Consider the following 57,671-nt stretch of genomic DNA (forward strand, 5'->3'; position numbering starts at 1 on the left):
TGCTGATCACGCTCGGCAATTTCCAGGTAGGTGGCCCTCACCCGCTCAAAGAAGGCATTCTGCTCAACTTCAAATCGGTCAGGCTCAGATCGCAGACCGGCTCTGTCCAATCCGGTCTGAACGGGAAGATCCAGCAGTAGGGTTAAATCCGGGGCAATACCTTGTTGAACCCAAGTTTCAAGGTGTCTGATTCGTTCCATATCAATACCACGCCCACCGCCTTGATAGGCGTAGGAGGCATCTGTAAAACGGTCACAGAGTACCCATTTCCCCTGATTCAATGCGGGTAAAATCAATCGGGCCAAATGTTCTGCTCGTGCGGCAAACATCAGCATCAGTTCTGTATCACTGGCCATACCGGTATGCTTATGGCCCAGCAGGAGATCGCGAATATCCTCACCCAGTGCCGTACCACCCGGTTCGCGGGTGAATACCACTTCGATACCCGACTGCTCCAACAGATCACGAATAAAGGCCAGGTTTGAACTCTTTCCTGCGCCTTCACCTCCTTCTACTGTGATGAACTTGCCACGTTTGATCGTCATTCTGATTTATCTTTTTAGCTGATATTTTCTGACTGCACTGTTGTGCTCGGCCAAAGTAGCAGAAAATTGATGATAGCCGTTACCTTTAGCCACAAAATAGAGCGTGTTCCCCTTGGCTGGATGGAGCACGGAATGGATGGCATCTGCACCAGGCAAACTGATCGGAGTTGGCGTCAGGCCCTTGTGTACATAGGTATTATAGGGTGTGTCTTCCCGCAGATCACGGCGCCGTATATTGCCGTTATAGCGATCGCCCATGCCGTAGATTACCGTGGGATCGGTTTGTAACAGCATGCCCTTTTGCAGTCGCCGTATGAAAACACCCGCTATCTCAGGACGCTCTTCCGCCTGGCCGGTCTCTTTTTCAACAATGGAGGCGAGTATAAGCGCGTCATAAGGTGTCTTTAGCGGGAGCCCCTGTTCACGCTGTGCCCATTCATTGGCAAGATAGGTTTCCATGGAGTTATAGGCCCGCTTTAAAAATTCGCTATCTGTGGTTCCCTTTGGAAAGTGATAGGTGTCAGGTAGAAAGCGCCCCTCTGGCTCTATACCGGGCAACCCTAGCCGTACCATGACTTCCTGACTGGTGAGCCCTTCCAGCGTCTGTTTCAGTGACTCATGGCTGTTTACTGCAGCCAGCAATTCTTTAAACGTCCACCCTTCCACGATTGTTAGGGCATGGCTCTTCACTTTGCCTGAGACGAAAAGATTGATAAGTGCTTTAGGGGTTATACCCTTATTGAGTGTGTACTCCCCTGCCTTGAGATTTCCAGCCTGTCCTTCCCATCGGGTCATTAGCTGAAAATATAAGGCACTCTCCAAATAGCCTCGCTTTTCCAAATCTATTGCAACCGCAGAGAGAGAAGAGCCTGTTGGGATTTGGTAGGTAACCTCACTGGCAGGCAATGCGAGGGGATGTTCACTAAAGGTATTAATACTCATCATGAACCAGGCAATAGCAAAGCTGCCACCAAGGATAACGATTCCGAGTAGACGATGAATCATAACACTGGCACTACCAGGCAGAGTTAACGCTGACGATCAGCACATATTGCTTATTCATGATTGAAGGCCTCTGACATTACCGTAGTGGTGAGTATTTCCGGGATTACGTCAATGGAGAACTCATGTCCTGAGAGTTCGCGTACTGGCCAGAGACCTATTAACGAATTGGTTACAAACAGTGCATCTGCACTCCACAAATCTTGTACAGAGATATTATCAACGGTCACTGGTACTCCTAACTTTTCCGCCGTTCGCATTACCACACCTTGCATGACGCCAGCTACACCACAGCGACTGAGATCAGGTGTAACAAGACGACCATTTTGCATGACAAAGAGATTGGAAAAGGTCCCTTCGATAACATAACTGGCCGAATCCATCATCAAACCCTCTTGAATGGAGGGATCATTCCACTCAGACCGAGCCATGACTTGCTCAAGTCTGTTTAAATGCTTAATCCCTGCAAGGGTCGGATTCCATCCCAGGCGAGTTGAGCAGAGCCTTGCTACGATCCCTTTCTGATAATACTCAGCCGGGTATTCTTGCATTTCACTCCAATTGACAATTCGGGTGGAAATCGATTCTGACTGCGGGGTGTAACCTCTTCCACCAGGACCGCGTGTGACGATCACTTTTATTACGCCGTGATTTGCAACGCCAATCTCTTGCCGCACTTCATCGTAGAGCACTGAACTGTCTGGAGCCGGTATATTCAGTCGATGGCAACCACTCTGAAGTCTCTCCATGTGCTGGTGCCAGAGACAGGGACGTCCATCACGGACTGTCATTGTCTCAAATAGACCATCACCATACTGCAAGCCCCGATCAGTCGCTGAGATCTGTGTTTCAGTTTTACCGTTGATCAGCAAGCGCAATCCCCAATGTCAGACACTCAATAAAAAGGACCTTGATTGTAACGTCTAGATTGTTTATCCGAAAATAAAAAGCGCCTAATAAATAGGCGCTTTTTATTCAGTACAGAAGCGGAGAAGCTCCGTTCGTTTCTATCAATCAGTCATACGACGGAAGGCCAGAGTACCGTTGGTGCCACCAAATCCAAACGAGTTGGAAAGCGCCACATCAATCTTCATGGCCCTTGCGGTATTCGGTACATAATCAAGATCACAATCAGGGTCCGGATTATCCAGGTTGATCGTAGGCGGTGCCACTTGATCACGAATGGCTAAGGCGGTGAACACCGCTTCAGCACTACCCGCTGCACCTAACATATGACCGGTCATGGATTTGGTTGAACTGACTGCCAGTTTATAGGCATGATCACCAAAGGCCCGTTTAATACCCAATGTCTCTGCGACGTCACCCGCCGGCGTAGACGTACCATGGGCATTGATATAATCAATCTCTTCCAAATTAATGCCACCATCTCTCATGGCCAGATGCATGCACTCGCTGGCACCTTCACCACCCACTGAGGGGGCTGTCATGTGATAAGCATCTGAATTCATGCCAACACCGACGATCTCGGCATAGATATTGGCACCACGCGCCTTGGCCGACTCGTACTCTTCCAGCACCATGACGCCAGCGCCATCACTGAGTACAAAGCCATCACGATCTCTGTCCCACGGACGGCTGGCTGCTTGTGGGTCATCATTTCGGGTCGACAGTGCACGGGCCGCGGCAAAGCCGCCGAGTCCAACAGGCGAGGTAGCCATCTCTGCACCACCTGCAACCATTGCATCCACATAGCCATGACGAATCAATCGTGTCGCCTCACCAATGTTGTGTGTACCGGTGCTGCAAGCAGAAACAATTGAATAGTTCGGGCCTTTCAATCCGTATTTGATTGAGAGGTTACCGGCAACCATGTTAACGATATTGGCCGGTACAAAGAACGGTGATATTTTTCTTGGACCGCCATCAAGATAAGCGTGATAGCTGTTCTCAATCCCGGTAATACCGCCAATACCCGATCCAATGGCGACGCCAATGCGAGGGGCATTCTCATCAGTGATTTCCAGGCCAGAGTCTTCAATCGCCTGAGAGCCAGCCGCGATACCATAATGGATGAACTTATCCATTTTTCGCACGTCTTTCTTTGGCACATACTGAGTGACATCGAAACCGTAGATTGGACCGCCAAAGTGGACGCTGAAAGGTTCAATATCAAAATGGGTAATCGGTTGAATACCACTCTTGCCTGCAAGAATATTCTCCCAGGATTCTTTTACTGTATGTCCAACTGGTGCAACCATACCGAGCCCAGTTATAACAACCCTTCTTCCAGACATCAGAGACCTTCCCCCTATTGGGATCATTTTAAAGCAAAAAAGCCGCAACCAGTCGCTTTACGGCTGTGCGGCCTTGAATCAAACAGGCTAGAGTAAATCAACTATGAGCGTTGATGTACTCGACGGCCAGTTTAACGGTGGTGATTTTTTCTGCGTCTTCATCTGGAATTTCAGTACCGAACTCTTCTTCCAGTTGCATGACCAGCTCGACTGTGTCAAGAGAGTCTGCACCCAGATCGTCCACAAAAGAGGCTTCTAGGGTCACCTCGTCTTCAGATACACCCAGCTGTTCAACAACTATCTTCTTAACACGTTCTTCGACAGAGCTCATGTTCTTAAATTCCTCCGGTAAAAAAAGATGGTCGGCTTGTCACACGACCGACGGGTATTGTATTCATCAAACCTCAAAAGTTCAAAGCAAATTGGCTCTTTTTTGATATTCGATTAAATAATTATTAAAACAACAAGTTAAACCACGTAGTTAATGTTTTAAGACACCAAAAAACATTAGGGTTTACCCCATATACATGCCGCCATTTACATGTAACGTCTCACCAGTGATGTAATCTGCTGCTGCTGACGCAAGAAAAACAACGGCATTTGCGATCTCTTTTGGTGACCCCAAACGACCTAGCGGGATATCAGAAAGCATTTTTTTATGCAGCTCTTCTGGTAACTCGCGTGTCATATCTGTGTCAATAAAACCGGGTGCAATAGCATTCACTGTGATACCGCGCGATCCAACTTCGCGGGCCATCGATTTGGTAAATCCAATCATACCCGCTTTCGCCGCCGCATAATTGGTTTGTCCGGCATTACCGGTAGAACCAACCACAGAACCGATGCTGATGATACGGCCCTTACGTGCCTTCATCATTGACCGAAGGCACGCTTTGGACAATCTGTAGACAGAGGTCAAGTTGGTATTCAGGATTGAGTCCCACTCATCATCTTTCATGCGCATGAGGAGATTGTCGCGTGTAATACCCGCATTATTTACCAATATTGTGGGGGCGCCAAATTGCTCAGTGATTGTTTTAAGTACCGTATCAATCGATTCGGGGTTGGTTACATCCAGAACCATACCCAACCCTTTGATCCCGGCATCAGCAAATCGTTTGGAAATTGCAGCGGCACCATTCTCAGACGTCGCTGTACCAATAACAGTTGCACCTTGTTCGCCCAATCCGGCCGCTATCGCTTCACCTATTCCACGACTTGCACCAGTTACCAGTGCAATTTCATTCTCTAACATGTAACTCTCCAATCGTATTACAGATCAGTTAATACCGGGCCAGTACGGAGCCCCAGGTGAAACCACCACCAAACGCTTCCATTAACAAGGTTTCACCGCGTTTGATTCGGCCATCGCGCACAGCAACATCAAGTGCCAAAGGTACAGAGGCTGCAGAGGTATTACCATGATCGTGGACTGTAACAACCACCTGATCCATCGGCATTCCAAGTTTACGTGCTGTAGCCTTGATAATTCGAATGTTTGCCTGATGTGGAATCAACCAGTCCACGTCAGATTTCTGCATGCCATTCTTGTCCAATGTCTCGTCGACAATTCGTCCGAGCGTATTGACGGCCATTTTAAAAACTTCATTCCCTTTCATTTCAACAAAGGCCGCATTCTGTCTTACGACATCATACCCTTTGGAGACACCCTCAGGGACGTGAAGAAGATTGGCATAGTCACCATCAGCATGCAGATGGGTAGAGAGTATGCCGGGTTCATCACTCTTTTCAATGACAACCGCACCTGCACCATCGCCAAATAGAATACAGGTGCCACGATCTTCCCAGTTAAGAATTCTTGAAAATGTCTCTGCACCGACAACCAGTGCACAGGTAGCATTACCTGCGCGAATAAAGTTATCGGCCACACTAAGGGCATAGATAAAACCGGTGCAAACAGCCTGAACATCAAAGGCAGCGCAGCCATGGATATCCAGGCGACTCTGTAATAGACAAGCAGTACTGGGGAAAATCTGGTCGGCTGTAGTCGTTGCAACCACAATCAGATCAATATCTGAAATACTTTTTCCGGATGCCTCAATGGCGTTACGTGCGGCCTTTTCTGCTAAATCACAGGTAGTTTCACCCTCTACTGCGATATGCCGTTTATGAATGCCTGTTCTCTCCCTGATCCATTGGTCAGAGGTGTCAACCATTTTGGCAAGGTCATCATTTGTGAGAACATTTTCTGGCAGATAACTGCCTGTACCGATTATGCGGGAATACGTCACTCGTTTACCCTTTTTTCAAGTTGGCTTTCTACACCGTGTGCGATTCGCTCTGGCACATTGGTGTGAACTGCTTTTTTCGCCATTTTAATTGCGTGATTGAATGCCAAGATATCTGCACCACCATGACTTTTGATTACAATGCCCCGTAAACCCAAAAGGGTGGCGCCATTATACCTGCGTGGATCAATTTTCTTCTTGAAGCCGTTCATAACAGGGATGGCCAGCACACCTGCCAATTTCGTAAAGAAATTACGTTTGAATCCGCGCTTCAGATAGTGGGCGATCATTTTTGCCACACCCTCTGCACTCTTCAGGGCAATGTTGCCTACAAAACCATCGGTAACAACGACGTCGACATCACCACAATAGACGTCATCACCTTCTACATACCCGATATAGTTCAAGGAACTATTATTCAACAGTTCATGGGCGCGCTTAACCTGATCATTTCCTTTGATCTCTTCTTGGCCAATATTCAGTAATCCAATCCGCGGATTGGAAATCTCTTCATCCAATGAGTTAACCAACTCACTGCCCATCACTGCAAATTGGAAAAGATGATCTGAGGTGCTCTCCACATTTGCTCCCAGATCAAGCACCCAGGTATGTCCCGAAATGGAAGGAAGCGCTGAGATAATGGCTGGACGATCAACATTAGGTAACATCTTGAGTACAAATCTGGCTGTTGCCATCAGTGCGCCGGTGTTACCGGCGCTGACACAGGCATGCGCCTGCCCCTCTTTTACAAGGTCGATGGCCACTCGCATCGATGAGTCTTTCTTGCCACGTAGCGCTCTGGATGGCAACTCATCCATCGCTACTTCTTCAGAAGCTGGATGGATGCGCAAGTGTTCACTGAGTGAATACTGACCGAGATGTTGTTTTATTGCCTCTTCCCGTCCAACAAGGATCAGATCTACATCGTTATCTTTTTTAAGAAAATCGATCGCAGCTGGGACAACGACAGAGGGGCCAAAATCCCCTCCCATCGCATCCAAGGCTATCGTTATCCGATCAGTCACTTCAGTTTCCTCGGGGACGCATAAAAATTTCTTTTACAGGCGCTAAAATACACAACCGCCCCTTCGGGACGGTTGTGAGGTACAACAATCGACTACCCACGGTAAAGAGGGGTTATTCGCCCTTACCGCTAACAACCTTACGGCCACGGTAAAAACCGTCAGGAGAGACGTGATGACGAAGATGGGTCTCACCAGAGGTAGGATCGATGGAGAGTGTTTTACCCTCAAGTGCATCGTGTGAACGACGCATGCCACGCTTTGAAGGGGTTTTTCTATTCTGCTGGACCGCCATGGTTCAAGCTCCTGATATACAATAAATACAATAAAATAAACTACTTATCAGATTTTAATCCAGCCAGTACGGCAAATGGATTCGGTTTATCCGATAGATCATCTTCCTGTTCATCCTGTACTTCATCAGCTGGGTTATTCCAGTCAATGCTACAGGCATGTTCTTCGTGCCTTGGTACCTGCGGAATCGCGAGAATTAACTCATCTTCCACCAAATCTAGCAGCCGCAATGTATCCTCTTCAACCCATACAGGGTCACAGGACTCAGGCAAAGTGTCGGCTTCTTCAGGTACCTTAACTACCGCCAGATCTAGTCCGGCATCCACCGGATATATCATTGCGCCAAGGCAGCGCTGGCATTCCAATACCAAATCCGCCTTCACTAATCCTTTAATTCGCGCCCGATTTCGGTTATCCCGATAAAACTCAATACTGAATTCAGCCTGCCCAGTGGCGTCTAGCAATGCCTCACTCAAACGCCCAAGTTTGGCTAAATCCACCGTTCCTGAATAGGCCGCTCCCTGGGTTGCAAGGCGCCTTGGATCAACGTTTTCAGGCAGGCGTGATGACATAAGCGCGCAATGATATTACGAGACGTAGTAAACGTCAAAAAAATAACACCGTCTCGGAGCTTAGATCATTCTGCGACTCAAATTGCCATGAACACTGGGAGAGGACCGCCGGCAACTAAATTTGTTTAATTCCTGGTGAATTTGCTATTAATGTCCGACCAAGGCCAGCAGCACACCCGCCGCTACGGCTGACCCGATGACACCCGCCACGTTAGGCCCCATGGCGTGCATCAGTAAAAAATTGTGATGATTTGACTCAAGTCCCACTTTATTCACTACCCGTGCCGCCATAGGTACCGCCGATACACCTGCGGCACCAATCAGGGGGTTAACTTTTCCGCCTGTCAGTTTGCACATCACTTTTCCCATCAAAACACCCGCGGCCGTACCAATGCAAAAGGCCACTGCACCCAGCGCCAGAATGCCGAGGGTATCAAGGGTAAGGAATTTATCTGCCGAGAGTTTTGAACCGACTGCAAGGCCCAGAAATATAGTCACTATGTTAATGATTTCATTCTGTGCTGCCCGGCTAAGACGATCTACAACCCCGACCTCTTTTAATATATTGCCGAACATCAGCATGCCTATCAGTGGGGCCGCTGAAGGAAGAAACAGAATACAGAGCAGCAAGACCGTAAAGGGAAACAGTATTTTTTCCAGACGACTCACTGGACGGAGCTGGGACATGACAATATTGCGCTCTTTTTCTGTCGTCAGCAGTCGCATAATTGGCGGCTGGATAATAGGGACCAACGCCATGTAAGAGTATGCTGCGACAGCAATCGCCCCCAGTAAATCAGGTGCAAGTCGGGATGCGAGAAAGATTGCCGTAGGACCATCCGCCCCCCCAATAATTGCAATTGCCGAGGCATCGGCCAAAGAGAAATTAAAGCCTGGGATGAAATTGAGTGTCAGCGCCCCTAAGAGGGTGGCAAAAATACCAAATTGAGCGGCGGCACCCAGAAACAGGGTCGAGGGCATTGCGATCAATGCACTGAAATCAGTGAGTGCACCTACACCCATGAAGATCAGTAACGGAAATATCCCCGTCTCAATGCCGGCACTATAGACATAGTAGAGGAGACCTCCGGCCTCTGCGATTCCCGCCTCGGGGATATTGCTCAATATTGCCCCAAAGCCAATGGGAAGTAATAACAGCGGTTCGAATTTTTTAGCGACCGCCAAATAGATCAAAAGACAACCCACCAACATCATTAAGAGTTGGCCCCAGGTCATATTGGCGATTCCCATCGAATGCCAGAGAGCTTCAGCGCCACCCATATCAGTCAAACACCACGAGTGTGTCGCCGACTTGCACAGTGTCACCTTCCTTGGCTGCAATACTGGCGATTACACCTCCGCGAGGTGATCTTACCTCCGTCTCCATTTTCATCGCCTCCATGATCATGATGACGTCCCCCGCCTTGACAGTTTGACCGACTGCCACCTTCACCTTAAATATATTACCGGCAAGAGGGGCCGGAATTGTCTCACCTACAGAGGAATCAGCGACCGCTTTTGGTGCGACATGTTGAATCTCTCCGCCAGCGGATACGGTGACGTTATAATTCTTTCCATTAACATTGACCGTATAAGCCTCGGGTCCTGAAACTGTCGAGGCTTTTGCTGTAGGTGCTGCCACCGCTGCTTCCTCACAAAGCTGAGGTGCGGGTTCAAAAGCGTCAGGATTGTCCCTGTTCTCTAGAAACTTGAGACCAATTTGGGGGAACAATGCGTAGATCAGGACATCGTCTTCCAGTGAATCAGCAATGCGTATCCCCTTCTCTTGTGCAATCTGTTGGAATTCGGTGGTCAGTTTTTCCATTTCGGGTTCGAGCAGATCGGCGGGACGGCAGCAGATCGGGTCTGAGCTATCCAGCACCCTGGCTTGTAAGGCCTTATCAACGGCCCCAGGGGTGGCGCCATATTCGCCCTTGAGTACACCTGCAGTCTCTTTGGTAATATTCTTATAGCGCTCACCATTAAGGACATTGATGACCGCTTGCGTACCGACGATTTGCGACGTCGGTGTGACCAACGGGATGTAGCCGAGATCTTTTCTTACACGAGGAATCTCTTCTAAAACGGCATCCAGCTTATCAGATGCACCCTGCTCTTTAAGTTGGCCTTCCATATTTGTCAGCATGCCGCCGGGTACTTGGGCAACCAGAATTCTGGAGTCAACGCCTTTCAGCGCACCTTCGAACTTGGCGTATTTTTTACGTACATTTCTGAAATATGCCGCGATTTCTTCCAGCAGATGGATATCCAATCCTGTGTTTCTTTCTGTTCCTTCCAGAATTGATACCACAGACTCCGTTGGAGAATGACCATACGTCATGCTCATTGAAGAGATGGAGGTATCGACCATATCCACCCCGGCTTCGGCAGCCTTGAGAATGGTGGCCGTACTCAAGCCCGTGGTGGCATGACAATGCAAGGCAACAGGAATTGAAACCGTCGCCTTAATCTGACTGATCAAATCAAAGGCCACATAGGGCTTCAGCAGACCCGCCATATCTTTGACACAGATTGAGGTTGAGCCCATATCCTCGAGCCCCTTGGCCATATTCAGCCAATAAGCCGTATCATGAACAGGACTTACCGTATAAGAGATAGTGCCCTGGGCATGCTTACCCACTTTCAGGGTGGCTTTTACCGCGGTTTCCAGATTGCGCAGATCATTCATTGCATCAAAGATACGGAAAACATCCATCCCGTTGGCAGCAGCCCGCTCTACAAAACGCTCCACAACATCATCCGCATAGTGGCGATAACCCAATATATTTTGAGCGCGGAACAACATCTGCTGTGGGGTATTTGGCATGGCCTGTTTGAGTAGACGCAGACGCTCCCAGGGGTCTTCACCCAAAAAACGAATACAGGAGTCGAATGTGGCGCCTCCCCATGTCTCCAATGACCAGAATCCGATCTGGTCGAGCTTGGAGGCGATTGGCAGCATGTCATCAATTCGCAAGCGTGTGGCGAAGAGTGATTGGTGGGCGTCGCGTAGAACGACTTCGGTAATACCGAGTTGGGTGTTAATGCTCATGGGATTTCACTTTACTAGAGTGTTATACGCAAAGATCGCTTTATTTACTTACAGTATAAAAAGCGTCCGCTTGATTACTTGGCTCGATAACGGCTAATAGCCGCAGAGATAACTGCAATGATCTCGTCACCCTCATTTGCTGATGGTGAAAGGGTCATTTCTGACGCGAGCTTTTCGCGAGGATCATCCTTGAACAATGTCTTGGCTAAATAGGAGACCCCGCTCATTGCCAGAACCAATACAGTCAGGAAGATAAAGACGCTTCCCATGCCTAACAGCATCAGGTTCACACCCTCGATCAACAGATTGGATACTTGCATATGAGTCAGCCCCTTTTTGCCTAGAGTTACTATCGATGACGTTACGACGGATAGTTAAGTATTAGCAAAGACTTAATTCGGTGAGCATTTCTATGGGATATAGGGCGCTTTTGTCAAGTCTACTTAAATTATATGGTTTTATATCTCATTGATATTCTTTGTGTATATCATGAATAGATGTTTAGTATTGAAATGTTCAATGCTTTTTTTCAATGTATATGGGTGTATTAAAAATGTCAATACATTGCAATATAGCGAAGATAGTGCAAAGAAATTTACTGGACAGTATCGCTTTATTTTGTCCCTTTCGAAACGGTAATTTGATAGTATTAGAAAATAACTATTTACCCTCACACCATCCGAAAACTGACACCGATGAACAGTTCAAATGATGCACTCAAGCAAAGTCACTGGCCAAAGATTGTACTGGGGTCAACCTCCCCTTTTCGTCGAACATTGCTGGAAAAACTACGCATTGATTTTGAGGTCGATTCACCTGACATTGATGAGCGACAACAAACGGGGGAATCACCAGAAGCGCTAGTGATGCGTCTTGCGACTGAAAAAGCACAGGGGGTTGCAGAAAGACACCCAGAAGCACTGGTTATCGGTTCAGATCAGGTGGCCTGTATTGGTAGTCAAATCCTTGGAAAACCAGGCAATCGTGAGAATGCCATCAAACAACTCGCAATGGCATCTGGCAACAAAGTCACCTTCTTCACAGGTCTCTGTTTGCTCAATAGTGCCTCAGGTAATAGCCAAGTCATCTGCGAACCCTTCACAGTCTATTTCAGGAAGCTATCTCTTCAACAGATTGAACGTTACCTTGATGCGGAGGAACCCTACAACTGTGCTGGGAGCTTTAAATCAGAAGGTCTTGGCATTGCGCTATTCAGTCGACTGGAAGGCGATGATCCAAACAGCTTGATTGGCTTACCGTTGATTCGCCTGATCAGTTTTCTTGAGAAGGAAGGGATCTGCATCCCCTGATCCCTGTAAATTCTAATCGGAAGTATACGTTGAATAGCACCATACAGAAGAGCATTCGCAAACAGCGACACACCCTGGGCAAATTAATACGTCCCATTCTGGGTAAAATAGCTGCGGCTTGCGCAGAAGCATGGCCTGATCGATACGCCCTGAATGACGTACTCAAAAAGCACGTCCCAGAGCTTCCCTATTGTGCCTATATCTATGCGCTGGGAACAGATGCCATTCAGGTTTCAGACAATGTCAACTCAAACGGCTCCTATCCTGAGCATTACGGAAGAAATCGCTCTGAACGCCCTTATCTCAACAGCATTTATCCTGCCGTGGATTATCTTCTCTCGGAAGCCTATATCAGTTTGCTCTCAGCCCGCCCCAGTATTACTGCCATTCAGCTGGTGAAACGTGATGGAAAGGTGATTGGCTTGATTGGAGCTGATTTTGACTTGCGCGATCTGCCACTGACCCAACAACTCTACGACGAACCAGATCAGTGGCGTCAGATGAAAGGAGACCCCTCGATTCGTGGCCTGCTCTTTCAGCAGACGCGCGTAAAAAGTGTATTGGACAGTCATATTGATGAAGTGATGTCTATCTGTGAAGAGCTGATGGCTCATCGCGGTGTCTTTCACGGTAAACTCCACTTCTCCAGCAGCAGGGCTACGCTGTGGGTTATGGATGACCCCTACCGCTATCGTATTCTGGAAGTTGAGGATTTAATTGATCCCGATATCTGTCTCGCCTATCCGGTTAGACCCTATCCTGAAAACGCCCATTTGCCACAGAGCGCTATAAAGAAAATCCTGGAAGGATTTAAAAAATTACGCTTAGCAGATGAGACGATCTATCTCCGCTCAGGCTCAATCAATATCTTCAATGGATTAGTCGGTCTCAACTTCTCTTGTGATGGCTCTCACTATATTCCATGGGATGATTTTCTGGATTCCTCTAACGCCTTTTGGTCAGGTGCGATCGCCTCTACTACCCGGCCCGTTGAAGAAGAGCCGTCTTAAAGTGTCACTGATTATTGCGAATAGAGTGGGATCATAAGTGAACGCTACTGTTCTTTCTTAATCTCGCGAAGTCGCTCCAGTACTTTCATGGCACGATCAATTCTACTGGCAATATCCGCACGTCCCTCATCCAGTTTTTCTGCAGACTCCCAAACTGAAACAGCCTGATCTATCTGTTCATCCCGATAAAGCGCATCACCAAATTTTATTAACTTCTCTACCCGTTGATCTCTGACGGCCGTCACCTCTTTAAGGAGAGTAATTGCTTCGCTATCATTCGGTATTAATTTGAGCAGACGTTGTAGACTATGGATGCTTTCTGGATAGTCCTCTTCATCACGCAGTGTTTTGGCCTGTGCCAACAAACGATCCCGTTGCTGTGATAAGTTTCGCTTTGCCCGAACCGCTTCCTTGCTTTGTTGAACACTTTTTTCTTCGGCACGTGTTTTTTTGATTTTTGAGAGTAGATGGGCACTCTCTTTGGTCGGTTTGATCTCTTCGGACAACATCGTGCAGGCCTCGGCGAGTGCTGGGTCAAGATGCAGATGCATCGAACCACAGGAGATCAAAGAGGCGACTTTTGATTCTAAAAGCTTCGTCCAAAAAAGTAGCCGGGATCGGGTAATCAGGTTCTCAGAATCAATTTTTGCCAAACGCTCAAGATGGGGAAGTTTCTGTTTCAAACTACGCGTTTCAAAGACCAGTATCCAGTCCTCACTATTTCTTTTTTGCATGGTCCAATCACGTCTTATCTCCGCCTCAAGACTTTCAATCTGCTCATCCCTCGGCTCAGTACCCCCCTTTTTTCTGAGGAGTACCAGTGCCTCTGACCACTGCTCTTTCTGTTGAAGCGTCCGAGCCTGTTTAATAAGTTCAGCTGTCGATAAAGTACGCTCAGGTTGCTCCTGTTTTGTTTCCAGCACTGTACAGCTAGTCAGCAGACCCATCAAAACCAGTAAAACCAGACGCCTCATGAAACCGCCTCCATTGGCAGTATTTTTTCCAGACTATCTTGAAATCTTGATTCAGCAAGAAATGAATCACTGTCAATTAAATAGGGGGTGACGAGTTGTCGGCGCCCTTTAACTCTTACGGTCTCCTGAGGCGTCACTCTCACCAATGCGCTAATACCTGGCTGGGACAGCGTCTCTTCAGTGACCAGTATCTGACCGGGTGTACAGATATCACATATTCTTGAGGTTAAATTGACTGCATCGCCTACAACGGTGTACTGCATTCGCTCTGCACTGCCTAAGTTTCCTGCCAGCATTTGACCACTATTAATGCCAATTTTGAACTGTACCAGTGGCAATCCCTCTTTTGCCCGCTGGTGGTTTATCCGGGTTGCAATTTCCTGAATCAGCACGGCACATGTAACTGCGTGCAAACCATGTGAAAAGTCTGATTCGGGCACGCCAAATAGGATCATTACACAGTCGCCGATAAATTTATCCACGGTTCCGTTACAACTGTCTGCGGCAATTGAGAAGTAACTGAAATATTGGTTGAGCAGTGCACCAACTTCTTGAGGAGACAAGTCTTCGGACAATTCAGTAAAACCCACCACATCACAAAACAGCACACTCCCCTCTACAGTAATACCCCCTAGTTCGCTGCCATCAGGCTGATTTAACACTTGATGGGCGATTGTCGGTGAAAGAAAACGCGAGAACGCCTGTTCAACCTCTCGCTTCTTCTTCATGCCATCGGACATATGCTGAAAGGCATCCAGTACGCGCCCAATCTCATCTTTTCTGGCACCCGCGATGGGGGCTTGCAACTCTCCACTATCAATCGCCTCGCCCACTTTAACCAGCTGATAAATTGGCCGACACAGTCGGTGCGCCAGTGGAATAGCCAGCATGGCACCTATAAAGATAAGCCCCAGCGTTGTCGTAATCAGTGCGCCGGTCAGTGCACTGAGTTGCCGTTCCAATGGACCTTGATCAATGCTGACTACCGCAAAACCAGCCGTAACATCTTTGAATATAATATGGCTTAAAAACGAAACCGCATTAACATAAGGCGTGTTCCACGGCAGTTGCTCTGTATGTACATCAGACTGGGTGAGAGAGAGAATGTCACCGATGGGTGAGATACCCGCGCTGGCCTTAATGTTGCCATTAAGGTCAAACACCTGCATACCCAAAATCAGCTTCGTCTTTTCCTGCTGCCGCACCAACACCTGGAGACTCAGATCATCTCCCGCCAGGAGTGGCTCCCCGGCGGCCAGTGCCAATTGATCAACAACAGTCCGACCCAAAATATCATTCTGCTGTCGATAGGTATTGGTTTGCTGATCGATTAGGAACCAACCCAGCAAACCCATTACTACAGAGACAAAACAGGCAATTATCAACGACCACTTCAATGCCAAGGGTAACGATGAGTTTTCCAGTCGTTTAGTCAGGTTTTTCATGAAGGGAAGATGTTGTGTCCTGGCATCGCCAGTCGATGGCTTCCACCGATTCTACCATGTATATAGACGCAGAATAGGGATATTAATTCTTACCTGGATTATTATCGAGGATTGAGTAACCCAATAAGTGATAGCAGGCTAACCGTTAACTTCGCAGTTATCCCCCACAACAGCTCCCCCTCATATCGCTGAAAGTGGATCACTGGAATTACTGAATCACCACTTTTCAATCGGCGCCAACTGATTTGGTGATTGGCAGGATCAGCCAACCATGAGACGGGGATGCTAAAGACACGACTGACCTCACGGTCATCAAGCACCAGTGTGACTGGCCAATTGATTTGAGCAACGACAGGCGTCACGAGAAAATTACTGATGGTGTGATAGGTTTTAAGTGTCCCCAAAATCGAGACATGAGCAGGGTCCAGGCCAATCTCCTCCTGCGCTTCTCGCAGTGCTGCGTCAAAGGCATCACGATCTACGTCATCCAGCTTTCCCCCTGGGAATGCGACCTGGCCACTGTGATGTTCGTCATCCTCATGTTCAGAGCGACGGATGAAAAGGACACGCCATTCACCATTTTCGCAAAAAAGCGGTATCAATACTGAGGCTGGTGAGGGTGGCCGATTGAAGAATCCCTCTGGATAGACAACGGGCTCAGGAACTCGCTGGCCTTTCTCAGCCAGAACTCTTGAGATAGCCGTGCAGTCCAGATCAAATTTAGTCATCCACTTGAATCCATCTCAGCAACTAATTCACCTAACATCTTAACGCCTCTCTCCATTTTAGCATTTGGACAGTCTGCATAATTCAATCGGATGTGATGGGTGAACTTTCCGGTACTCGAGAATAACTCTCCGGGAGCAATACCCACACCTCGTTCCATCGCCCGCGTGGTGAGTTGCATGGAATCCACTTTTTTAGGTAACTCAACCCACAATAGATAGCCACCCTCAGGATGTGAGACGCGTGTACCTTCTGGAAAATAGCGGGTTATCCATTCCAGCAAATAATCCCTGCCCCGCTTATAAATACCGCGCATCTTTTTTAAATGCCGGTCATATCCACCACGTGCAATAAAGTCTGCTACCGCTAACTGTGGCAGTGTAGCTGAACTCATACTCGAAATGTATTTCATGTGCATGACGCTGCTGGCATATCGCCCTGGCGCTACCCAGCCAACACGCAGACCTGGGGCCAGCGATTTTGAAAATGATGAACAGAGAATAACCCGCCCTTCCGTATCAAAGGACTTGACCGTCCTCGGGCGCGGCATCTCATACGACAGATCACCATAGATATCATCTTCGATCAGCGGAACATCATACCGATTCAGTAACCCCACCAGTCTCGCCTTCCTCTCATCCGACATGGTATATCCCAGTGGATTATTAAAAGTAGGGGTAATCAGGCAAGCCTTTACTGGCCACTGTTCAAAGGCCAGTTCTAAAGCGGTCAGACTGATCCCCCTCTCTGGGTGAGTGGGCAGCTCAAGCGTTTTAAGACCACAAGCCTCGATGGCCTGCAGTGAGCCATAAAAACTGGGGGAATCGACAATCACTGTATCACCAGGAGAGGTAATGGCACGCAGACTACTCGCCAGAGCCTCTTGGCATCCCGAGGTAATAATCACTTCATCAGCAGAAAGGTTGCAACCGGAATCCACAGCAAGGCGGGTAATCTGCCGGCGTAACTCATCACAACCAAATATATAGTCGTAAGAGAGTCCCCTTAACTCGCCTTTTCGGGTCAGCGTGGCTAATGAGCGCTGCAGGGGTTTTAGCGTCCCAACGGATAAATTTGGAACGGCACGCCCCAAAAAAAGCACATCCGCATTCTCTCCCTGATAGAGCACATGAAACACCTTGGCCCAGGTGCTTGTCTCTTTTGGTTTGGCAGAGTATTCCGGCATGACAGGTAGATCGAGCAAGCGTTTTTGTTGCTGCGTAACAAAGTGCCCCGATTTGGGCCTTACCTCGGTGATTCCACGCTGCTCAAGAAGCATATAGGCCTCCTGAATAGTGGATATACTAAATCCCATCTGCTCACTGAGGTGGCGAATTGAAGGCAAGCGATCGCCTGTTTTGTAGATGCCCTGAGCAATCTGCTCACTGACTGTTTGGGCTACCTGTTCATACTTTTTCATAATTACCAGCACAGATGAGAGATATATTTACCTGTACAGACAGTAATATAGATATCTGTACTGCAATACTATTCATAATATTGAATCTGTAATGATTACAGAGTACCCCATACACTGTGCTTCAATCAACAGGCATCAGGAGCGGATATGGAACTCACTCTATTCAAATTGACTTCGACCACACGAAGGTGCATTCAGCACATCCCTTTAGCCGTACAGCTGACGATCTGGTACGAACGCTACCGTCAAAGGCGGGCCCTTTTACGACTGGATGATCGGATGCTTAAAGATATCGGCGTAAGCCGCTGTGAAGCTGAGCAAGAGTCAGGAAAACCCTTTTGGGTCGAATAACAAGATTTACATTTGTTTACTTGATTACGAGTCGACTCATCCTCACTATGTAGTAACAAAGAACTGAACCTGTTCTTTTGTTCGGTAGAGGATTAACTAAGGAAGACTCATGAAGAAACAGACAGCACTTTTTGCAATCACGGCCCTGCTCTTGGCAGGTTGCGGATCAGATAATCAGGCCGCAAACACCTCTGGCGAAAAAACCAGCATGGAAAAAGCAACTGAGCATGCGAAAGAATCGGCAAAACACATCGGCAATGCCGTTTCTGAATCAACAGAGGCCGCACGTCAGAAGTGGACTGAGATGAATAAAGATCGAGTAGAAACACCTTCCGGCGAGGCAGTCACAATGCCCGCAGAACAACCAAAGGCTGATATGGAAGCGATCAAGCAGAAATATGAAGAGGTTAAACAGGCAACTGTAGAGAAAACCAACGAAGTTATTGAAAAAGCTAAAGAGATGACAAAGTAAACAAGACTTACCCGTTTACTATCCTCTAAAGGCCCTGCTGACAAGTCACCAGGGCCTTTTTTATTTTTGCTCCAAAAGTGCACGCGCTGCATTATTAATCGGCGAAACCTCGCCCATCACTTCAAGATGAATGGGTGGTAACTGGCCCATTTTTCTGTTTTATCAAAAAGTGATTGGTTAGCATAAATTCATTTTTTTCAGCACGTTAACAGAACTCGGTAAGAATACTTGTGAATGGTATGGTAATTGCTCTTCGGTTCAGAGTACCCAAAACCAATCCTTTATTGCAGGTAAGTACATATGATCGAAGCCGATAGAAACAAACTGGGAATTTTTCCAAAACTCCTTATCGTTATGGTTTTTGTGTCCACAATACCGCTTGCGCTGATCTGGTATGCCACATCACAGTCTACGGAACATCTGGTTAACGAACAGGTCAATCAACGCCTCTCACAAACCTCATCAACACTCAGCAGTTATATCGATGGCTGGGTAGAGATGAACGTCCGCATGCTTAAACAAAATTCTGATATTCCCGCTGTTACCAGCATGCAGAAGGATCAGCAAACCCCCATTCTTAAGATAATTAATCAGCAATATGAGTGGATTTACCTGGCTTTTACGGTAGCTATCAACGGCGACAATATCAGCCGGAGTGATGACAAACCACTCACAAAATACGGTGATAGAAGTTATGTGCGCCAGGTTCTGGGTGGCAAGCCATTGGGCCAACAAGTACTGGTGGGGAAAACGTCCGGAAAGCCAGCACTGGTATTGGCAACCCCCATTAAGAATGGCGGTGATAAACCTACCGGTATTCTCGCCATTGCGATGACCTTGAAAGAACTGTCCAGCAAGGTGGTAGATGCCAAGATCGGATCAACCGGTTACGCCTTTCTTCTTGATCCAGATGGTCGAGTGATTGCCCATCCTTCTAACGAATACACCAGCGAAAGAAAAGATATGAGCAGCCACCCGGCCTATCGCGGACTCATGTTTGACAATAATAATCACATTGACTACATCGATGAACAGAACAATCGCGTTATCAGTTACTCCAGCAAAACACCGCATGGCTGGATTCTTGTTGTACAACAACACTATGCAGAAGCCTATGCCTCACTTGAGAAAACCAATCAGAATGCACAGGTTTTATTAATTGGTACGGTTTTACTGGCCTTTACCATTGCCCTGATAGTTTCAGGCCGCTTAATCAAACCAATAAAACGATTAACCCATGTGGCCGATCAAGTCAGTCGTGGTGATTTTTCTTCAGAGTCCGCTGACAACCAACGAAAAGATGAACTTGGTGATTTGGCGCGAGCCATTGAACGCCTAGGTCAAAGCGTGCGCTTATCAATGGAACATTATCAACGTCAATAGATGACACTGTACTTTGCTCTTTGATTTTCGCTGATAACAGTACGAGTAGACCTATGCCACAACAAACGAATCAGACTCTTCAGGGACTCGTCTCACTGATAAAGCGACACTGCTTAGAAAATGACACGGGCACGCTCTTCTTAATAACAGAAAAGAGTGCGACCATAAAACTCGTTATTGATGAGGGGGACATTATTGCGCTTTCATACCAGTCAATAAGAGGAAGCGATGCCCTATTACCAATTAGCCAACTACGCAGTTGTAAGACACGTTTTTACAAGGGTGTAAAACTATTGCCCACTACTCAAAAGCTACCATCAACAGACGTTATTCTTGATGAGTTGGAGGGTATCACTTATAACCAAGATACAACTCAGTTTCTTCCTTTACAACAGAACACAGTTGATGCGGCAAAAGGTGTCGGGCATGCGCTTCAATCGGTTCTGGCCATAGTAATTGAAGAGACAACTGAGTTTATGGGGCCTTTTGCTTCAGTGTTGTGTAAAAAATATATGGGAGAGTTGAGTGATCCCCCCACCCAAGATCAGATCCATACGGTACTGAGCCATTTGGCCAAGGATATTCGTGACGAAGAAAAAAGCATGCAACTCGAACGAAATATAATGCTTCGATTGAAATAGGGTTACTGTAACAGAACACTACCCGTTATTTTGAAATTGTAATCTGCATGCCTTCCATGCGTAGTGCCACCATCACGGCATGCGCTTGTGCCTCTGTTATAATTACACGTTTCAGGCTTTTAAAAATACTTAACTGATCAAGATAAAGTTGATCAATTTGGAGTTTGCAACCCAATCCTGAAAATACACGACTGAGAACATCGGGAACATTGACATAACTCGAATCAACGAAATAGATGGCCTGCCGTTCTGGCACATAGTGCACACGGTCCATACACAGGTTAAAGAAAATATTAACTTCGCCCTCAGAGGCTGTCGCACTGACTTTTCGGTGACGCTTACAGAGAGTTTTCGCACAGTTGGAATCGACCGGACCAATCATAGTATTTCAAACCATTAAAATAAAAAAGGCTCAAATAACGCTTCTGAAACCCTTACAAATACTACGCTTGTGCATAGGGATATTTCAATAAAAATAGAGCAGCTGATATTAACGGCATCTTTTTTTAATCGTATCTACCCCTGATCAACTGGTGATTCAGGATAGGTCTTAGTATCATGTATAGTGCATTCCATCCATAGCCTATAAAGAGCATGTGAAATGAATAATCTTATTATTAAACGTGGTTTAACCCTTCTTGCAGCTATTTCGTTGATAGCGTTATCCGCAACAACGGTCGTGTTGGCAGCAAACAAGCATGTGGCAATCAGTCAGATTGTGGAGCATCCAGCACTTGATGCGGCTCGTCAGGGTATAGAGGATGAACTGGCAGAGAACGGCTATGTTGTGGGCAAGAATCTTAAATGGAGTTACGAAAGCGCCCAAGGTAGCCCATCAACTGCTGCACAGATCGCTAAAAAATTCGCTGGTGACAAACCCGATCTGGTTATCGGCATTTCAACACCCTCTGCACAGACATTGGCGGCTTCCGCTCGTGGTATCCCTCTTATATTCAGCGCGGTCACTGATCCCTTAGCGGCGAAGCTTGTTGATAATCTTGAAAAACCAGGCGGCATGATTACCGGGACCAGTGATGCATTACCCATTGAGAAGCATCTTGACCTGATCCAGGAGCTGGTGCCTAACCTTAAGAAACTGGGTGTAATGTTTAACCCAGGAGAAGCCAATTCCGTAAGCAGTGTCAATCAACTGAAAAGTGCCGCGGAAAAACGGGGTTGGGAAATTGTTGAAGGCGGCGCTGCAAAATCATCTGAGGTATTAGCCGCTGCCCGTTCACTAGTCGGAAAAGTGGATGCGATCTATGTGCCTACTGATAACACGGTGGTTTCTGCTTTTGAAAGTGTGGTGCGCGTGGGTCAACAAGCCAAGCTCCCCGTTATTGCAGGCGACACCTCATCGGTTGCCCGGGGCGCGGCGGCCGCAGTCGGCTTTAATTATTACGACGTTGGTCGGCAAACAGGTCGTATGGCAGCATTGGTGTTGAATGGTGAAAAGCCTGGCAACATTCCCGTAGAAACCGTGCAGAAGACGGAGCTGTACCTCAATGTTGGCTCCGCCAAAAAGATGGGTATTAGTTTTACCGACAACCTCCTTTCTCGTGCAGCGAAAGTTGTAGAATAAATTCCTTGTGCCATCACCGCACGGGGACCATTGCGTTTTCCGTGCGGCAACTTAAATTAATCCTATGAATCAAATTGCCTTTCTAGGCGCCATCGAGAGTGGACTGGTCTTCGGATTGGTTGCCTTTGGCGTCTTTCTTTCATTCCGCATCCTACAGTTCCCTGATCTGACTGTTGACGGTAGTTTCCCCCTGGGAGCGGCTGTAAGCGCCACCCTTATCGTAAATGGAAATGATCCCTGGCTTGCAACACTGGTGGCAGCGATCGCGGGAGCGGGGGCAGGGTTGATCACGGCTTGGTTGAATGTCCGGCTAAAAATTCTACATCTGCTTGCTTCGATCCTGACCATGATCGCCCTTTACTCGATCAATCTGCGCATCATGGGCCGGCCAAATGTGGCGCTCCTGGGTGAAGAGACACTGCTAACGCCTTTTGAAAGCGGCTCCCTCCCCTACTACATTACAACGCCTTTGGTCTTTTCAGTGATCGTTTTGATCATCTTGGTTCTTTTGGTCAAGTTTCTCTATTCAGAGATTGGACTCGCCATGCGTGCAACCGGAGCAAATCCAAGAATGGCCCGGGCACACGGTATCAATACCGGACGGATGATTTTACTTGGGATGGCAATCTCCAACGCCTTGGTTGCGATTGCAGGCGCACTGTTTGCTCAGAGTCAGGGGAGTGCCGATGTGACAATGGGTGTGGGCGTGATTGTTATAGGACTCGCGTCTGTGATAGGTGGTGAAGCCGTCATGTCTACCCGCACGATGTTACTGGCGATTATCGCCTGTTTGGTCGGCGCTATTCTTTATCGCTTAGCCATTGCCACAGCACTCAATTTGGATATGCTTGGACTCAAGTCACAGGATCTCAATTTAGTCACTGCCGTTTTGGTTACTGCGGCCATTGTATTCCCTGGCATGAAACGATCACTGAGTGGTGTGTTTACACGGGGTGATAGCTGATGATCTCACTGCGTAATATCATTGTCACTTTTGGTAAAGGGACACCTCTTGAAACGCTGGCATTAAGATCTATTGATCTGGATATAGACCGGGGTGAATTTGTCACAGTTATTGGTAGCAATGGAGCAGGAAAATCTACGCTGCTTAACATCCTATCGGGTGAAGCACTCGCGGATAGCGGCACGCTTTTAATCGATAATGAAGATTTAACCCGACGTTTAACTCACGCCAGGGCTGGACTCGTTGCCCGTGTATTTCAAGACCCGTTGGCTGGGACCTGCGAACAATTGACTATCGAAGAGAATTTGGCACTGGCTTGTGGACGTGGACGGAATCGCGGATTGACTAAAGCACTAAACACTAACCTGCGGAATCGCTTTAAGCAACAATTGGAACGGCTTGGGCTTGGTCTTGAAAACAGACTGAGTGATCAGATGGGCCTGCTCTCTGGCGGACAAAGACAGGCCGTTAGTCTGCTTATGGCTACACTGCAACCTGCCAAAATTCTTCTACTGGATGAACACACTGCGGCACTGGATCCAAAGACTGCGGCCTTTGTTTTGGAATTAAGCCGAGAAATCATTCAAGAGCAAAGTCTCACCACACTGATGGTAACGCACAGCATGCGTCAAGCGCTGGATGTTGGTACTCGTACTATCATGATGCATCAGGGCCGTATTGTGTTCGATGTCAGTGGACAACAGCGCGAAGGTCTGGATGTGCCAGACTTACTGGCACTTTTTGAAAAACGGCAGGGCGAATCTTTGACTGACGACAGTTTATTACTTTCGACCTGATCGCTGTCATTTTCACGCGTTTTTTAGGCATCGCAGCAGACACAGCCTTGAGTATTCAACGCATATCCTGCTTATCAAGATACGGATAACACCATCACTCCCGTAGGTGAGAGTGATGGTGTTTTAGTGGCCGCTCTATCTTACTGGTGGTGCCGGAAGTGGTGCCTGCAGATAGGGATATCTTACCGCAGGTCCATAAACGGGCGGGCGAACAGGATAAGGCCCATAATAGGGTCTTGGATTAAATTGCAAGGGGTAAGCCGGAGCACGGTAGCGATAAAAATCGTATTGCGTCGGCGCACTCCTCCGACCTTGTTGGGCTTGGCTTAAGCTGTTCGGTATTCGGGGCTGTGCGTTAGGTGCGGGGTAACCCAACCGATTTTGATTTGGGTTTGGCCGCGTTTGGTAACCTGGCATCATGCGCACCATGTTACGTGGCATTGATGAAAACGGCATTGCCTGAGACGGTGCCTTACTGGCCTCTTCCACCGGCGGCGCCTCTGTAGGGACAGTTTCAGTCAAAGTCGACACACCACTTTCAGCTACAGCAGTATCAGTGGCTATGGGATTTGTCTGTTCTGCCTTGTTCATTCCTTGATCAGTTGCTGCATTGGCGGGCAACTCACTAATTGCTGGAGTGCTTTCAGCAGCAACGGGAACAGCGGGTTGTGCTGAGTCGATGGCTGTGGGTGATACCACAGCGGCCGCTTGATGGGTACTCGCTGCCTCGTTGGGCGTCTCAGAAACGACCTGGGCATCTTGTTCTTTTGCATTCGCAGGCTCAGAAGAATCTGAACCCATCATCATGGCCGTAAGCTTGTCCATGAGTCTTTTAGGTTGTTCAAAACTCAACCCCTCTTTTGGAGCTTCATTGACAGGCTGCTGGGGTGTTGCTTCGCCAACTTGGGTCTGAGAGCTGGTGTTATCCTGTGGTTTCTCTGTAGCCACTGCTGTTGTTTGTTCTGCCATAACAGCCGGGGATTCGTCCTCTGTGCCACTGACCTTGTCAGTCGTACGGTCTTGTGGTTCAGGTTTTCCCATTTCTGATACAGCGGCTATAGGGGATGTCGGCATTACCGGCTTCTCTTCAACCATATCAGTAGATTTATCGTCGGGTGTGATGGGCTGTTTTTCAGCGTCAGTGGCATCGGCAGTCACAGCTTTCGTTTGGCTTATGGTTGCCATTTCAGGCTGCACGCTGTCACCATTATTGGCCACATTACGGATGTACAGCAGTCCGGCCACGATCACAATCGTCCAGATAAATGATTTTTGCCAAAAGCCAAGGCCCTTCCCCCCCTTTTTTGTGGGTGGAGGTGTCGGCGTTTCAGTTGAATCAGAAGGCATAAGTCCCATCTCCTCTAATCGTTTCTGAACATTTTCATTCCGTTTAGGCGCGTGTTCTGTAATGACTTGTGCATCTTCTGCCGCCGCAACAGGGGTTGCCTCAACAGCATCAGACGCTGAATCACGAACATGATCGTCCGTATTAATGATAGCTTCTGAAACTTGCATTGAATCAGAAGAAATATCCTGGTTGATCTCTTCTGCAACCACCGTTGCTGAGGTGGTCGCCTCTGTAGAGGCCGCCATTACTGTTTCCGCAGGCACTACTGTCCGTTTTGGCGTGATTGACCGTTTTCTGACCGCTTTTTTCTTTGGAGCAACCTTTTTCTTTGCAACAACTTTTTTCTTAACAGCTGTACCTGTTGTGGGAACCCGCTTTCTGACCGCCTTTTTCTTGACTGGAGCAGACTCGGTAATCTCTTCTGCTTCTTTTGGCGCCTCGTTTAGATCATCCTCAGCCATTGTGCTACTCCTGATTCATTACATTAAAGCCATTCCTAGCAGGCTACCGCTGGAAAACGGAAGCGTCTATGTTCTGGATCAATCCTAACAGTAACAACATCAGGCACAGCTATACGATCTGTTTATGCGTCCATAGAATGCGCATAGCATCTACCCATCCTTGTCGCTGCTGGAGACCAATGCGGCGATCAGGCATACAACACGCGACATGCCAATTCCAATATGTTTCTCTATCTCCATCATGGTGATTGGACCGTCACCTCTACCCGCAGCCCAATTGGCCACTACTGCACAACAGGCATAATCCAGGTCAAGCTCCCTGGCAAGTGCTGTTTCCGGCATACCTGTCATACCCACGAGACTACAGCCTTCTCTTTCCAACCTATTAATCTCCATTGCCGTTTCAAGGCGAGGTCCCTGGGTTGCACCATAGACCCCATGAGAGACAATCGTTACGTTTGAAGATTCTGCTGCAGCCAGTAACCTTTGACGCAATGATTCACTGTAGGGTTCTGTAAAATCGATATGTGTAACATGGCTCAGATCATTCTCGAAATAGGTATGGTCACGCCCATAGGTGTAGTCGATGATCTGATTGGGAATAGCAATAACACCCGGCGCCATTTCTGGTCCAATACCCCCGACCGCAGCAACACCAACGATGCGTTTCACACCTATATGTTTCAGTGCCCAAATATTAGCCCGATAGTTGACCTTGTGAGGTGGAATGGTATGTGCGGTACCATGTCGAGGCAGAAATACGACCTTTTTTCCACCAAACATACCGTGAGTCAAGGGCGCAGAAGGTTCACCATAGGGTGTATGAACAACCTCCCTACGTACAATCTCCAACGCTTCCAGCTTGGTGAATCCTGAGCCACCTATTATTGCGAGTGTGGGCACGAATTAATACCTCATGATCTTGTGTACATTCAGTGAATCGTTGTTTTCATGCACGATTTATAGGTCAAGATTGAGTGATGGACTCTCTTCATACAGAGCAATAAGCTCAACCGACTCTCGCCATCGAGGGTCCATGTGCAGCACTTCACGGTGTTGTGCTTTTCTGCCATGCATCCTAATAAGCCGCATCTGGGCTGCAGGATTATTATAGTCCCCCAAGGCCTCTAAGACTTCCGACGCCCCTGCAGAATTATTGCACACCAGCACCATGTCACAACCCGCGTTCAACGCAGCGTGCGCCCGCTGTGCATAGCCCCCCGCCTCTTCTGCCGCCGCCATCGTCAGATCATCACTGAAAATGACACCCTGGAAATTGAGCTGTTTTCTGAGTACATCCTGCAACCAATATTTTGAAAAGCCCGCCAACTTGGGATCAATATGGTCATAGATAACATGCGCGGGCATGATCGCTTCCATCCCATAATCAATCATGCGCTGAAAAGGCAAAAGATCTTCCATCATGATATCGCCTAAACGTCTATGATCTATAGGGAGTTCACAATGTGAATCCCCCGAGACCCATCCATGCCCGGGGAAATGCTTACCCACAGCGGCCATACCCGCCTCATGCACACCCATCATCCATGCATGTGCCAGCTCGGCGACGACCAAGGGTTTTCGATCAAAGGCACGGTCACCAATTACGCTACTTTTACCAAAACCCAGATCCAACACCGGGGCAAAACTGAAATCGACGCCTACTGAGCGCAGCTCTGCGGCCATTAACCAGCCTATCTTTTGCGCGATAGACTTGGCCTTTTTACTGTTCTGCTTATTCAACTCACCAAACCAAGCGGCTGGTGGCAAACGGCTGAATCCTTCTCTGAACCTTTGAACGCGCCCACCCTCCTGATCAACTGCGATGAGTAGTGGTGGTTCACGCAATCCATGAATTTCACTGACGAGCGTCTTGATCTGTTGGGGCGACTGGAAGTTCCTACTGAAGAGTATCACTCCTCCCGCGACAGGATGCAGCAACATCTCCCGCTCGAGTTGGGTAAGTTCGAATCCGGCTATATCCAGCATGAGTGGGCCATGGCTCATGGCTTTTTATCCTTGGTCATTGTCATAATCAATCAGGTATAATGCTTCGTTTTATTTAATCGAGCATTACAGATTAAACCCTTACGGAAGTAAAGATGCGTCTCCCCTCTCTGCGAGTGATTCTATTGTTCCTGATCCTGCCACTTTCACTCTCAGCAGAAGAGGGGAAAGTGGAAGAGGCTGAAGTGCAGCCCGAAGTAGCCGTGTATCACGAGCTTTCGCCCTCTTTCGTTGTGAATTTGCAAGGTAAAGCACGTTATATGCGGTGTGATATCCAGCTCATGACCCGCGATGAGGATCAGCTGGCGAATATCGCGCTGCATGCACCTGCATTACGGCATGAGCTGTTGCTTCTGTTGAGTGATCAGAAAGGGCAAGATATCAAGGACTCAAAAGGCAAGGAAAAGCTAAGGAAGGTCGCACTACAGGCGGTGCAGAACGTGATGAAACAGATGACAAATGATGAATCGGTCGTGGATCTGTTCTTTACGAGTTACTTTGTTGAGTAACCGTCTGCCATTCTGGAAGATTCAGAATGTCTCGCGTATATCCACCAGCGTACCCACTGGAACCTGATTAAAGAGCGTAAGAATATCGCTGTTTCTCATCCGGATGCAGCCATGGGATGCCGCCGCACCCATGGGCTCATGGTCAGGCGTACCATGGATATAGATAAAGCGCCGCAAGCTATCAACCGACCCACCACGATTATTGCCTGATTCCAATCCAGTCAACCAGAGTATTCGGGTCAGTATCCAATCCCGTTGAGGATTGGCATTTGCCAACTCCGGTGTATAAATTTCACCCGTATAACGCCGACCAATAAACACGGCATTTTCTGGTAATCCTGCCCCAATTTTAAGTCTAATTCGGTGCAATCCACGTGGCGTGCAGCCACTCCCCTGTTGCTCACCCGGTCCATTCAGTGCCGTTGATATCGCGTAGGTAGTCGTTATTTCCCCTCCAGCAACCACCCTCAGCTGCTGAAGACTGAGATCAATCTGAAGGGACTGTTTTCTGGTATCTACCACGTTGAATAAGGCTTCTTCACCAAACTTGAATTATAGTAGCGGGGATCACTCGAGACCTCTTCGCCAGCCCATTCTGGGTACTCGAAAGCCTCATCTTCACTGTCCAATTCAATCTCTGCCATGACCAAGCCGCTGTTATCGCCGTAGAAAACATCCAAATCCCAGATGTGGTCACCACAACGAACCTTAAAACGGGTCTTATCGATAAAGGGCTGTTCTGCTATATCTTCGAGAATATTTTCTGCATCAGACAGGGGAATTTCATATTCATATTCTGCGCGGGTAATCCCGATGGTTGCGCTTTTTATATTCAGATGAGCCTTACCCTTAGCTATCCTTACACGTACGGTAACATTCGGTTGATTGACAATATAGCCCTGTTTCAGAACTGACTCTGAGACAACTGACTTCTTCCATTTATCATTTATAACCAAATATTTACGCTCTATTTCTACAGCCATTTCTATTTCCTTTTTTCAAACAGGGCGATAGATTCAACATGGGCTGTATGAGGGAACATATCCATCACGCCGGCGGATACCAGCTCATAGCCATACCGATGGACTAATTCACCGGCATCTCTCGCAAGCGTACCCGGATAACAGGAGACATAGACAAGGCGCTTAGCCCCTAATTTGGGCAGATGCTCTAACACTTCGGCAGCACCAGAGCGCGGCGGATCTAATAGGACCTTATCGAACTGTTCCCGAAGCCAAGGCTCCTTTTGTATCGATTCATACAGGTTAGCCGTAAAAAAACGGGTATTGGTGACGCCATTGCGCTGAGCATTCTCCCTCGCCCTCGCCACAAGGCCTGAGTCACCTTCAACGCCCACCACTTCAGCCGCCGTTCTGGCCATTGGCAGGGTAAAATTACCTAGACCGCAGAATAGATCAAGTACACGATCTTCAGGTGAAAGTGCAAGTAACGCCAATGCCCGATCAAGCATTAATTGATTCAGTTCGCTGTTTACCTGGGTGAAATCATTCGGCAAAAAATGGATGGATAGGTCGTACCTGGGCAGTGCGTAAATCAGTTCTACCGGCTCACCGTTTAGCGGCGTAACCGTTTCTGGTCCACCCGTTTGAGTGTAGATGGCAATATCGTGATCTTGCCCAAATTGAAGTAATTTTTTACAGTCTTCATTGGTAATTTCTGAAAGTAAGCGAAAAATCAGTATGCACTGATCATCACCCATGGCCATCTCTATCTGGGGTACACGTTCCTTGATGCTGAGCGATTCAATAAGCTCGCTCAGCGGGCCTATAAGTTGCCCAACCTTGGGATGCAGAACCTCACACCGAGTTAAATCAGCGACATAGGGCGTTCCACGCTCACGAAAACCGACCAGGACCTTCTCCTTCTTCAAGACATACTTCGCACCGAGTCTTGCCTTTCGACGGTATCCTAGGGTCGATCCACTGGTAAGCGGCGACAAAATCGATCCCGGCGTTACCTTGCCAATGCGCTGAAATGCATCCAGAAGTGCCTGTTGTTTCGCCTCTATTTGCGCCTCACTGGAAAGATGCTGCAGTGAGCAGCCCCCACAAAGCCCGAAATGCTGGCATGGCGGTTCTACCCGAACCGATGATCGATCGATTATCTCTACAGCTTCGCCCTCATCAAATTTCTTTTGCACTCTGGTGTAGCGAAAACTGACTGTCTCACCGGGCAGGGCACCATGAATAAATACCGCCTTTCCGTCGATATGAGCAACGCCGCGACCATCATGGCTCAAGGCATCAATTGTCACCGTTACAGGATCTTGTGGCAGCTTACGCCGTCTTGAACGTCCCATTAAACTCGTGTTCCTCGCTGCAATTGAACAGCTCTTAAAAAAATGAACGGCAGCTTTTTAGCTGCCGTTGTGATTTACCGGTAAAAATTGCTTTATTTCTTCACCCAGGCCCCTTTGGCATTTTGATACCACCAGCCTCCCGCGGCTTTATCAACCCAGGTACGGGCAAAGGTTGAACGGATTTCAGGCTCCCATTCCGGGTGACCATTGGCCTCAGCAATCGCTTTATAGAGTGCACTGCGATCACTGTTTTCGGCGCTGATAAGACTTTGGACCTTATTCCGATCTTTCAGTGAGATAGCACCGGCATCATGAATTGCAATCATCGCATCCCGCGTGAATCCTACTGCCCCACTGTCATAGTGCGGTGTCAGCGCACTATTACGGCTTTTCATGCTTGCCTGTAATTTACGAACAGCGGGCGAACTTGCATTAAAGTCAGGTTGAGCCGCTTCTGCAGGTGGTACCAGAAAGTCCAGTGTTTGATTGGCTAGAAACTGAAACAGTGGTTGCTCAAGGGCTGCCCCTTTCTTCTCTTTGTTTTGCTCGCTCTCTGATTGAGGCTTGCCGAGTATATCGTCAACAATCCTCTCTGCAGCCTCTTCCGCCTGTGCAGCAGGAAAGTAGATATTGATCGTGACGCAAGCAGCCAGCAGTAACAACAGTGAAAACAGCCCGCTTATTCTCATTAATTTCATAAAGTTAACTCCTAGTACCTTTATTTTAGATTATTCTATAACGGGTGCTCCACCCGCTGAGATCTGTTTCAGTTTACTCACTAACACCGACCAATCGGTTCGTCGATTAAAACCCATGATATCTATTCGAGGTATCCCACCACCTTTAACCAGATAGTATCCTTTTTCAGAGGATTCGATACCCCCCATAGTGCAAACCCCATTCTCAAGTCGGCAACTGATACCGAGGCGATCATAGCCGAACTCCTCAAAAAACCTCAAAAAGCTTCTTGATATGGCCCCGGAAACACCCGCTCCACCCAGATTTGAGATATTGTCTACGGCTTTTTGGTTTATCCGGTGACGACTTTCATCATCGTCTGGTGTTTGAAACCTGGCATCAAATGAGACGGGCGCCCAATCTTCCAGACGTAAATCATCCACCTGCCCTGCCAATTTGCCGGTAATCTTACCAAATGCGAAGGTGCGAGTCAGAGTTTCCAAATCAATATTCTTCATCTCCAGATTTGCAGTCAAGGCCGGCAACGCACCGAAAAGATCTTCCAGTTTTAATTGCTTAATCAGAATGTCGCCATCAAAAACCTTGACCAACGCCAAGCCTTCTACAGAAATCACGCCGTTTTCATAGGCAATGCCCGGAATCATTCCAGAAAGTTGACCCGAAAGCACTGGCCAACCTATGGCCGTACTAATCGCCTCCATTGTAATTGGCGTCAGATAACCCTGAAATCTAATCTTTGGACCTTTCGCTCCCTGTGTCAGTTCAAACTGTTCGGCCTGTAATTTTCCATCCAGAATCGGAATGGCCGCCGATTTAACCAGCGCGAGGCGATTACCGGTAATATTCAGCGGGAGAGCCCCAGGACCCAGGGTAATGCCCCCAAAAAAGTGCCCCCCCTGCCAACTGATCCGGCTGTCTTCGGCATTCTGATCGGCCCAATTCAACTGACCATTCAGATCATAGATCGCAAATTGCCCGGTTCCTTTGTCCTGTGAATATAAACCTTGTTCCAGATAGAGATGATTGATTCCCAGTGAGATATCAGTCGTGTTATTTAAGTATTTGAACGCAATCGCCAATTCCCCTGCTAGTTCAATATTTTCAAGTAAAGGATTAGCGATAACCGGCAGAAGGTAGCGGGTGAAAAGGGGTGATATCCGTAGCGGGGGTGACATGATCTCGGCAGATTGGATCTGCAGGCTATCGGCAAGATCTAATACGGCCTTGCCATTAAGCGACAAGAAATCACCCTGACTGAAGTTCACCGAAGAGAGGGCCAGTGAATTGGCCTTTGGTTGGTAATCAAAACCCATTGAGAGTTCGATAGCCTGCTTGGACACGGGAAGATAAAAGAAGGGCGTAAGCATTTCGCCTTTGTTGACTGCAAGGCGCTGCGTCCCCGACCAATTTCCAGCTTTAAGCCGAGCATCGCCAAGCCATTCTCCATTTAATCCTTCCCCCAGATAGTCTGCCGTTTTATCAGCAAAACTGAGATCTTTGAATTTTAGATGCCATCCCGCAGCAGATAACTGACCAAGTGTGCCTTGCGCCTCGCCGGATAGATCTACTTTTGCCTGGAAAGAATAGCCTTGTAACAGGTTTGTTAAGGCGGGTGAGCGTGAGCTGAGCTTCGCGAGGTCGATTCCCCTGCCTGCAGCAGTAAGCCGCCATCTATTCATATTGGAACTTAATTTTCCACTGAATACACCGTCAAATAACTTAATACTATCTGCTTTAATATCATATAGTTGCTTATCTATATTAATGTTAAATGATAGATTAATATCGTGGAGTTTTATGCCCGAAACTGTCAGACCAGCAGCGCCCTTTTTACACTGAATCTGGTTACCAGCCATTGCACCCTGCCTACAGTGAAACTGAACCCCTTGTGCTGGACTCGGTAGGGCTGGATGCGCAATTTCCTCTACAGAAATGAGATATTCATCAGAGGGAGTATCGAGTTTAAGCTGAAGTGATAGTCCTCGAACATGCCAGTCAGGACCATTGATATCTTCAAGCTTCAAAGACAGGTAATCCGACGCCTGCAGAGGGCTTGCAAATAAATACAGCAGTCCTAGGCAAGCCACCCGAAAGACCATTATTAACTCACTCTGCTGGGAAAACACCCGTAGATAGATACCTGTCGCCTCGGTCACAGATGATGGCCACGATAGTGGCCTGTGAGACTTGCTGTGATAGCTTGAGCGCTGCCGCCACCGCTCCCCCCGAAGAGATTCCCGCAAAGATCCCTTCCCTTGCTGCGAGATCACGCGTTGTCTGCTCTGCCTCTTCCTGCGTGACATCGAGTGTCAGATCCACCCTATGCCGGTCAAATATTTTCGGGATATAGGCTTCGGGCCAGCGTCGAATACCTGGAATACTGGCCCCTTCTGCGGGTTGTACACCGACGATCTGCACATTGGGATTTTGCTGTTTGAGGTACTGTGAAACGCCCATGATGGTACCTGTGGTCCCCATGGCGCTGACGAAATGGGTTATTTCGCCACCGGTATCCTGCCAAATCTCAGGGCCTGTCGTTTCGATATGTGCCAACGGATTATCACTGTTGGAAAACTGATCCAGCACACGACCGTCCCCTTTCCGCGCCATTGATTCAGCAAGATCCCGAGCGCCCTCCATGCCCTCTTTCTCTGAAACCAGTATGAGCTTGGCACCATAAGCACGCATGGAGGCCCTGCGTTCAATACTAAGGTTATCGGGCATGATAAGAATCATTGGATAACCCTTGATGGCCGCAGCCATAGCCAGGGCGATCCCCGTATTGCCACTGGTTGCTTCAATAAGCGTATCACCCGGCTTGATATCACCACGTCGCTCTGCATGCTCAATCATGCTCAAAGCAGGACGATCCTTAACAGAACCTGCGGGATTATTGCCTTCCAACTTAACCAGCAATGTATTCGATGTATTGCCGGGTAGACGCTGCAGTCGTACCAAGGGTGTATGGCCAACAAATTGCTCAATAGTAGGGTATATCATGGGACGAGGTTACAGTAAGATCCTATGAAAAATGCTCATTCTATAGTATAGAACGAGTAGTAATGAAAAATTACGCCAATGGCGGAGATTTCGCTCAAGTCTACCAATAACAAACAGAGAACAAAACAAAAGCATCATGAGGCATAACAAAACAGTACAAAGACGCTCCAAATGGTTTTGGGGTGTTGGAATAGGCGCGCTTAGTGCCTTTTCCACTCATGCAGAGGACGCGAACATTTTTCTCGATGAGGCGCTGTTTTTCAGTGATATTCCCGTGGTTCTTTCAGCAACCCGACTAAAGCAACCTTTGCCTGATGTACCCTCAGCTGTGACCGTGATTGACCGGGCCATGATTGAGGCCTCCGGCGCGATCGAACTGGTCGATTTATTGAGGCTAGTGCCAGGATTCCAGGTCGGTTTTTACACGGGCTCAAAATTCACTGTCTCATCCCACGGCAATGTAGATCGCTTTGCCAGGGACATGCAGGTGCTGATCGATGGTCGATCAATCTATGATCCCGCTTTCGGTGGTGTGACCTGGAGTGACCAGGAGTTGGATATTGATGATATCCAGAGGATAGAGGTGATCCGAGGGCCAAACGCCAGTACGCATGGCTCTAACTCTTTTTCAGGTGTTATCAATATCATCACACAACACCCTGCAGAACAAAACGGACTGCGTGTAAAAACTGTTGTGGGAGATGGAGGCAGACGACAGATCTATAATCGTTTTGCAGGAAGTGAAGGTAACCTCGCATACCGGATCGCCCTCAAATACGATGAAAATGATGGATTTGATAACCGGCATGACAGTTCCGATACGCGCTGGATTGGCTTCAGGGGCGACTATCAGATCAATAGCCAGGATGCATTGTTGTTTGAATTAGGTGCTAACAAAGGCACCCGAGAAGATGGATTCCCCTCAGATCCTGAACAGCCTTTTAGAGCTACGGAAGACAGCCACTCTTTTCAGCAACTGCGATGGACCCGCAGTCTATCTCCAGGCAGTGATTTCTATCTTCAGTTCTCCCATAACTACCAGGAAATTGATGACAGCTTTTCCGATGCGGTTACCTTTCCATGGAATGTCTCACTTGGTTATGGCTTTCAATCACAACGCTATGACCTGGAGCTTCAACATACCCTTGATCTCAATCCGACACAGCGGATGGTCTGGGGTTTGGGAGCCAGACGTGATGAAGCAAAAGGGATCTGGACCTTTAAAAGAAGTGACTGGATGACAAGAGATCAGTATCGGGCTTTTGGCAACTTCGAGTGGAGACTTTCTAATAGCCTGCTTCTCAATGTAGGCGGAATGTACGAAAAATTTGATCAGAAAGATGGGTTCTTCTCACCCAAATTGGCGTTTAACTTGAAGCTTGATGAGATGAATACGCTTCGTCTAAGTGGCACCCGCGCGTATAGAATGCCTACATTCTGGGAAGATTTCTCCGATCAGTCAGTGGTTTTGACCGGTTCAATGACACCCATACTACAAACCTACAAAACCACAACCAATCTTCGACCAGAGTATATCGAATCCTTTGAACTAGGCTATCTCGGTAATTTTCAAGATATGGGTCTGACGCTCGACATGAAACTCTTCCATGAAGAGATCAAGGACATGATTGCGGAAGTAAAGGATCTGAATGCGCCGCAACAGCCTTTTGCGTACATAAACAGCGGCAGCCTGAATATCAATGGGTTTGAAATAGGCATCAAATGGGATCCTTCACCCCGCAGCATGCTGCATATTGGCTACAGCCTAACACATGCCTATGGCAACCAGATCAAGAAGTATCCTCCAACTAGTGCAATCGATTATAGAATTATCGATGTGCGAGTACCCCAATTGACGGCAAGCATCCTTGGTAGCCACCAGTTTGATAACGGCATCAAACTCAGTTCAGCCTATTATTATATGGATGATATCAGTTGGGCAGGAGATGGCGATGATGTGGCACTTAACCGTCGCTGGGACATTAAAATAGCAAAACCTTTTGAATTTGAGCGTACGGAGGGTGAGGTAGCACTGATTTTCCAGAATATAGGGTCGGACAATGATTTTCAGGATTTTCATCAAGAAAATGTCTGGGCTGACCGCGTATTTCTTGAAGCTCGATTGAACTGGCATTAATAGAGGCAATCAAATAACTGGAATGATTGGTTTACAAGGAGGTTTAATGCGAGGTTTCGCATTAATAGCTGCGACAGGTATCTGTAAATGTCCTGTCTCAACATAAGCTACATAAGCAACATACTGCTGCCTAAATTCAAGAAGGCGGGGTGGATTGTTTTCTGCGCCCTGCTCTCTCTATTCTCGGTATTCTTCACACCCTCAATCGTCATCGCAGCATCAAACAACATTGTTATATTGAGTAGTGGAAAGGCGCAGGTATATACGGAGATCACAGAAACACTGAAAGAAATATTTGACCAACTCTGCGTTGACAATAGACCGAACTGTATTAATCACAAGCTCTTTCTGCTGACTTATGATGAAAACGAGCATAGCCTCGTCATACCAGCCAATACAAAATTGGTTATAACGCTTGGCCTAAAAGCCGGTGAAGTAATCAAGAAGATGAATACAGGGTTGCCCACATTGCACGCCCTGATCCCAAAGGCTTCAGCTGACGAAATAACCGCCTCCAGTACAAATAATCAGACAACAATTTATCTTGATCAGCCACCGAGCAGGCAACTACAACTTGCCCGTCTGATCTATAAAGAACCCCATATTGGACTGTTACTCGGACAAAATACGCTAACGTTTGAGAATGATTATCTTCCTGCCGCGGTTAAACAAGAGATCGCCATCTCTTACCGAAAAGTAGCTTCCGAAGAGATGGTAGGGCCCCAGTTAAAGGAGTTGTTGGATGAGAGTAATATCTTATTGGCTCTCCCTGATCCCACTGTTTTCAATCGCCGTACCATATTTAACATACTGCTTTCCAGCTACCATAATAAGGTGCCTGTGATTGGCTTTTCAGCGGCCTACGTTAAAGCCGGCGCCTTAGTTGCTGTCTATTCAACACCCGATGATATCGCAAAGCATATCGCGGACTTTGCCACTCAATACTTAAGCACGGGTGCCACTACACTACCGAATCCAGAGTATCCGAAATATTTCAGTGTTCTGGTAAATCGGAGTGTAGCGCGCTCTCTTAACATTTCACTTCCAGAAGAACAGGAATTGATTCAACTTATGCGCAGTGAATCAAAACAATGATCAGAAGACATCGACACTCCAGAATAAAGACACGCGCCCTTCTGCTGGGAATAGTACCTGCAGCAATCATGGCGTTGTCATTAACACTCTACCTGATCACGGCTCAACTTGATAATCTTGATCTTGCATTTGAGGAACGCGGCAAAGCGATTGCGCATGAAGTGGCTGCCGCCAGTGTATATGGTATTTTCAGTGGGGATAAAGAATCACTGACAGTAAATCTTAGAGCCATTATTAAACGAAGAGACATTATCTCGATTGTTGTCGCCGATACCAATGGAAAAATAATAGTGAGTGTAAACAATCCTGTCATGCAGGGTCAGCACACACAAACACACGACTCATTAGATTCATCATTCTTTTCGTCTTCAGTATTGAGTGGTTTCCAGACAGCAAACATATCAGATTATCCTGAACAACTTGATTCAACATCCGAAGATTTAGCTCCGCTTGTAATCGGCACCGTTAATGTGGAACTGGATCGTTCGCGTCTCTTAACCCAGCAACAAAATTCCATTAGAAACAGTTTATTCATTAGTATCACAGGTCTTATTCTGACAGGTTTCATTGCCCTGTTCCTAAGTCATAAGATCACTCAACCGCTGTCGAAACTGACTCAGTCTGTTATACGGATGAAGCATGGGGATTTCTCGGTCACAGTGCCCGAGCAATCAAAGGGTGAGCTACGCAGCCTTGAAGAAGGCTTCAATGCCATGGCAAAAGAGTTAAAGCATTCACAAGAGATTCTTCAGCATCAAATTGACCGAGCAACGGCTGATCTTACACAGACAATGGAAGCTTTAGAAATACAGAATGTGGAACTTGATCTGGCACGTAAAAGGGCATTGAAGGCGAGCCAGGCTAAATCTGAATTTTTAGCCAATATGAGTCATGAAATCCGTACGCCTATGAATGGGGTAATTGGCTTTTCCAACTTGCTCATGAAAACAAAGTTAACACGAGAACAGCATGAACTTGCTGAAACCATTGAGAAGTCAGCTACAGGTTTGTTAAGTATTATTAATACTATATTGGATTTCTCTAAACTCGAGTATGGTAAATTAGAGCCTGAATATGCACCACTGAATATACATACCTGCTTCGAGGAGCCTATTGCACTTCTTGCACCTGCTGCACATGAACGGCAGGTTGAATTGGTGCTGCTTATCTACTCCGATGTTCCAGAAGAGTTGATAGGTGATGAAACACGTATTCGCCAGATCTTAGTCAATCTCGTTGGCAACGCCATAAAGTTTACCCACAAGGGAGAAATTGTTGTCCGCGTTATGCTGGAAGATGAAAAAGAAGAGAGCTGTCTACTGCAATTCTCCGTAACGGATACCGGAATCGGCATTAATAGCAATACGCAGAAAGATTTATTTACATCTTTCCAACAAGGCAATAGAAACACCAGCAAGACCTATGGTGGAACAGGCCTGGGACTCAGCATCAGCAAAAAGCTCGCCGAATCAATGAAAGGTAGAATCTCACTGGAGAGTGTTGAAGGAAAAGGATCTTGTTTCCGTGTCAGTCTTGAGCTGCAAAAAATCTCCAACGCCTCACCACCCCTTGCTCCAGCGCCTTATCTTTCAAAACAATGTGTCATCATAGATCAGCATGTGATATCACAGCTTTCAATGATGCATCGTCTCGAAAGCTTAGGTATGAATATAGCGGAATCTAACTGGGATCACCTGGATCAACAGTTAATCTCAAAACAGGATCTGGTGATAGTGGGATTCTCCGCATCAGAGATCAAGTCCGGTATCGTCCCGACCCAGCTTTCACTCATCCGAAAGATGGAGCCTAGACATCTTTTGGTATTACTCAGCAGTTCTGACTCTTCACTCATTAATACAATCCACGATCTCGTTCAGGCGCCTTGTATCTCAAAGCCAGTGAGTCAACCGGTCTTATTACGTACACTCGAGTATATTTTTGAAAACGAAGATTTTCCCGATTCCGAATTTACACCTCTACTCAATGACGTCATACCTTCGTTTCATGGTAAGCATTTTATTATTGCTGATGATAATCCGATCAACCTAAAACTCATATCAACAATACTTGCTACATCGGGCGCCAGTATCGTCGAAGCTATCAATGGCGTTGAAGTACTTAAGGCCTATATTGATAAAAGGCCTGACGTTATTATTATTGATATTCACATGCCGGTTATGGATGGGAAAGAGGCTACTCGACGCATTCGAGAAATGGAGGCCTCACAGGGCCATACACCCATAATCGCGCTCTCTGCAGACATCATCCCTGAACATAGAGATGAATTACTCGCAACAGGTGTTGATATCTATTTGACTAAGCCTGTGGATGACAAAAAACTCTGGACTACCATCACTGCGCTCTTGAGTAAAGAAAACAGAACACAACAGCCCAATACCATCTATTTTACCAATAGCCTAGAATCCCCCAAAGAAAAAACTGAACTCCCAATCAGAGATATGGATGATATTCTTCGTATTACAGGAGGGCGAAAAGAACTTGCCATTGATATGTTTTCCAGCTTTATAGCTGATCTTCCAAAACAAATCGAGCTAATGAACAAGCATTGTGAGGATAAAAACTGGAAGGCACTCGGTGAAGTGGCACATCGACTACACGGTGCCTGTGCAGTATGTGGTGTCCCTGCCTTAAGGGCCGCTGTTAGTAACCTTGAACATATTACCGAAAATGAAAATGCATCTGATATTCTTAACGCGCTTCAATCTGTTGAAACGTGCAGTGACCAGCTTCTCATGCTGGAAAGATCTATAGACATATAATACCGCAATCAGGGATCAATGAGCCACAGAGATACAACATGGGTGTAGATCAGGATAAACTTGAAAAGCTCGTTGATCAGATGCCGACTTTTCCGCAAAGTGCTCAACGTGTCATGGAGATCTGTGCTGACATCAATTACTCTACACCTGAACTCGTTTCCGTTATTGAGCGAGACCCAATAATAACCTTAAAAGTTTTAAAACTTGTTAATTCTGCCTACTTTGGACTATCCAAAAAAATTACATCAATAAAGCATTCCGTTGTTTATGTCGGTAGTAACACCATAAAAAATATTGCCATTGCCATTACAACCATTGGGATCCTACCGAAAGTAGCCCAGGCAGGAATCAGCCGGACAGACTTTCTGACACACAGTTTAACTACAGCTGTACTTGCTAAGCTTATTGGCCGCTCGAAAGGTGTCGCCGAAAATGAGTTGATTAATTTCTATATCGCCGGTTTATTGCACGATATCGGTGTAATCCTGACTGCTCAATTAGTCAAGGAAGAGTATAAGCAAGCGATTGATCTCGCCCGATCAGAGAATATTCCCTTGCATATTGCCGAGCAGACCAAGCTTGATTTCAATCACGCAGACGCCAGTGCCTTGCTCGTTGAAAAATGGCAATTCCCACCAGCGTTAGTAGACTGTATCCGCAATCATCATCGGATGGATCAGTTAGAAAACCCTACCTACATGGAAAATTCAGTATTCATCGCAAATCAGTTGAGTAAAATGATGCAAGATGATGCTGCGCGAATTTCTGCTGTTGAAATAATCCCTGAAATAACCCAGGATTGGCTGGGAATGCCGGTAGAATTAGTTATAGATACACTTCCTGATTTCGAAGAAGAGATGCAACGAATCAAGGCTTTCATGGCACTATGAATATTGAGGAACCGGCATGCAGATAACTTTCTATGGTGTACGTGGCTCAATACCTTCGCCTGGGCCTGACACTGTACGATATGGCGGTAATACGACATGCATTGATGTCATAACAGACAATGGCGATAGGATAATATTGGATGGTGGCACAGGCATAAGACAGCTCGGCCTGGATATGATGAACTCGCTACCACTGCAATGCTCAATCTTCATTACACATACCCACTGGGATCATATTCAGGGACTGCCTTTCTTTACCCCCCTGTTTGTACCCGGTAATAAAGTTGATTTTTATGGAGCGTTTGATCCCGTGTATATGAAGGATTTACGCACCATACTTGCACAGCAGATGGAATATTGTTATTTCCCAATTCGTGAAAATGAATTAAAAGCGACCCTCAGTTATACCTCTCTCAAGGAAGGAGATACAATACAAGTCGGTTCAGCCACTGTCACCTCTATTTTATTGAATCATCCCGTACTCAACTTTGGCTATCTGATTGAAGCCGACGGGAAACGCTTCTTCTTTACCGGAGACAATGAGACACCGTTGAATATCTATAAGCCCGAAGATGAGGAGTATGACGAATACCAGGAATTGATCATTCAACGAGAGTCTCATATCATTGATTTTATTCGGGGAGTGAACTGTATTGTTATTGATGCGCAATATACAAAAGAGGAGTATTTTGCGAATAAAGTAGGATGGGGCCACGGCTATTTTGAAAGCAGTATCAATTTTGCCGAAAAAGCCGAGATACCCCTGGTTCATATCACCCATCATGATCCCACTCGTACAGATGACCAACTGGACGCCATTTTTAAACAACTCACGCGTCAAGGCAGCATTCCAACAGGTATGCAAGTAACCCCCGCCACAGAGAAGGTAACTATCCATCTCTAGCTGTCTCCTGCTTCGCAAAGCAGGTGGTGTCATACGCTGATTTCTATGGGGGATCGAAGTCAAGTTTGTTCATGAACACGGGATCGTTAATACGGCTATATCCGTCAAATTTGACTGCGACCCCTCAGCCCTGACTCAGCTTCTAAAGAGCAGGCGTCTTTTAACAAACAGCTCAGAAAACAGCAGTGCTATTAACACAACAAGATAGACGGTATAGACACCTATCATGGTTTGCGGCATGGTGTAGCCGAAGAATTGCCACTGAATCTCATCACAAAATCCAGTGGGCTGAAAAAGCCAGGGAAACCATTCATCCAATTTTGCCCAAGCAGGATAACTGGCCGCAAAATCACAGGTATTGGATGGCGATGGAAACAGTTGAATGCCGGTGTGTTTCAAGGCAAGAAACAACCCCCAACTGGCACTGGCGCCCCATAGCAACATGGCAAACCAACGCAGCAGTATTGACGCCGGATAAAGTGCAGCAATCAGACCCGCAATGACAATACCAAAAACCGCGGTGCGCTCGTAGACACACAGCACACAGGGGTCCAACTTCATCTGGTACTGAAAAAAAAGCGCAGCGAACTCAAGCATTAATGCGGTCGATGCCAGTAGTATCCAAGGTGTCCGTGTTACAGCAATGCGTTTCAGATAATTAAACATGGATGAGTAATAAACTTGTTAAAGTGATTAATACGAATCAAAACACAGTAATTGATTATTTTTCCGATAGGCAGCTATCCTAACATAACAAGGGTTTGAGCGACGGCCTAATCAACCAAAAGTTATACCTTGAGCCAAGGGGATATCATTCCCATAATTTATGGTATTCGTCGTACGGCGCATATAGTTTTTCCAAGCATCGCTACCCGACTCTCGTCCTCCGCCCGTCTCCTTCTCTCCTCCAAATGCCCCACCAATTTCCGCACCTGAAGTACCAATATTCACATTGGCCAATCCGCAATCAGATCCGACAACAGAGAGGAACAGCTCGGCTTCCTGAAGGTCTGTTGTAAATATTGCCGAGGAGAGGCCCTGAGGAACTCCATTGTGAATGCTGATCGCCTGACTGAAGTCCTGATAACGGATGACATAAAGAATCGGGGCAAATGTCTCTCGCTTTATGACAGCCGCTTCTGCATTAATCTCGATTATCGCCGGTGCCACATAAAAGCCACCCTCTTTTCCCTCGATCGTAACCTGCTCTCCTCCACAGATTAACTTTCCACCTGCCTGCTTAGCCTGCTGCATGGCTATCTGCATGAGTTCAAATGCCTGCTCATCAATAAGCGGCCCGACCAGTTTAGTCGCATCCATAGGATCACCTATTGGCAGGTGACTATAGGTTGTCACTAATCGCCCCAATAGATCATCAGTAATAGTGTCATGAACAATAAGGCGTCTGAGCGAGGTGCAGCGCTGACCACAGGTCCCGACAGCAGAAAATACAATAGCCCTAAGTGCTAATTCCTTATCAGCGGAGGGTGTAACGATCATCCCATTATTGCCCCCCAGTTCTAGGAGTGAGCGTCCTAGTCTCGAACCTACGGCCTGTGCAACCTTTTTACCCATAACTACTGAGCCAGTAGCCGATACCAAGGGTATGCGTGTATCGTGCGTAAGTTGAGCCCCAACAACATGATCACCCACAACCACTTGGGAAAGTGCCTGTGGCATTTCTGGAAATTCCTTCAAGGTTTGATCAATAATGCTTTGGCAGGCCAATGCACAAAGTGGCGTCTTCTCTGAAGGCTTCCAAATCACGCTATCACCACAGACAATTGCCAGCATAGCGTTCCATGCCCAGACGGCCATCGGAAAATTGAAGGCACTGATCACTGCAACAGGTCCGAGTGGAAGCCACTGCTCCATCATTCTATGATCAGGTCGTTCGCTCACTATGGTCAAACCGTGTAGTTGGCGCGATAGACCCACGGCAAAATCACAAATATCAATCACCTCTTGAACTTCGCCGAGCGACTCTTGGAGGATTTTTCCACATTCCAGTGTAATAAGTTCAGCGAGCAACTGTTTTTGCTTTCTGAAACGGTTTCCCAGTTCTCGAATAAATTCACCCCGTTTAGGTGCTGGAATGGTGCGAAGTACCAGAAAGGCCTCCCTGGCATGCGCAATAGCCTGCTCAACCTGTACCTCAGATGCCATTTTTAGCTGGCCTATCACTGATCCATCAATCGGGCTGCGAACCGTCAAAGGATCGCCATCACCTTCGTGTCGGTTGTTGCTGCCCATGACTGCGGCCATTGTTATAGCGTTTTTGTCAGTATATATGTCCAGCTGATCAATAAGTTGATTATTCATTGCACCTAATCTCATCAAAAGTCAGGATCGATGTTGTTGCTCTGTTTTGTAGCATTGGGAAAACCGGTTGGCCATAAAGTCATCAAAACAGACTTGCTCTTGTTTGATATAACCCCGCTCGGGCAGTTTCTTCTCAAAATAGAGATCCAATAGGGTGCAGAGACTGGATGCGGTTGTTTTCTGAATGGCACCCCAATGTTCGCCCTCTACATCACCGTGATATACCTTTCTGCTGTCTGTTATCTGCATGAATTTACCATCAATAATACCGGTTGCAGTTACAAGTATCAGTACTACGTCCTGCCGCGTCACTGCCAATGCCTTTTCAAAGATCTGTTTTAGCAATTCCCGCTGCTCACCCAGCTTTAGATCGTTTATGAGGAAGTTCATCAGATATTGATGACCTTTATAGCGGATGGTCTTGTAGGTAAGATCTGAAACATTACCCTGCAGGGTCTCATAGAGCGTCCCCAACCCGCCGGACGTATTAAAGGCCTCATAGGAGACACCATCCAGTGAAAAAGTCTCCAGCCCTTCAAGTGGCGTCAGTTCGACATACTGTCCTGCACGAATGGCGTGACACGGGTTGCAATATTCATTGATTAACCCTTGCGTTGACCAAGTCAGATTATACATAAGGTTGTTGGTTGGAAATTCTGGAAGCGCGCCAACGCGTAGCTTCAAATGATCGAGTTGATCAAATTGTTGCGCCATATGGAAGCCCAAGATACCGATAAACCCGGGGGCCAACCCACATTGCGGAACAAATATCTGTCCAGGCACAGCCTGTCCAGCGATCTGCTTTATACGCTGTGTAGTCGCAATATCTTCGGTCAGATCAAAATAACTGATTCCTGCTTTTGCTGCCGCTTCAGCAATGAGTGGATTCACATCATAACCACAAGCCGAGATAACGGCCTCGCAATCCTTGATGTATAACAGGAGGGCATCTACGTCAGTAACGGTTAATTCTGACTTTGAGATTGTTTTCGCCAAATTTGCCGAATCAAGGACATGCCGACTCTGGTCAGCGATACAAATAGTATAATCGCCGCTGTTATGTAACAGCTTGGCAATAGATGCACCAATTCTACCTGCGCCAATAATGGCTACCCTACGCATCTCGCCTCCAGTCTCTTTGAATGATTTTCCATTCTGAGGATGTGATATTATTGATCCGCTCTAACCTGAAGCTTAGCACTCCTGCATCGTTTAGTTTGTTGGTAATTTTTCATCTGACGATCAACACAATAAATCAAACGGGGTAGGCACTTGGCTCCTCTGACCACGCGATGTTGTAGTGTTACCCATCATAATAGCCATGGCTAATTTCAGCTTAGGGGCATAGGGCGCCCTATGGGCGCCGTCGGCGGGCACGGCCCGCCCTATGGTGAGTTGCCAATGAAGAGTCCACCACATAGTGTAGAAGGAGGTGCAAACTACCCAGGCCGCTTAATCAATCTACACTTTACTATTAGTCAAGATCCTATGAATCCATGTAAAACACTGATGGTGCAAGGCACTACCTCCGATGCAGGAAAAAGTACGCTCGTAGCGGCGCTCTGCAGGGTGCTCTATAGAAGGGGATTTTCTGTTGCCCCATTTAAACCCCAAAACATGGCCCTCAACAGTGCCGTTACCGCAGAAGGCGGGGAGATAGGACGCGCCCAAGCAGTACAAGCCCAGGCCGCCGGTCTTGCACCACATACCGATATGAATCCCGTGTTGTTAAAGCCCAATACCGACACTGGCTGCCAAGTCATTGTTCATGGACAGCCGACACAAAACAACATGGAAGCCTGGGGGTACCACGAATACAAACCAAGAGTTATGCCAGCCATTTTAGAGTCCCACCAGCGACTCTGTGATCAATATGAATATATCCTTGTCGAGGGTGCTGGTAGCCCAGCCGAAATCAATCTGCGTGATAACGATGTGGCAAACATGGGGTTTGCAGAAGCGGCAGACTGTCCTGTGTTACTGGTAGCCGATATAGATAAGGGCGGTGTATTTGCCCATCTTGTTGGCACGCTGGATCTCCTTTCCACAACGGAAAAAAATCGTACCGTTGGATTTGTCATCAATAAATTTCGTGGTGATCTAAGCATCCTAAAACCGGGTTTGGACTGGCTTGAAGCACACACGGGTAAACCTGTCCTGGGGGTATTACCCTATCTGCCAGGTTTACACCTGGAGGCCGAAGACAGCCTCACCAATTCCGATATCAAGCCTACAATTGAAAAACCCTTGCGTGTGGTCATACCCTGGCTGCAGCGTACCAGCAATCATACAGACCTTGACCCGCTCGCACTCCATCCGCAGGTTGAGGTGATTTGGGTTGGACCTAACAAGGCCATCCCCCCTGCCGATCTGATTGTCATTCCCGGCTCGAAAAGCGTCCGATCAGATCTTGCCTATCTACAACAGAGTGGATGGGCAGAGCACATCAAACAACATCTCCGTTATGGAGGAAAGATTCTGGGAATCTGCGGTGGATTTCAGATGCTGGGACAACACATCCATGATCCAAAGGGTATTGAAGGTGCCCCCGGCAGTAGCCAGGGGCTGGGGTTATTGGCGATGGACACCACGCTTGAGCAAGAGAAACAGCTGCGACTCGTCAATGGAACACTCACATTTGATTGCGCCTCTGTGCAGGGTTATGAAATCCACATGGGCATCAGTCGGGGGCCTGCACTAGACCGCCCACTGGTTACCTTGGATGATACAACCATTGATGGAGCGCTGAGTAATGACCGGCAGGTAGCCGGAACCTATCTTCACGGCCTGTTTGAATCACAGCCAGCTTGTAATGCGCTACTCGCTTGGGCCGGGTTGACGAAACCTGATACGCCTGACTATCAGGCATTAAGAGAAGCTGATCTTAACCGGCTGGCCGACGCAGCCGAAGAACATCTGGACATTACCAAGATCCTGGACATTGCCCATGGTCGCCACTCGTGATGATTTTAGAACCGGCTTGTTATGTGACTTACTGTTTATTTTTCAGAAAAGGGTTACACAGTTGGAGCTTTGGGAAATCCAGATGCCCGCCTTTTATTAATATCACATCAATATCTTCTGACGGCAACGGTGGACAAAGATAAAAGCCTTGCCCATAGTGACAACTAAAGGTCTGTAGGTGCCTTAATTGCTGTTCGTTCTCAACACCTTCAGCAATAACCGACAGGTCAAAATCTCTCGCCAATCGAACGAGCGAGCTGACTAATCGTTTACCCTTGCCTCCTGTTTCCATATCCTGAACAAACTCTTTATCAATCTTCATTGAATTGAAACTGTAGTTTTGCAGATAAGTCAACGAACTATAACCTTTGCCAAAATCATCGGCGCTTAACTGCACCCCCAGTTGCTTGAGTTCTGCCATATTCCTCTTTGCCGTCTCTTGATCAGTAATGAGCAGCGTCTCGGTAACCTCAAGATGTAACTTCGCGGGGTTGAAAGCAGCACCCTCAAGCATGTCGCGGATTAAAGGAATTATATTTGAGTGGCTGACCTGACGAGCCGATAAATTGACAGATATGAAAAATTCACTTTCTCCACCATACAGCCTATTCCATTTAACAATCTGCTCACACGCGTTATAGAGCACCCACTGACCAATATGATGAATGATGCCAGAACCCTCTGCGATTCCGATAAAGTCATCTGGGGGTATATTACCCAGCTCGGGGTGTTTCCAGCGGAGCAGTGCCTCAAATCCCTCGATCGTCATGGATTGAAGATTGACGATGGGCTGGTAATATATTTCCAGCTCATTACGGGTTAACACGGTATTCAGATCATGTTCGATCCTTGTGGTCTTTTCAACCCGTGCGTGCATCTCCGGCTCAAAGATATCTACTCGCCCCTTACCCAGTGCTTTCGCCCGGTACATGGCAATGTCCGCATCCCGTAGTATCGCTTCCGAATCGTTATATTTGGCGTGACCGTAGCAAATACCAATGCTGGCATCAATCTGGAGTTGATATCCACCCACATCAAAGGGCACCTTTACGGCATCCAATATGCGATTGGCGATCAGAATCACCTCTTCTGGTTTTGAAAAATCATCAATCAGAAAGGTAAATTCATCCCCTCCCATCCTGGCCACCGTATCTGTTGGCCGAAGAATGGCTCTAAATCGACCAGACATCTCTTTGAGTAATTCATCGCCAATAGAGTGTCCATAACTGTCATTAAGATTTTTAAACCGGTCCAAATCGACGAAGCAGACGGCATAGAGATGCGCTTTATCTCTTTTCTGTTTGGCAAGCGCGACACGCAGGCGATCAATAAAAAGAAATCGATTGGGAAGTTCTGTTAGCGAGTCATAGAGGGCACTGTGTTCGAGTTTTCCGAGCAGACCTATTCGCTCAGACTGTCTATGGGAGGCATACACACCAAAACCGAGTAGACCCACTACGCCAAATAGCCAGACAGCACTGTGTGTTATAACCATAGACTGGATTGTTGCAGCAGAGGCTTCAAGATAGGGCGTCATCGGTATCGAAACACTCACACCACCACGTAAGTCTCCCTCCTTAAAGCCTAGAATAGCATGGCATTTTTCACAACCTTGCGTCATATACATCGGTTTCATATAGCGCATGAACGGTTGGCCATCAATTGTGGCCTGTTCCATTATCTCGATGCGATTTTCCATTTCAAAAATCTCAAGCGCATACCTTTCCCATTCATCCGCTTTATTGATCGGATTCAGAGTTATCTTGCCGGTAATTTTGCCCTTGATACCGTAACTGTCCTCAAATTCAGAAGTCATTTGACGGAGCATATAGGCCGGGTTCATCAGAGTGAGTTGAATGCCTTCAGTGGTAACAATATCTCTATCTTTCAGGTGTGCTAAGTAGGGGTTTGGAGGGGTTCGTTCATCGGGCCTGACGTAGACACCACCGTGCTTGCTGGCCCAATGACGAAACGCCTGATCCTTATTCCAATTGGATCTGGCTTCACTGATGGCCAGTTTCTCAGTCTCGCTTTTCAGATTGCTAATGTTCCAGTTCAGCGAATAGCCAACCAAGACTGTCCAAATAAGGAAACCCATCAGGATCCATCGTCCAATGGGTTCTCTGACGAATGCACTGATCTGTTGGTCAAGTGATTTCACTCTAACATCAAGAGCCAGGTATCAAGCTCATCCTCCCTTGTCCTTTCCCGAGTACCTTCCATGATATATCGATGGTCTCTACTTGAATTTAATAACAGACACCCGAATAGTGAGCACCCAGTATGATGCGGATTGACACTCTGCTTTATTCAGTGATCCTTTCAGCGGATACAATTAAACGCTTCATCTCTTTTACTGCCTCTGACAACCCTGTTATTACTGCCCGGGAAATAATCGAGTGTCCGATATTCAACTCTTTTATCATGGGTATGGCAGCAATGGGCATAATGTTGTGATAATCGATCCCGTGACCGGCATTGATTTGTAGCCCGATATTCGAGCCAAATTCCACCGCCTGCTGAATCTTAATCAATGCGCTTTCACGTTGTTGGCTACTCTTGGCATCGGCATAGTGACCTGTGTGGATCTCTACAGCCGGTACCGCAATATCACAACATGCTTCCAACTGCTTTTCGTCGGCATCAATAAACAGTGATACCTTAATACCGGCCTCTTTAAGTTCCGCACAAAAATCACGCAGATACGCTTTATTACCGACGACATCCAACCCACCTTCAGTGGTCAATTCTTCGCGGCGCTCTGGCACAATACAACAATCGGAAGGCGATACCCGCTTGGCAATCGATAGCATCTCAGGAGTTGCCGCCATTTCCAGATTCATGCGTGTCTGGAGGATATCAATCAGCATATCCACATCCCTATCCTGTATATGCCGTCTATCTTCCCGAAGATGAATGGTAATCAGGTCAGCCCCCGCCTGCTCAGCAATCAAAGCGGCTTGTATAGGTTCCGGATAGCGCGTTCCCCGTTGCTGTCTCAGTGTGGCAATATGGTCAATGTTGACACCAAGTAATTTCTGATTGCTTGTATTCATGTTTTTTATCGAGATAGCCCGTGACGCCATCACCCATTGTAGAAATAACGAAAAAGTTCTCTGCTTTTAAGCGGCTTATCACCAAGGTAGAAGCCTAGTATCGCTCTAAGTAAGTTTCTGGCCTCGCGCAACTGCTCAGGAAGTAACAGATTACGCGATTGTAATAATAGCAGCGTTTGGCCACAGATGGCATTCTCATTCTTAGCCGCACAGGCCCCGAGACCCCTTTCCGGTATAAAGTGATAATATCCTTGAGGATCTACAGGAGTTTGATTGTCCATATCCTGGTCAAGCGCTATGCCATACCCCAACTCATCCAGCAGATCGAGCTCAAAGTAACGCAGTTTGGCCTCATCAATGCCATTTTCAGTTAATTGGCGTATTTGTTCAGTATAGGTGTGGAAAAGTTGTTCGTGCGGATCATTCCGTTGTAACAGACGCATCAATAGTTCATTCATATAAAAGCCACAATAGAGTGACTTCCCTTCTAAATGGCGCATCTTACCATCCGCTTCATATTGCGTAAGGGTCTTCACCTCGCCTTTTCCACTCCAACAGATTTGCAGTGGAACAAAAGGCTGCAACAATGATGATTGTGACTTTCCTCGTCCTTTTACACCCTTCACAATCGCAGGGAAGCGGCCCTGGTTCTCAGTGAAGCACTCGACGAGTAGACTACTGTTGGAATAATTTCTGCTGTGTAACAGAAAGGCCGGTGAAAAAAGGTTCGCGTTGGAATGGCTCAATCACTATAACCCAGCCGAGACAGTGCCCCTTCATCACTGGACCAGCTCTTTTTAACTTTAACCCAAAGCTGAAGAAACACTTTTTTATCGAAGAATTTTTCCATCTCTTTTCTTGCTTGGGTGCCGACAGCCTTTAAGGCTTCTCCCTTTGCACCAATGATGATGTTTTTCTGCCCCTCACGTTCAACCCATATCAAGGCGTGAATGCGGTACAGGTTTCCCTCTTCCTCAAACTTCTCTATCTCAACCGTGAGAGCATAAGGAATCTCTTTTGCATAACGCTGTGTGAGTTGCTCACGCACTAATTCTGCGGCAAAGAAACGCTCTGATCGATCAGTGAGCTGGTCTTCTGGAAAATAGGGAATACCTTCAGGCAAAGCGGCCATGACCTGCTTTTCCAAAGGCTCAATATTGTCGCCCTTGCGTGCAGATAGCGGGATCACAGTCTTAAAATTAAACCGATGGGTAGTGGCTTCTAGATAGGGCAGCAACTCTTCCTTGTTCTTCACAGTGTCAATTTTATTGACCAGCAAGAGCACTGGAATATCCAAGCGGGAAACGGTATCTAAGACTGCCTGATCTTCATCATTCCAACGCAAGGCCTCGACCACAAACAGAATCATATCGACATCGGCCAAGGCGGATCTCGCTGTGCGATTAAGATAGCGGTTCATTGGCTGGTCGCCCCGCTTGTGAATACCGGGAGTATCTACATAGATGATTTGTCCTTCATCTGTAGTTTTTACACCGAGTATACTGTGGCGTGTAGTTTGTGGCTTATGGGAGGTTATCGCCAGCTTCTGCCCTATCAACCGATTGAGCAGTGTAGATTTACCAACATTCGGTCTTCCAACAATCGCGCAATAACCGCAACGGCTGTTCAGTTTTTCAGACATTATCAAGTTGCCTCAGGAATTGACTCGCCGCATCTTGCTCGGCCTTTCTTCTACTCGTACCAAAACCTTCAGTGCGTAAATTCAGCGTAGCGACTTCGCAACTGACAGTAAAACACTGTTCGTGCTGCTCCCCAGTAATGCTCACGATTGTGTAAATGGGGAGTTGGTGTTTCTTTGCTTGCAGAATCTCCTGCAATCGGGTCTTCGGGTCTTTTTGCTGAGACTTTTTTGATAAACCAGCCAGTTTTTCATCAAACAACTTTAGAATAATCTCGCGAGCACGTTCATAACCACCATCAAGATATATGGCTGCAAAAAGTGCCTCAACGGCATCGGCCAGAATAGACCCTCTCGAATGTCCCCCGCTACGAAGTTCACCAGGGCCCAAATTGAGATAACTTCCTAGCGCCAATTGCCGGGCGATCTGTGCCAAGGAATCCCCCTTAACCAAGGCCGCGCGTAGGCGGCTTAGCTCCCCTTCATCTGCTTCGGGGAAATTGGCAAAAAGATAATCAGCGATGACGAAGCCCAGTATGGCATCGCCAAGAAACTCAAGTCGCTCATTATTGATACTGCCTGCACTGCGATGCGTTAATGCGGTTTCTGCAAGCCCTTGGTTAATGAAGCTATAACCAATAGATCGGCTCAATCGTTCTAACGGCTCTCTCAATTTGAAATCAGCTCTTTTTGCTCAGAGAAAGAGATTAGAAGTTCCATATTACCAACCAGCTTTTTCTGTACGGTATAGGTGATATCGATCTTCATTACACCAGGACTCTTCTTGACGGTAACGTGTTCACTCTTAAGGTCATAGACCCCATTGATGTCCAGCCGCTTCATGATCATGCTCTTCACTTCTTGAGCTGAGCGCTTGGTGATCAACGGTTCTTCTTCCAGTGCTTCCACCACATCTTTGACGGTCAGATTTTCCAGATAAATGGGGATAATCCGCATTCCCAGAAGTGCGAAAAATATCACCAAAGCAACCACCGTCATCCAACCAGTAAGGGTCATCCCTTTCTGTTTTGCCAGTAATCCGTTCATCTCTCCCCCTGATCTGTTTTTGATTATTCGATTATCCGTGATTATCAGTTTATGCCATTCCCGAGGCGATCCCAAGTAATGGGAAAATCGGGTCGATTTGAGTCCCAGTTCATCCAGATGGCAAACGCCTTGCCGACCAAAAGATTCTCTGGGACAAGTCCCCAGCATCGGCTGTCATTGCTGTTATCCCGATTATCACCCATAGCAAAGTAGTGGCCTTCTGGTACGGTAAGGGGGCCACGCATCAATACCTGACAACCATATCCAAAATCGGGCGCCATGGGATTGATGAGGATCTCATGTTCAACATCGCCAAGACGCTCGCTGTTTTTCAATGCACCAGTCTCTCTGACACCGCTGCCTACGCCTGTATAGACTTCGATATGTGACTGGGCCTGCGCCTCATCATTAACATAAAGGGTTTTATTCCCATAACTGATGACGTCTCCGGGCACACCAATTACCCTTTTAATATAGTCTACACGCGGATTTTGCGGGTATTTGAAGACAAAAACGTCTCCCCGCTTGGGCAGATCAATCTCAATCACTTTCTTATTGAGTACGGGCAGGCGAATGCCATATGAGAATTTGTTCACCAATATGAAGTCACCCACCAGGAGCGTTGGCATCATCGACCCTGAAGGGATACGAAATGGCTCCACTACAAATGAACGCAACACCAATACTGCCAATATTACTGGAAAAAATGACCGTGAATATTCAACCAATAATGGCTCTTTGGTTTTTCCGCCATCAATCGTCCGCATTTGACGTTTGGCGGCAAAAAAAAGGGCATCTATTAGCCAAATAAACCCGGTGATAAAGGTCGCAATGACAAGAAAAAGTGGAAAATCAAAATTCATAGGTTATTCCAACCAGATACAAGCTGCTTAAATGTAGGCCAGTGAGTCGATTAATTGTCTTTTCCAACACGTAACACCGCAAGAAATGCATCTTGAGGGATTTCGACCCGACCTACCTGTTTCATCCGTTTCTTACCCGCTTTCTGTTTCTCAAGCAATTTACGTTTGCGGGTGATATCACCCCCATAACATTTTGCAATGACGTTCTTACGAAGCGCTTTTACCGTTGTTCTAGCGATAATCTTACTGCCGATAGCGGCCTGAATAGCCACTTCAAACATCTGTCTGGGGATCAGCTCTTTCATCTTCGCCGTGATATCGCGTCCACGCGCTTCACAGTTATCCCGATGCACAATAAGCGACAAGGCATCCACATGCTCACCATTAATCAAGATATCAAGCTTAACCAGATTGGCCACCTGGAAACGCTTGAAGTCATATTCAAACGATGCATAACCGCGACTGACTGATTTCAAACGATCGAAGAAATCGAGTACCACCTCATTCAACGGTAATTCGTAAGTAGCCTGAACCTGCCCACCTAAATATTGGAGGTTTTTTTGCATGCCGCGCTTTTCAATACAGAGGGTGATCACGTTCCCGAGATGAGCCTGCGGTACCAATATATGCGCCTCGATAATCGGTTCGCGTATCTCGGCAATATGGTTTGGTGCGGGTAAATTGGCCGGATTATCCACCATAACCACTGTACCGTCTGTCTTTTCTACTTCATAGATAACAGTGGGTGCCGTAGTAATCAGGTCAAGATCATACTCACGCTCAAGTCGTTCTTGCACAATTTCCATGTGCAGCATACCCAAAAAGCCACAGCGGAATCCAAACCCAAGCGCTTGGGAGGTCTCTGGTTCATAGTGCAGTGCGGCATCATTCAACTTCAATTTCTGCAAAGCATCACGAAAGTTTTCATAATCATCAGAACTGACAGGATAGAGCCCAGAAAATACCCGCGGGCGCATCTCTGCAAATCCTGGGAGTTGTGTCGCGGCCTTATTATCAGCAAGGGTGAGCGTATCGCCTACAGGAGCGCCGTTAATCTCTTTGATACCAGCAATAACAAAACCAACCTCGCCGGGCCCCAAGCTCGGTCGATTTTCACGTTTGGGGGTAAATACACCGACTTTTTCAACCTGGAAAGACCTGCCTGTTGACATGATTAGCATCTTGTCTTTTGGCTTTATTCGTCCGTTCATTACGCGTATCAAAGAGATGACACCAACATAGGAATCAAACCAGGAGTCAATAATCAACGCCTGAAGCGGTTTCGTATCGTCTCCCTGAGGCGGAGGAACAAACTCAACCAACTGCTCCAACAGCTCAGGAATTCCGACGCCTGTTTTGGCACTGACCTTTATCGAATTATGTGCATCAAGCCCAATAATCTCTTCAATCTCAGTAATGACTCTTTCTGGTTCCGCCGCAGGCAGATCAATCTTATTCAGTACAGGCAATACCTCGAGACCTTGCTCAATGGCGGTATAACAGTTGGCAACGCTTTGTGCCTCAACACCCTGGGCAGCATCCACCACCAACAATGCACCTTCACAGGCCGCGAGTGAGCGTGATACCTCGTAGGAAAAATCGACATGCCCTGGAGTATCAATAAAATTGAGTAGATAGGTTTTGCCGTTGGGGTGCTTGTAATTGAGGGTTACACTCTGTGCCTTGATGGTGATCCCTCGCTCCTTCTCAATATCCATTGAATCAAGCACCTGCGCGGACATTTCGCGGTCGGTGAGCCCCCCACACAGGTGTATGAACCGATCGGCGATGGTCGACTTACCGTGATCGATGTGAGCGATGATGGAAAAATTACGAATATGCGAAAGATCTGTCATGAATAGAATACTGCACACTGTGCCCTGAAATGAGTTATGGCAGATTATACTTTAAGGAAGTCTTGTAACTGACTAAAAAAACGGAACTTTTTAAATAAAGTTCCGTTGTTTATTCCACGAGTGCATCTGATATAACGAAGGCTACATGATACCCCAGAATGCCCGTTACTCAAATAGCATCATCCGCTAGGCATTAGGCTGTCCAAGTATTTTTCCAAAGCGATTGGATCGAGGTAGTAATTACAGATGATCTGTTCACCAGAGGCCAAGACGGGGATCAGTGTTCCAAAGCGTTCAATCAACCCAGGATCATGGTCCACATCCGACAACACTATCTCGAAAGATCGCTGCTCCTGGATCTCCCGCAACTGGTGCCACATGTCTTCACAGAGGTGGCACCCGTCACGATAATAGAAAACCAGCGGTTGATTCACACGCCCTACTCTTTGGGTACTTGCAGTGCAATGAATCGACTCGCATTACGACGATGAATAAGGACCGCAATATTACCGCCTTTGGGTAGGCTTTTCATCGCGGCTTTGAATTCATCAAGATTAGAGACTCGGATCCGGTTAATCATCTGAATGACATCGCCCGGTTCAATTCCCGCACTCTTTGCGGCTCCCGGCGTGACAGATTCGACAAAGACGCCTTTGACACCTTCAAGCTTGTGTTGCTCCCTGATGTCTTTGGTCAAATCGACTACATTCATTCCAAGTGGTTCCGCATTCTGTTTTATCTGCGCCTCAGCATCACCCTGGGCCAAGTCCCCTTTCAACTCACCGATATTGACGAATACCGTTTTACGCTCGCCATTGCGCAGAAGCTCAATCTCAGCCGGTTTGTCAACACGACTGGCACCAACCAGATGCTGCAACATGGATGAGCTTTCCAGCCTGGTACCGTTAAATTTCAAGATGACATCCCCGGCCTCAATGCCGGCCTTTTCCGAAGGGCTATCCGGCATTACACGGGCAACCAAGGCACCATAAGGGTGCTTCATACCAAAAGATTCAGCCAACTCGCGGGTCACATCCTGAATCATTACCCCGAGCCAGCCTCGCGTCACATGACCACGCGTCCTCAGTTGATCAACCACGTTCATCGCCAGTTCAATTGGGATCGCAAAAGAAAGCCCCATGAAGCCACCTGTGCGACTGTAGATTTGTGAATTGATACCGACCACTTCTCCATCCAAATTAAACAAAGGCCCACCGGAGTTACCAGGATTGATGGCCACATCGGTTTGGATAAAGGGAACATAATTTTCATTGGGCAGACTACGCCCTTTAGCACTCACTATCCCCGCCGTGACCGAGTGATCAAATCCAAAGGGTGAACCGATAGCCAATACCCACTCACCCACTTTCAGTTTGCTGGTGGTGCCAATTTTTGCCGCAGGCAATCCTTTGGCATCGATCTTTAACAGTGCAACATCGCTGGTTTTATCCATGCCAATCACCTTGGCGATGTATTCGCGGCGGTCACTGAGTCGGACCAATATTTCGTCCGCACCATTGACCACATGAAAATTGGTCATGATGTAACCATCATCTGAGATAATAAAACCCGAGCCTAATGAGCGCGCGTCATACTCACGAGGCTCCTGCTGCTGTCCTAAACCTTCACCGAAGAAATGGCGGAAAAATTCATTAAATGGACTTCCCTCAGGAAGCTCGGGTATTTGAAACTCTTTATTGAGGCGGTT

The 57,671-nt window shown here is 47.2% G+C and carries 56 protein-coding genes (2 of these 56 cut by a window edge); 16 read left to right on the forward strand and 40 right to left on the reverse strand.

Features of this window, described 5'->3' with window-relative positions:
* The 13 genes from tmk to FHP88_RS16525 all read right to left on the reverse strand — a co-directional run.
* Positions 1–545, reverse strand: partial view of a dTMP kinase gene (gene tmk / locus FHP88_RS16465; protein ID WP_144360194.1) — the 5' portion only. It extends 106 nt beyond the left edge of the window; the window shows 545 of its 651 coding nt (coding positions 1–545); it begins with the start codon at positions 543–545; its stop codon lies beyond the left edge, outside the window.
* A 6-nt stretch (positions 546–551) separates the two neighbouring features.
* Entirely contained in the window at positions 552–1,550 is a 999-nt protein-coding gene (gene mltG, locus FHP88_RS16470; RefSeq protein ID WP_144360195.1) for an endolytic transglycosylase MltG, read from the reverse strand.
* A 50-nt stretch (positions 1,551–1,600) separates the two neighbouring features.
* Positions 1,601–2,419 (reverse strand): aminodeoxychorismate lyase, encoded by an 819-nt coding sequence (pabC, locus tag FHP88_RS16475; RefSeq protein WP_186297765.1) that lies wholly within the window; start codon positions 2,417–2,419, stop codon positions 1,601–1,603.
* Positions 2,420–2,557: 138 nt separating this feature from the next.
* Positions 2,558–3,802 (reverse strand): beta-ketoacyl-ACP synthase II, encoded by a 1,245-nt coding sequence (gene fabF / locus FHP88_RS16480; RefSeq protein WP_144360197.1) that lies wholly within the window; start codon positions 3,800–3,802, stop codon positions 2,558–2,560.
* 97 nt (positions 3,803–3,899) lie between these two features.
* Positions 3,900–4,133 (reverse strand): acyl carrier protein, encoded by a 234-nt coding sequence (acpP, locus tag FHP88_RS16485; protein ID WP_046858560.1) that lies wholly within the window; start codon positions 4,131–4,133, stop codon positions 3,900–3,902.
* Positions 4,134–4,316: 183 nt separating this feature from the next.
* Entirely contained in the window at positions 4,317–5,057 is a 741-nt protein-coding gene (fabG, locus tag FHP88_RS16490; RefSeq protein ID WP_144360198.1) for a 3-oxoacyl-ACP reductase FabG, read from the reverse strand.
* 28 nt (positions 5,058–5,085) lie between these two features.
* On the reverse strand, positions 5,086–6,054 hold the full coding sequence (locus FHP88_RS16495; protein ID WP_144360199.1) for a beta-ketoacyl-ACP synthase III: 969 nt from the start codon (positions 6,052–6,054) through the stop codon (positions 5,086–5,088).
* Positions 6,051–7,076, reverse strand: coding sequence for a phosphate acyltransferase PlsX (gene plsX / locus FHP88_RS16500; RefSeq protein ID WP_144360200.1), 1,026 nt, complete (start codon positions 7,074–7,076; stop codon positions 6,051–6,053). Before plsX ends, FHP88_RS16495 begins: the two co-directional genes overlap by 4 nt.
* Before the next feature lie 112 nt (positions 7,077–7,188).
* Positions 7,189–7,368: a 50S ribosomal protein L32 gene (gene rpmF / locus FHP88_RS16505; protein WP_144360201.1), complete on the reverse strand. Its 180-nt coding sequence runs from the start codon at positions 7,366–7,368 to the stop codon at positions 7,189–7,191.
* Between the two features lie 40 nt (positions 7,369–7,408).
* Positions 7,409–7,939, reverse strand: coding sequence for a YceD family protein (locus tag FHP88_RS16510; protein ID WP_144360202.1), 531 nt, complete (start codon positions 7,937–7,939; stop codon positions 7,409–7,411).
* A gap of 147 nt (positions 7,940–8,086) precedes the next feature.
* Positions 8,087–9,220: a sodium ion-translocating decarboxylase subunit beta gene (locus FHP88_RS16515; protein ID WP_144360203.1), complete on the reverse strand. Its 1,134-nt coding sequence runs from the start codon at positions 9,218–9,220 to the stop codon at positions 8,087–8,089.
* A gap of 1 nt (position 9,221) precedes the next feature.
* Positions 9,222–10,991 carry a sodium-extruding oxaloacetate decarboxylase subunit alpha gene (gene oadA / locus FHP88_RS16520; protein WP_144360204.1) on the reverse strand — a complete coding sequence of 590 codons (1,770 nt, stop codon included), beginning with the start codon at positions 10,989–10,991 and terminating at the stop codon, positions 9,222–9,224.
* 74 nt (positions 10,992–11,065) lie between these two features.
* Positions 11,066–11,311, reverse strand: a complete 246-nt coding sequence (locus FHP88_RS16525; RefSeq protein WP_144360205.1) for an OadG family protein — start codon at positions 11,309–11,311, stop codon at positions 11,066–11,068.
* 375 nt (positions 11,312–11,686) lie between these two features.
* Between FHP88_RS16525 and FHP88_RS16530 the strand changes: the two genes are divergently transcribed.
* Positions 11,687–12,301, forward strand: a complete 615-nt coding sequence (locus tag FHP88_RS16530; protein WP_144360206.1) for a Maf family protein — start codon at positions 11,687–11,689, stop codon at positions 12,299–12,301.
* A 29-nt stretch (positions 12,302–12,330) separates the two neighbouring features.
* Positions 12,331–13,311 carry a PDC sensor domain-containing protein gene (locus tag FHP88_RS16535; protein ID WP_144360207.1) on the forward strand — a complete coding sequence of 327 codons (981 nt, stop codon included), beginning with the start codon at positions 12,331–12,333 and terminating at the stop codon, positions 13,309–13,311.
* 44 nt (positions 13,312–13,355) lie between these two features.
* On the opposite strand, the gene FHP88_RS16540 is transcribed toward FHP88_RS16535, so the two are convergent.
* From FHP88_RS16540 to FHP88_RS16555, 4 genes are all read right to left on the reverse strand, one after another.
* On the reverse strand, positions 13,356–14,285 hold the full coding sequence (locus tag FHP88_RS16540) for a tetratricopeptide repeat protein (RefSeq protein WP_144360208.1): 930 nt from the start codon (positions 14,283–14,285) through the stop codon (positions 13,356–13,358).
* Positions 14,282–15,730: an adenylate/guanylate cyclase domain-containing protein gene (locus tag FHP88_RS16545; RefSeq protein ID WP_144360209.1), complete on the reverse strand. Its 1,449-nt coding sequence runs from the start codon at positions 15,728–15,730 to the stop codon at positions 14,282–14,284. The genes FHP88_RS16540 and FHP88_RS16545 overlap by 4 nt, the downstream gene beginning before the upstream one ends.
* Positions 15,731–15,831: 101 nt before the next feature.
* Entirely contained in the window at positions 15,832–16,458 is a 627-nt protein-coding gene (locus FHP88_RS16550; RefSeq protein ID WP_144360210.1) for an NUDIX hydrolase, read from the reverse strand.
* Positions 16,455–17,876 carry a PLP-dependent aminotransferase family protein gene (locus FHP88_RS16555; protein ID WP_144360211.1) on the reverse strand — a complete coding sequence of 474 codons (1,422 nt, stop codon included), beginning with the start codon at positions 17,874–17,876 and terminating at the stop codon, positions 16,455–16,457. The genes FHP88_RS16550 and FHP88_RS16555 overlap by 4 nt, the downstream gene beginning before the upstream one ends.
* Before the next feature lie 147 nt (positions 17,877–18,023).
* Between FHP88_RS16555 and FHP88_RS16560 the strand changes: the two genes are divergently transcribed.
* The 4 genes from FHP88_RS16560 (at position 18,024) to FHP88_RS16575 (ending at position 20,723) form a co-directional block, all read left to right on the forward strand.
* Positions 18,024–18,227 (forward strand): DUF1127 domain-containing protein, encoded by a 204-nt coding sequence (locus FHP88_RS16560; RefSeq protein ID WP_144360212.1) that lies wholly within the window; start codon positions 18,024–18,026, stop codon positions 18,225–18,227.
* Positions 18,228–18,336: 109 nt separating this feature from the next.
* Entirely contained in the window at positions 18,337–18,699 is a 363-nt protein-coding gene (locus tag FHP88_RS16565) for a hypothetical protein (protein ID WP_144360213.1), read from the forward strand.
* A gap of 300 nt (positions 18,700–18,999) precedes the next feature.
* Positions 19,000–20,082: a cache and HAMP domain-containing protein gene (locus tag FHP88_RS16570; protein ID WP_144360214.1), complete on the forward strand. Its 1,083-nt coding sequence runs from the start codon at positions 19,000–19,002 to the stop codon at positions 20,080–20,082.
* Between the two features lie 53 nt (positions 20,083–20,135).
* Positions 20,136–20,723 (forward strand): hypothetical protein, encoded by a 588-nt coding sequence (locus FHP88_RS16575; protein ID WP_144360215.1) that lies wholly within the window; start codon positions 20,136–20,138, stop codon positions 20,721–20,723.
* 25 nt (positions 20,724–20,748) lie between these two features.
* Here the strand turns inward: FHP88_RS16575 and FHP88_RS16580 are convergent, their stop codons facing one another.
* Positions 20,749–21,105, reverse strand: coding sequence for a hypothetical protein (locus FHP88_RS16580; RefSeq protein WP_144360216.1), 357 nt, complete (start codon positions 21,103–21,105; stop codon positions 20,749–20,751).
* A 219-nt stretch (positions 21,106–21,324) separates the two neighbouring features.
* Here FHP88_RS16580 and FHP88_RS16585 point away from each other — a divergent pair, with 219 nt between their 5' ends.
* The 3 genes from FHP88_RS16585 to FHP88_RS16595 all read left to right on the forward strand — a co-directional run bounded on the left by FHP88_RS16585 (position 21,325) and on the right by FHP88_RS16595 (position 24,066).
* The gene (locus FHP88_RS16585; RefSeq protein WP_144360217.1) at positions 21,325–22,305 is read left to right on the forward strand and encodes an ABC transporter substrate-binding protein; all 981 of its coding nucleotides are present in this window, start codon (positions 21,325–21,327) and stop codon (positions 22,303–22,305) included.
* Positions 22,306–22,369: 64 nt separating this feature from the next.
* The gene (locus tag FHP88_RS16590) at positions 22,370–23,269 is read left to right on the forward strand and encodes an ABC transporter permease (RefSeq protein ID WP_144360218.1); all 900 of its coding nucleotides are present in this window, start codon (positions 22,370–22,372) and stop codon (positions 23,267–23,269) included.
* Positions 23,269–24,066 carry an ABC transporter ATP-binding protein gene (locus tag FHP88_RS16595; protein ID WP_144360219.1) on the forward strand — a complete coding sequence of 266 codons (798 nt, stop codon included), beginning with the start codon at positions 23,269–23,271 and terminating at the stop codon, positions 24,064–24,066. The genes FHP88_RS16590 and FHP88_RS16595 overlap by 1 nt, the downstream gene beginning before the upstream one ends.
* A 135-nt stretch (positions 24,067–24,201) precedes the next feature.
* Here FHP88_RS16595 and FHP88_RS16600 read toward each other — a convergent pair whose 3' ends face one another.
* The 3 genes from FHP88_RS16600 to nagZ form a co-directional block, all read right to left on the reverse strand.
* Entirely contained in the window at positions 24,202–25,875 is a 1,674-nt protein-coding gene (locus FHP88_RS16600) for a hypothetical protein (protein WP_144360220.1), read from the reverse strand.
* 150 nt (positions 25,876–26,025) lie between these two features.
* Positions 26,026–26,778, reverse strand: a complete 753-nt coding sequence (locus tag FHP88_RS16605) for an S-methyl-5'-thioinosine phosphorylase (protein ID WP_144360221.1) — start codon at positions 26,776–26,778, stop codon at positions 26,026–26,028.
* A gap of 57 nt (positions 26,779–26,835) precedes the next feature.
* Entirely contained in the window at positions 26,836–27,882 is a 1,047-nt protein-coding gene (gene nagZ, locus FHP88_RS16610; RefSeq protein WP_144360222.1) for a beta-N-acetylhexosaminidase, read from the reverse strand.
* Positions 27,883–27,977: 95 nt separating this feature from the next.
* Between nagZ and FHP88_RS16615 the strand changes: the two genes are divergently transcribed.
* The gene (locus tag FHP88_RS16615; protein WP_144360223.1) at positions 27,978–28,391 is read left to right on the forward strand and encodes a flagellar basal body-associated FliL family protein; all 414 of its coding nucleotides are present in this window, start codon (positions 27,978–27,980) and stop codon (positions 28,389–28,391) included.
* Positions 28,392–28,412: 21 nt separating this feature from the next.
* Here FHP88_RS16615 and FHP88_RS16620 read toward each other — a convergent pair whose 3' ends face one another.
* The 6 genes from FHP88_RS16620 to cysM all read right to left on the reverse strand — a co-directional run bounded on the left by FHP88_RS16620 (position 28,413) and on the right by cysM (position 34,410).
* Positions 28,413–28,913 carry a L,D-transpeptidase gene (locus tag FHP88_RS16620; RefSeq protein ID WP_144360224.1) on the reverse strand — a complete coding sequence of 167 codons (501 nt, stop codon included), beginning with the start codon at positions 28,911–28,913 and terminating at the stop codon, positions 28,413–28,415.
* Positions 28,907–29,374, reverse strand: coding sequence for a CYTH domain-containing protein (locus FHP88_RS16625; protein ID WP_144360225.1), 468 nt, complete (start codon positions 29,372–29,374; stop codon positions 28,907–28,909). Before FHP88_RS16625 ends, FHP88_RS16620 begins: the two co-directional genes overlap by 7 nt.
* Positions 29,375–29,376: 2 nt before the next feature.
* Complete coding sequence (gene rlmD / locus FHP88_RS16630; protein ID WP_144360226.1) at positions 29,377–30,711, reverse strand: 23S rRNA (uracil(1939)-C(5))-methyltransferase RlmD; 1,335 nt, start codon at positions 30,709–30,711, stop codon at positions 29,377–29,379.
* A gap of 92 nt (positions 30,712–30,803) precedes the next feature.
* Positions 30,804–31,409, reverse strand: a complete 606-nt coding sequence (locus tag FHP88_RS16635; protein ID WP_144360227.1) for a YdbL family protein — start codon at positions 31,407–31,409, stop codon at positions 30,804–30,806.
* A 30-nt stretch (positions 31,410–31,439) separates the two neighbouring features.
* Positions 31,440–33,089, reverse strand: a complete 1,650-nt coding sequence (locus tag FHP88_RS16640) for a hypothetical protein (RefSeq protein ID WP_144360228.1) — start codon at positions 33,087–33,089, stop codon at positions 31,440–31,442.
* Positions 33,090–33,516: 427 nt separating this feature from the next.
* Complete coding sequence (gene cysM / locus FHP88_RS16645; RefSeq protein WP_144360229.1) at positions 33,517–34,410, reverse strand: cysteine synthase CysM; 894 nt, start codon at positions 34,408–34,410, stop codon at positions 33,517–33,519.
* Positions 34,411–34,546: 136 nt separating this feature from the next.
* Here cysM and FHP88_RS16650 point away from each other — a divergent pair, with 136 nt between their 5' ends.
* The 5 genes from FHP88_RS16650 to FHP88_RS16670 all read left to right on the forward strand — a co-directional run bounded on the left by FHP88_RS16650 (position 34,547) and on the right by FHP88_RS16670 (position 42,216).
* Complete coding sequence (locus FHP88_RS16650; protein ID WP_144360230.1) at positions 34,547–36,547, forward strand: TonB-dependent receptor plug domain-containing protein; 2,001 nt, start codon at positions 34,547–34,549, stop codon at positions 36,545–36,547.
* Between the two features lie 87 nt (positions 36,548–36,634).
* Positions 36,635–37,642 (forward strand): ABC transporter substrate-binding protein, encoded by a 1,008-nt coding sequence (locus FHP88_RS16655; RefSeq protein WP_144360231.1) that lies wholly within the window; start codon positions 36,635–36,637, stop codon positions 37,640–37,642.
* Positions 37,639–40,422 (forward strand): ATP-binding protein, encoded by a 2,784-nt coding sequence (locus tag FHP88_RS16660; protein ID WP_144360232.1) that lies wholly within the window; start codon positions 37,639–37,641, stop codon positions 40,420–40,422. The genes FHP88_RS16655 and FHP88_RS16660 overlap by 4 nt, the downstream gene beginning before the upstream one ends.
* 38 nt (positions 40,423–40,460) lie before the next feature.
* Positions 40,461–41,312 carry an HDOD domain-containing protein gene (locus tag FHP88_RS16665; RefSeq protein ID WP_144360233.1) on the forward strand — a complete coding sequence of 284 codons (852 nt, stop codon included), beginning with the start codon at positions 40,461–40,463 and terminating at the stop codon, positions 41,310–41,312.
* Positions 41,313–41,328: 16 nt separating this feature from the next.
* The gene (locus FHP88_RS16670; RefSeq protein ID WP_144360234.1) at positions 41,329–42,216 is read left to right on the forward strand and encodes an MBL fold metallo-hydrolase; all 888 of its coding nucleotides are present in this window, start codon (positions 41,329–41,331) and stop codon (positions 42,214–42,216) included.
* A gap of 135 nt (positions 42,217–42,351) precedes the next feature.
* Here the strand turns inward: FHP88_RS16670 and dsbB are convergent, their stop codons facing one another.
* From dsbB to FHP88_RS16685, 3 genes are all read right to left on the reverse strand, one after another.
* Entirely contained in the window at positions 42,352–42,882 is a 531-nt protein-coding gene (gene dsbB / locus FHP88_RS16675) for a disulfide bond formation protein DsbB (RefSeq protein ID WP_144360235.1), read from the reverse strand.
* 111 nt (positions 42,883–42,993) lie between these two features.
* Positions 42,994–44,538: an aldehyde dehydrogenase family protein gene (locus FHP88_RS16680; protein ID WP_144360236.1), complete on the reverse strand. Its 1,545-nt coding sequence runs from the start codon at positions 44,536–44,538 to the stop codon at positions 42,994–42,996.
* Between the two features lie 21 nt (positions 44,539–44,559).
* Positions 44,560–45,660: a saccharopine dehydrogenase family protein gene (locus FHP88_RS16685; RefSeq protein ID WP_144360237.1), complete on the reverse strand. Its 1,101-nt coding sequence runs from the start codon at positions 45,658–45,660 to the stop codon at positions 44,560–44,562.
* Positions 45,661–46,026: 366 nt separating this feature from the next.
* Between FHP88_RS16685 and FHP88_RS16690 the strand changes: the two genes are divergently transcribed.
* On the forward strand, positions 46,027–47,502 hold the full coding sequence (locus FHP88_RS16690; RefSeq protein WP_144360238.1) for a cobyric acid synthase: 1,476 nt from the start codon (positions 46,027–46,029) through the stop codon (positions 47,500–47,502).
* Positions 47,503–47,530: 28 nt separating this feature from the next.
* On the opposite strand, the gene FHP88_RS16695 is transcribed toward FHP88_RS16690, so the two are convergent.
* The 10 genes from FHP88_RS16695 to FHP88_RS16740 form a co-directional block, all read right to left on the reverse strand.
* Complete coding sequence (locus FHP88_RS16695; protein WP_144360239.1) at positions 47,531–49,663, reverse strand: EAL domain-containing protein; 2,133 nt, start codon at positions 49,661–49,663, stop codon at positions 47,531–47,533.
* Between the two features lie 145 nt (positions 49,664–49,808).
* Positions 49,809–50,558 (reverse strand): pyridoxine 5'-phosphate synthase, encoded by a 750-nt coding sequence (gene pdxJ / locus FHP88_RS16700; protein ID WP_144360240.1) that lies wholly within the window; start codon positions 50,556–50,558, stop codon positions 49,809–49,811.
* 29 nt (positions 50,559–50,587) lie between these two features.
* Positions 50,588–51,304, reverse strand: coding sequence for a DNA repair protein RecO (recO, locus tag FHP88_RS16705; RefSeq protein ID WP_144360241.1), 717 nt, complete (start codon positions 51,302–51,304; stop codon positions 50,588–50,590).
* The gene (gene era, locus FHP88_RS16710; RefSeq protein ID WP_144360242.1) at positions 51,301–52,200 is read right to left on the reverse strand and encodes a GTPase Era; all 900 of its coding nucleotides are present in this window, start codon (positions 52,198–52,200) and stop codon (positions 51,301–51,303) included. The genes recO and era overlap by 4 nt, the downstream gene beginning before the upstream one ends.
* Positions 52,193–52,870 carry a ribonuclease III gene (gene rnc, locus FHP88_RS16715; protein WP_144360243.1) on the reverse strand — a complete coding sequence of 226 codons (678 nt, stop codon included), beginning with the start codon at positions 52,868–52,870 and terminating at the stop codon, positions 52,193–52,195. Before rnc ends, era begins: the two co-directional genes overlap by 8 nt.
* On the reverse strand, positions 52,867–53,244 hold the full coding sequence (locus FHP88_RS16720; protein ID WP_186297766.1) for a DUF4845 domain-containing protein: 378 nt from the start codon (positions 53,242–53,244) through the stop codon (positions 52,867–52,869). Before FHP88_RS16720 ends, rnc begins: the two co-directional genes overlap by 4 nt.
* Before the next feature lie 44 nt (positions 53,245–53,288).
* The gene (lepB, locus tag FHP88_RS16725) at positions 53,289–54,107 is read right to left on the reverse strand and encodes a signal peptidase I (RefSeq protein WP_144360245.1); all 819 of its coding nucleotides are present in this window, start codon (positions 54,105–54,107) and stop codon (positions 53,289–53,291) included.
* Positions 54,108–54,157: 50 nt separating this feature from the next.
* Entirely contained in the window at positions 54,158–55,963 is a 1,806-nt protein-coding gene (gene lepA / locus FHP88_RS16730; protein WP_144360246.1) for a translation elongation factor 4, read from the reverse strand.
* A gap of 179 nt (positions 55,964–56,142) precedes the next feature.
* Positions 56,143–56,397, reverse strand: a complete 255-nt coding sequence (locus FHP88_RS16735) for a glutaredoxin family protein (RefSeq protein ID WP_260843349.1) — start codon at positions 56,395–56,397, stop codon at positions 56,143–56,145.
* A 5-nt stretch (positions 56,398–56,402) separates the two neighbouring features.
* Positions 56,403–57,671 carry the 3' portion of a DegQ family serine endoprotease gene (locus tag FHP88_RS16740; RefSeq protein WP_144360247.1) on the reverse strand. Its footprint extends 171 nt past the window's final position, so 1,269 of the gene's 1,440 nt are visible here — the last part of the coding sequence; the start codon falls outside the window, past its right edge; its stop codon occupies positions 56,403–56,405.

Origin of the sequence: Sedimenticola selenatireducens, from assembly GCF_007625115.1 — a bacterium.
Classification (GTDB): Bacteria; Pseudomonadota; Gammaproteobacteria; order Chromatiales; family Chromatiaceae; genus Sedimenticola; species Sedimenticola selenatireducens_A.

Bases quoted from the DNA above. Each gene is read 5' to 3' on its own strand.
- fabF (WP_144360197.1), bottom strand. From the start codon at position 3,802: ATGTCTGGAAGAAGGGTTGTTATAACTGGGCTCGGTATGGTTGCACCA.
- FHP88_RS16515 (WP_144360203.1), bottom strand. From the start codon at position 9,220: ATGGGTGGCGCTGAAGCTCTCTGGCATTCGATGGGAATCGCCAATATG.
- FHP88_RS16510 (WP_144360202.1), bottom strand. From the start codon at position 7,939: ATGTCATCACGCCTGCCTGAAAACGTTGATCCAAGGCGCCTTGCAACC.
- FHP88_RS16580 (WP_144360216.1), bottom strand. From the start codon at position 21,105: ATGATTGGTCCGGTCGATTCCAACTGTGCGAAAACTCTCTGTAAGCGT.
- FHP88_RS16670 (WP_144360234.1), top strand. From the start codon at position 41,329: ATGCAGATAACTTTCTATGGTGTACGTGGCTCAATACCTTCGCCTGGG.
- FHP88_RS16690 (WP_144360238.1), top strand. From the start codon at position 46,027: ATGAATCCATGTAAAACACTGATGGTGCAAGGCACTACCTCCGATGCA.
- FHP88_RS16545 (WP_144360209.1), bottom strand. From the start codon at position 15,730: ATGAAAAACCTGACTAAACGACTGGAAAACTCATCGTTACCCTTGGCA.
- FHP88_RS16625 (WP_144360225.1), bottom strand. From the start codon at position 29,374: ATGGCTGTAGAAATAGAGCGTAAATATTTGGTTATAAATGATAAATGG.
- rlmD (WP_144360226.1), bottom strand. From the start codon at position 30,711: ATGGGACGTTCAAGACGGCGTAAGCTGCCACAAGATCCTGTAACGGTG.
- cysM (WP_144360229.1), bottom strand. From the start codon at position 34,410: ATGATATACCCTACTATTGAGCAATTTGTTGGCCATACACCCTTGGTA.
- oadA (WP_144360204.1), bottom strand. From the start codon at position 10,991: ATGAGCATTAACACCCAACTCGGTATTACCGAAGTCGTTCTACGCGAC.
- mltG (WP_144360195.1), bottom strand. From the start codon at position 1,550: ATGATTCATCGTCTACTCGGAATCGTTATCCTTGGTGGCAGCTTTGCT.
- FHP88_RS16575 (WP_144360215.1), top strand. From the start codon at position 20,136: ATGCCACAACAAACGAATCAGACTCTTCAGGGACTCGTCTCACTGATA.
- FHP88_RS16615 (WP_144360223.1), top strand. From the start codon at position 27,978: ATGCGTCTCCCCTCTCTGCGAGTGATTCTATTGTTCCTGATCCTGCCA.
- nagZ (WP_144360222.1), bottom strand. From the start codon at position 27,882: ATGAGCCATGGCCCACTCATGCTGGATATAGCCGGATTCGAACTTACC.
- FHP88_RS16650 (WP_144360230.1), top strand. From the start codon at position 34,547: ATGAGGCATAACAAAACAGTACAAAGACGCTCCAAATGGTTTTGGGGT.
- FHP88_RS16560 (WP_144360212.1), top strand. From the start codon at position 18,024: ATGGAACTCACTCTATTCAAATTGACTTCGACCACACGAAGGTGCATT.
- pdxJ (WP_144360240.1), bottom strand. From the start codon at position 50,558: ATGAATACAAGCAATCAGAAATTACTTGGTGTCAACATTGACCATATT.
- FHP88_RS16655 (WP_144360231.1), top strand. From the start codon at position 36,635: ATGTCCTGTCTCAACATAAGCTACATAAGCAACATACTGCTGCCTAAA.
- FHP88_RS16685 (WP_144360237.1), bottom strand. From the start codon at position 45,660: ATGCGTAGGGTAGCCATTATTGGCGCAGGTAGAATTGGTGCATCTATT.
- FHP88_RS16680 (WP_144360236.1), bottom strand. From the start codon at position 44,538: ATGAATAATCAACTTATTGATCAGCTGGACATATATACTGACAAAAAC.
- FHP88_RS16590 (WP_144360218.1), top strand. From the start codon at position 22,370: ATGAATCAAATTGCCTTTCTAGGCGCCATCGAGAGTGGACTGGTCTTC.
- FHP88_RS16665 (WP_144360233.1), top strand. From the start codon at position 40,461: ATGGGTGTAGATCAGGATAAACTTGAAAAGCTCGTTGATCAGATGCCG.
- FHP88_RS16550 (WP_144360210.1), bottom strand. From the start codon at position 16,458: ATGACTAAATTTGATCTGGACTGCACGGCTATCTCAAGAGTTCTGGCT.
- FHP88_RS16585 (WP_144360217.1), top strand. From the start codon at position 21,325: ATGAATAATCTTATTATTAAACGTGGTTTAACCCTTCTTGCAGCTATT.
- FHP88_RS16525 (WP_144360205.1), bottom strand. From the start codon at position 11,311: ATGCAAGTATCCAATCTGTTGATCGAGGGTGTGAACCTGATGCTGTTA.
- FHP88_RS16565 (WP_144360213.1), top strand. From the start codon at position 18,337: ATGAAGAAACAGACAGCACTTTTTGCAATCACGGCCCTGCTCTTGGCA.
- FHP88_RS16600 (WP_144360220.1), bottom strand. From the start codon at position 25,875: ATGGCTGAGGATGATCTAAACGAGGCGCCAAAAGAAGCAGAAGAGATT.
- rpmF (WP_144360201.1), bottom strand. From the start codon at position 7,368: ATGGCGGTCCAGCAGAATAGAAAAACCCCTTCAAAGCGTGGCATGCGT.
- acpP (WP_046858560.1), bottom strand. From the start codon at position 4,133: ATGAGCTCTGTCGAAGAACGTGTTAAGAAGATAGTTGTTGAACAGCTG.
- FHP88_RS16570 (WP_144360214.1), top strand. From the start codon at position 19,000: ATGATCGAAGCCGATAGAAACAAACTGGGAATTTTTCCAAAACTCCTT.
- FHP88_RS16530 (WP_144360206.1), top strand. From the start codon at position 11,687: ATGAACAGTTCAAATGATGCACTCAAGCAAAGTCACTGGCCAAAGATT.
- fabG (WP_144360198.1), bottom strand. From the start codon at position 5,057: ATGTTAGAGAATGAAATTGCACTGGTAACTGGTGCAAGTCGTGGAATA.
- FHP88_RS16595 (WP_144360219.1), top strand. From the start codon at position 23,269: ATGATCTCACTGCGTAATATCATTGTCACTTTTGGTAAAGGGACACCT.
- FHP88_RS16540 (WP_144360208.1), bottom strand. From the start codon at position 14,285: ATGAGGCGTCTGGTTTTACTGGTTTTGATGGGTCTGCTGACTAGCTGT.
- FHP88_RS16640 (WP_144360228.1), bottom strand. From the start codon at position 33,089: ATGAATAGATGGCGGCTTACTGCTGCAGGCAGGGGAATCGACCTCGCG.
- FHP88_RS16635 (WP_144360227.1), bottom strand. From the start codon at position 31,409: ATGAAATTAATGAGAATAAGCGGGCTGTTTTCACTGTTGTTACTGCTG.
- era (WP_144360242.1), bottom strand. From the start codon at position 52,200: ATGTCTGAAAAACTGAACAGCCGTTGCGGTTATTGCGCGATTGTTGGA.
- lepA (WP_144360246.1), bottom strand. From the start codon at position 55,963: ATGACAGATCTTTCGCATATTCGTAATTTTTCCATCATCGCTCACATC.
- dsbB (WP_144360235.1), bottom strand. From the start codon at position 42,882: ATGTTTAATTATCTGAAACGCATTGCTGTAACACGGACACCTTGGATA.
- lepB (WP_144360245.1), bottom strand. From the start codon at position 54,107: ATGAATTTTGATTTTCCACTTTTTCTTGTCATTGCGACCTTTATCACC.
- FHP88_RS16720 (WP_186297766.1), bottom strand. From the start codon at position 53,244: ATGAACGGATTACTGGCAAAACAGAAAGGGATGACCCTTACTGGTTGG.
- FHP88_RS16660 (WP_144360232.1), top strand. From the start codon at position 37,639: ATGATCAGAAGACATCGACACTCCAGAATAAAGACACGCGCCCTTCTG.
- FHP88_RS16555 (WP_144360211.1), bottom strand. From the start codon at position 17,876: ATGAAAAAGTATGAACAGGTAGCCCAAACAGTCAGTGAGCAGATTGCT.